This window comes from Halomonas ventosae, assembly GCF_004363555.1.
GTDB lineage: Bacteria > Pseudomonadota > Gammaproteobacteria > Pseudomonadales > Halomonadaceae > Halomonas > Halomonas ventosae.
Genome location: NZ_SNZJ01000006.1, coordinates 1 through 56,868, shown reverse-complemented (window position 1 = coordinate 56,868; position 56,868 = coordinate 1). Strand labels below are relative to the sequence as shown.

At 66.3% G+C, this 56,868-nt stretch carries 51 protein-coding genes and 1 pseudogene (1 of these 52 only partly in view); 37 read left to right on the top strand and 15 right to left on the bottom strand.

From position 1 onward, the window contains the following. The 8 genes from DFP85_RS06605 to DFP85_RS06570 form a co-directional block, all read left to right on the top strand. Positions 1–165, top strand: the final stretch of a protein-coding gene (locus DFP85_RS06605; protein ID WP_133635514.1) for a DUF6586 family protein. 300 nt of this gene lie to the left of the window's left edge; the window shows 165 of its 465 coding nt (coding positions 301–465); the start codon falls outside the window, past its left edge; its stop codon occupies positions 163–165. Continuing rightward, the gene (locus tag DFP85_RS06600) at positions 159–659 is read left to right on the top strand and encodes a LabA-like NYN domain-containing protein (RefSeq protein ID WP_133635513.1); all 501 of its coding nucleotides are present in this window, start codon (positions 159–161) and stop codon (positions 657–659) included. Before DFP85_RS06605 ends, DFP85_RS06600 begins: the two co-directional genes overlap by 7 nt. 73 nt (positions 660–732) lie before the next feature. Further along, positions 733–2,325, top strand: a complete 1,593-nt coding sequence (locus DFP85_RS06595) for an ABC-F family ATPase (RefSeq protein WP_133635512.1) — start codon at positions 733–735, stop codon at positions 2,323–2,325. 151 nt (positions 2,326–2,476) lie between these two features. Beyond that, positions 2,477–2,941: a 2-hydroxyacyl-CoA dehydratase gene (locus DFP85_RS06590; protein ID WP_133635511.1), complete on the top strand. Its 465-nt coding sequence runs from the start codon at positions 2,477–2,479 to the stop codon at positions 2,939–2,941. Positions 2,942–2,951: 10 nt separating this feature from the next. Beyond that, positions 2,952–3,374: a GIY-YIG nuclease family protein gene (locus DFP85_RS06585; RefSeq protein WP_133635510.1), complete on the top strand. Its 423-nt coding sequence runs from the start codon at positions 2,952–2,954 to the stop codon at positions 3,372–3,374. Continuing rightward, the gene (locus DFP85_RS06580; RefSeq protein WP_133635509.1) at positions 3,374–4,624 is read left to right on the top strand and encodes a GspE/PulE family protein; all 1,251 of its coding nucleotides are present in this window, start codon (positions 3,374–3,376) and stop codon (positions 4,622–4,624) included. The genes DFP85_RS06585 and DFP85_RS06580 overlap by 1 nt, the downstream gene beginning before the upstream one ends. A 121-nt stretch (positions 4,625–4,745) precedes the next feature. Then, positions 4,746–5,357, top strand: coding sequence for a L,D-transpeptidase family protein (locus tag DFP85_RS06575; protein ID WP_133635508.1), 612 nt, complete (start codon positions 4,746–4,748; stop codon positions 5,355–5,357). 177 nt (positions 5,358–5,534) lie between these two features. Then, positions 5,535–5,798: an Lpp/OprI family alanine-zipper lipoprotein gene (locus DFP85_RS06570; RefSeq protein ID WP_106230326.1), complete on the top strand. Its 264-nt coding sequence runs from the start codon at positions 5,535–5,537 to the stop codon at positions 5,796–5,798. A 118-nt stretch (positions 5,799–5,916) separates the two neighbouring features. Here the strand turns inward: DFP85_RS06570 and DFP85_RS06565 are convergent, their stop codons facing one another. Beyond that, on the bottom strand, positions 5,917–6,966 hold the full coding sequence (locus tag DFP85_RS06565; protein ID WP_243737225.1) for a L,D-transpeptidase family protein: 1,050 nt from the start codon (positions 6,964–6,966) through the stop codon (positions 5,917–5,919). A 131-nt stretch (positions 6,967–7,097) separates the two neighbouring features. Continuing rightward, positions 7,098–10,547, bottom strand: coding sequence for a transcription-repair coupling factor (gene mfd / locus DFP85_RS06560; RefSeq protein WP_133635507.1), 3,450 nt, complete (start codon positions 10,545–10,547; stop codon positions 7,098–7,100). A gap of 204 nt (positions 10,548–10,751) precedes the next feature. Between mfd and DFP85_RS06555 the strand changes: the two genes are divergently transcribed. The 9 genes from DFP85_RS06555 to sthA all read left to right on the top strand — a co-directional run bounded on the left by DFP85_RS06555 (position 10,752) and on the right by sthA (position 20,575). Then, positions 10,752–12,212, top strand: coding sequence for a glyceraldehyde-3-phosphate dehydrogenase (locus DFP85_RS06555; RefSeq protein WP_133635506.1), 1,461 nt, complete (start codon positions 10,752–10,754; stop codon positions 12,210–12,212). Positions 12,213–12,636: 424 nt separating this feature from the next. Next, on the top strand, positions 12,637–13,986 hold the full coding sequence (locus tag DFP85_RS06550) for a Na(+)-translocating NADH-quinone reductase subunit A (RefSeq protein ID WP_133635505.1): 1,350 nt from the start codon (positions 12,637–12,639) through the stop codon (positions 13,984–13,986). After that, positions 13,986–15,212 (top strand): NADH:ubiquinone reductase (Na(+)-transporting) subunit B, encoded by a 1,227-nt coding sequence (locus DFP85_RS06545; RefSeq protein ID WP_133635504.1) that lies wholly within the window; start codon positions 13,986–13,988, stop codon positions 15,210–15,212. Before DFP85_RS06550 ends, DFP85_RS06545 begins: the two co-directional genes overlap by 1 nt. Further along, positions 15,212–16,030 (top strand): Na(+)-translocating NADH-quinone reductase subunit C, encoded by an 819-nt coding sequence (locus DFP85_RS06540; RefSeq protein ID WP_133635503.1) that lies wholly within the window; start codon positions 15,212–15,214, stop codon positions 16,028–16,030. Before DFP85_RS06545 ends, DFP85_RS06540 begins: the two co-directional genes overlap by 1 nt. Positions 16,031–16,032: 2 nt before the next feature. Beyond that, a complete protein-coding gene (locus DFP85_RS06535) occupies positions 16,033–16,701 on the top strand; it encodes an NADH:ubiquinone reductase (Na(+)-transporting) subunit D (RefSeq protein ID WP_133635502.1) in 669 nt (222 codons plus the stop codon). A gap of 1 nt (position 16,702) precedes the next feature. After that, positions 16,703–17,320 (top strand): NADH:ubiquinone reductase (Na(+)-transporting) subunit E, encoded by a 618-nt coding sequence (nqrE, locus tag DFP85_RS06530; protein ID WP_133635501.1) that lies wholly within the window; start codon positions 16,703–16,705, stop codon positions 17,318–17,320. A 72-nt stretch (positions 17,321–17,392) separates the two neighbouring features. Further along, positions 17,393–18,625: an NADH:ubiquinone reductase (Na(+)-transporting) subunit F gene (nqrF, locus tag DFP85_RS06525; protein WP_133635500.1), complete on the top strand. Its 1,233-nt coding sequence runs from the start codon at positions 17,393–17,395 to the stop codon at positions 18,623–18,625. A gap of 201 nt (positions 18,626–18,826) precedes the next feature. Then, positions 18,827–19,084: a (Na+)-NQR maturation NqrM gene (gene nqrM, locus DFP85_RS06520; RefSeq protein WP_133635499.1), complete on the top strand. Its 258-nt coding sequence runs from the start codon at positions 18,827–18,829 to the stop codon at positions 19,082–19,084. A 99-nt stretch (positions 19,085–19,183) separates the two neighbouring features. Further along, on the top strand, positions 19,184–20,575 hold the full coding sequence (gene sthA / locus DFP85_RS06515; protein ID WP_133635498.1) for a Si-specific NAD(P)(+) transhydrogenase: 1,392 nt from the start codon (positions 19,184–19,186) through the stop codon (positions 20,573–20,575). Here the strand turns inward: sthA and DFP85_RS06510 are convergent. From DFP85_RS06510 to leuS, 6 genes are all read right to left on the bottom strand, one after another. Beyond that, on the bottom strand, positions 20,572–21,012 hold the full coding sequence (locus DFP85_RS06510) for a DUF488 domain-containing protein (protein ID WP_133635497.1): 441 nt from the start codon (positions 21,010–21,012) through the stop codon (positions 20,572–20,574). The two genes, sthA and DFP85_RS06510, sit on opposite strands and share 4 nt — an antisense overlap. A 2-nt stretch (positions 21,013–21,014) precedes the next feature. Further along, positions 21,015–21,986 carry a PA2778 family cysteine peptidase gene (locus DFP85_RS06505; protein WP_243737224.1) on the bottom strand — a complete coding sequence of 324 codons (972 nt, stop codon included), beginning with the start codon at positions 21,984–21,986 and terminating at the stop codon, positions 21,015–21,017. Positions 21,987–21,996: 10 nt separating this feature from the next. Continuing rightward, the gene (locus DFP85_RS06500) at positions 21,997–22,392 is read right to left on the bottom strand and encodes a PA2779 family protein (protein ID WP_133635651.1); all 396 of its coding nucleotides are present in this window, start codon (positions 22,390–22,392) and stop codon (positions 21,997–21,999) included. 154 nt (positions 22,393–22,546) lie between these two features. Then, a complete protein-coding gene (holA, locus tag DFP85_RS06495) occupies positions 22,547–23,605 on the bottom strand; it encodes a DNA polymerase III subunit delta (protein WP_133635496.1) in 1,059 nt (352 codons plus the stop codon). Then, complete coding sequence (locus DFP85_RS06490; protein ID WP_133635495.1) at positions 23,602–24,093, bottom strand: LPS-assembly lipoprotein LptE; 492 nt, start codon at positions 24,091–24,093, stop codon at positions 23,602–23,604. Before DFP85_RS06490 ends, holA begins: the two co-directional genes overlap by 4 nt. A gap of 27 nt (positions 24,094–24,120) precedes the next feature. After that, the gene (gene leuS / locus DFP85_RS06485; RefSeq protein WP_133635494.1) at positions 24,121–26,715 is read right to left on the bottom strand and encodes a leucine--tRNA ligase; all 2,595 of its coding nucleotides are present in this window, start codon (positions 26,713–26,715) and stop codon (positions 24,121–24,123) included. 237 nt (positions 26,716–26,952) lie between these two features. Between leuS and DFP85_RS06480 the strand changes: the two genes are divergently transcribed. Next, positions 26,953–27,468: a zinc ribbon-containing protein gene (locus DFP85_RS06480; RefSeq protein WP_133635493.1), complete on the top strand. Its 516-nt coding sequence runs from the start codon at positions 26,953–26,955 to the stop codon at positions 27,466–27,468. 40 nt (positions 27,469–27,508) lie between these two features. Here DFP85_RS06480 and DFP85_RS06475 read toward each other — a convergent pair whose 3' ends face one another. Both DFP85_RS06475 and DFP85_RS06470 read right to left on the bottom strand, forming a co-directional pair. Beyond that, on the bottom strand, positions 27,509–28,753 hold the full coding sequence (locus DFP85_RS06475) for a hypothetical protein (protein WP_243737231.1): 1,245 nt from the start codon (positions 28,751–28,753) through the stop codon (positions 27,509–27,511). A 245-nt stretch (positions 28,754–28,998) separates the two neighbouring features. Further along, the gene (locus DFP85_RS06470) at positions 28,999–29,892 is read right to left on the bottom strand and encodes a LysR family transcriptional regulator (protein WP_133635492.1); all 894 of its coding nucleotides are present in this window, start codon (positions 29,890–29,892) and stop codon (positions 28,999–29,001) included. Between the two features lie 139 nt (positions 29,893–30,031). Here DFP85_RS06470 and leuC point away from each other — a divergent pair, with 139 nt between their 5' ends. The 7 genes from leuC (at position 30,032) to DFP85_RS06440 (ending at position 36,569) form a co-directional block, all read left to right on the top strand. After that, entirely contained in the window at positions 30,032–31,483 is a 1,452-nt protein-coding gene (gene leuC / locus DFP85_RS06465; protein ID WP_133635491.1) for a 3-isopropylmalate dehydratase large subunit, read from the top strand. 3 nt (positions 31,484–31,486) lie between these two features. Then, positions 31,487–32,140, top strand: a complete 654-nt coding sequence (gene leuD / locus DFP85_RS06460) for a 3-isopropylmalate dehydratase small subunit (protein WP_133635490.1) — start codon at positions 31,487–31,489, stop codon at positions 32,138–32,140. A 174-nt stretch (positions 32,141–32,314) separates the two neighbouring features. Continuing rightward, entirely contained in the window at positions 32,315–33,394 is a 1,080-nt protein-coding gene (leuB, locus tag DFP85_RS06455) for a 3-isopropylmalate dehydrogenase (protein WP_133635489.1), read from the top strand. Positions 33,395–33,456: 62 nt separating this feature from the next. Next, on the top strand, positions 33,457–33,939 hold the full coding sequence (locus DFP85_RS06450) for a lasso peptide biosynthesis B2 protein (protein WP_133635488.1): 483 nt from the start codon (positions 33,457–33,459) through the stop codon (positions 33,937–33,939). Then, the gene (locus tag DFP85_RS06445; RefSeq protein WP_133635487.1) at positions 33,936–35,831 is read left to right on the top strand and encodes an asparagine synthetase B family protein; all 1,896 of its coding nucleotides are present in this window, start codon (positions 33,936–33,938) and stop codon (positions 35,829–35,831) included. Before DFP85_RS06450 ends, DFP85_RS06445 begins: the two co-directional genes overlap by 4 nt. 195 nt (positions 35,832–36,026) lie before the next feature. Next, entirely contained in the window at positions 36,027–36,191 is a 165-nt protein-coding gene (locus tag DFP85_RS18890) for a hypothetical protein (protein WP_166644614.1), read from the top strand. Between the two features lie 42 nt (positions 36,192–36,233). Then, on the top strand, positions 36,234–36,569 hold the full coding sequence (locus tag DFP85_RS06440; RefSeq protein WP_133635486.1) for a PqqD family peptide modification chaperone: 336 nt from the start codon (positions 36,234–36,236) through the stop codon (positions 36,567–36,569). Between the two features lie 132 nt (positions 36,570–36,701). Here DFP85_RS06440 and DFP85_RS06435 read toward each other — a convergent pair whose 3' ends face one another. From DFP85_RS06435 to DFP85_RS06420, 4 genes are all read right to left on the bottom strand, one after another. Beyond that, positions 36,702–38,528: an ABC transporter ATP-binding protein gene (locus DFP85_RS06435; protein WP_166644613.1), complete on the bottom strand. Its 1,827-nt coding sequence runs from the start codon at positions 38,526–38,528 to the stop codon at positions 36,702–36,704. Beyond that, complete coding sequence (locus DFP85_RS06430) at positions 38,525–39,718, bottom strand: nucleotidyltransferase family protein (protein WP_166644612.1); 1,194 nt, start codon at positions 39,716–39,718, stop codon at positions 38,525–38,527. The genes DFP85_RS06435 and DFP85_RS06430 overlap by 4 nt, the downstream gene beginning before the upstream one ends. Beyond that, entirely contained in the window at positions 39,708–40,736 is a 1,029-nt protein-coding gene (locus DFP85_RS06425; protein ID WP_133635483.1) for a P-loop NTPase family protein, read from the bottom strand. Before DFP85_RS06425 ends, DFP85_RS06430 begins: the two co-directional genes overlap by 11 nt. A 201-nt stretch (positions 40,737–40,937) precedes the next feature. Then, positions 40,938–41,945 (bottom strand): hypothetical protein, encoded by a 1,008-nt coding sequence (locus tag DFP85_RS06420; RefSeq protein ID WP_133635482.1) that lies wholly within the window; start codon positions 41,943–41,945, stop codon positions 40,938–40,940. Positions 41,946–42,233: 288 nt separating this feature from the next. Here DFP85_RS06420 and asd point away from each other — a divergent pair, with 288 nt between their 5' ends. The 12 genes from asd to DFP85_RS06360 all read left to right on the top strand — a co-directional run bounded on the left by asd (position 42,234) and on the right by DFP85_RS06360 (position 56,625). Beyond that, a complete protein-coding gene (gene asd, locus DFP85_RS06415; RefSeq protein WP_133635481.1) occupies positions 42,234–43,346 on the top strand; it encodes an aspartate-semialdehyde dehydrogenase in 1,113 nt (370 codons plus the stop codon). 270 nt (positions 43,347–43,616) lie between these two features. Continuing rightward, on the top strand, positions 43,617–46,466 hold the full coding sequence (locus DFP85_RS06410) for a FimV/HubP family polar landmark protein (RefSeq protein ID WP_133635480.1): 2,850 nt from the start codon (positions 43,617–43,619) through the stop codon (positions 46,464–46,466). Positions 46,467–46,472: 6 nt separating this feature from the next. Beyond that, on the top strand, positions 46,473–47,393 hold the full coding sequence (gene truA / locus DFP85_RS06405; protein ID WP_133635479.1) for a tRNA pseudouridine(38-40) synthase TruA: 921 nt from the start codon (positions 46,473–46,475) through the stop codon (positions 47,391–47,393). After that, positions 47,390–48,028, top strand: coding sequence for a phosphoribosylanthranilate isomerase (locus DFP85_RS06400; protein ID WP_133635478.1), 639 nt, complete (start codon positions 47,390–47,392; stop codon positions 48,026–48,028). The genes truA and DFP85_RS06400 overlap by 4 nt, the downstream gene beginning before the upstream one ends. A 60-nt stretch (positions 48,029–48,088) precedes the next feature. Next, the gene (trpB, locus tag DFP85_RS06395; RefSeq protein ID WP_133635477.1) at positions 48,089–49,303 is read left to right on the top strand and encodes a tryptophan synthase subunit beta; all 1,215 of its coding nucleotides are present in this window, start codon (positions 48,089–48,091) and stop codon (positions 49,301–49,303) included. Between the two features lie 14 nt (positions 49,304–49,317). Further along, entirely contained in the window at positions 49,318–50,121 is an 804-nt protein-coding gene (gene trpA, locus DFP85_RS06390) for a tryptophan synthase subunit alpha (protein WP_133635649.1), read from the top strand. A 78-nt stretch (positions 50,122–50,199) separates the two neighbouring features. Continuing rightward, a complete protein-coding gene (gene accD / locus DFP85_RS06385) occupies positions 50,200–51,222 on the top strand; it encodes an acetyl-CoA carboxylase, carboxyltransferase subunit beta (protein ID WP_243737223.1) in 1,023 nt (340 codons plus the stop codon). A 9-nt stretch (positions 51,223–51,231) separates the two neighbouring features. Continuing rightward, the gene (gene folC, locus DFP85_RS06380) at positions 51,232–52,536 is read left to right on the top strand and encodes a bifunctional tetrahydrofolate synthase/dihydrofolate synthase (protein WP_133635476.1); all 1,305 of its coding nucleotides are present in this window, start codon (positions 51,232–51,234) and stop codon (positions 52,534–52,536) included. 8 nt (positions 52,537–52,544) lie between these two features. Beyond that, positions 52,545–53,222 (top strand): SPOR domain-containing protein, encoded by a 678-nt coding sequence (locus tag DFP85_RS06375; RefSeq protein WP_243737222.1) that lies wholly within the window; start codon positions 52,545–52,547, stop codon positions 53,220–53,222. Between the two features lie 2 nt (positions 53,223–53,224). Further along, the gene (locus DFP85_RS06370; RefSeq protein ID WP_133635474.1) at positions 53,225–53,815 is read left to right on the top strand and encodes a CvpA family protein; all 591 of its coding nucleotides are present in this window, start codon (positions 53,225–53,227) and stop codon (positions 53,813–53,815) included. A gap of 79 nt (positions 53,816–53,894) precedes the next feature. After that, complete coding sequence (gene purF, locus DFP85_RS06365; protein ID WP_106230298.1) at positions 53,895–55,418, top strand: amidophosphoribosyltransferase; 1,524 nt, start codon at positions 53,895–53,897, stop codon at positions 55,416–55,418. Next, the gene (locus DFP85_RS06360; protein ID WP_166644611.1) at positions 55,402–56,625 is read left to right on the top strand and encodes an O-succinylhomoserine sulfhydrylase; all 1,224 of its coding nucleotides are present in this window, start codon (positions 55,402–55,404) and stop codon (positions 56,623–56,625) included. The genes purF and DFP85_RS06360 overlap by 17 nt, the downstream gene beginning before the upstream one ends. A 109-nt stretch (positions 56,626–56,734) precedes the next feature. On the opposite strand, the pseudogene DFP85_RS19085 reads toward DFP85_RS06360, so the two are convergent. Continuing rightward, a pseudogene (locus tag DFP85_RS19085) lies at positions 56,735–56,868 on the bottom strand (IS110 family RNA-guided transposase); the annotation flags it as partial.

Below are 56,868 nucleotides of genomic sequence, written 5' to 3'. Positions count from 1 at the left end.
GAGGCCCTGCACGGCAGCGACGGCGTGGCCCGTCGCGCCACCGGCGCTGCCCGAGGGTTGATCGCCGTGGGCAGCGGTGCGGCGCTGGGGGAGGAGCTACGCGACTGCCTCGCCGAGGCCAAGGCCGAGATCGCCGCCCTGCGCGAGACCAGCGAGGAGTGGTAGCGACGACGCGCCAGGCGGACCGGGAGCGCGTCGCCATCCTGGTCGACGTCCAGAACGTCTACTACACCACCCGCGAGGCCTTCGGCCGGCACTTCGACTACACCGCCTTCTGGGCGCGCTTCGCGGCCGGTTGCGAGGTGGTGGTGGCCAATGCCTATGCGGTGGACCGCGGCGATCCCCGGCAGCGCCAGTTCCAGGCCATCCTGCGCGGCATCGGCTTTACCGTTAAGCTCAAGCCCTACATCCAGCGCCGTGACGGCTCGGCCAAGGGCGACTGGGACGTGGGCATCGCCCTGGATGCCATCGAGGCCGCGCCCCGGGTCGACCGGGTGGTGCTGGTCTCGGGCGATGGCGACTTCGACCTGCTGGTCGAGCGGATGCGCGAGCGCCATGGGGTGATGGTGGAGGTGGTCGGCGTGGAACGGCTCACCGCCGATTCGTTGGTCCGCGCGGCCAGCCACTTCGTGCCCATCGAGGGGGAGCTGCTGCTCTAGGCTGCGCCAGGTGTGAGCGGCGCCGATAACCGGTACAATCGCGCCCCTTTCACGCACTGACCTGGACCCCTCATTGATCTCCACCGCCAATATCACCATGCAGTTCGGCGCCAAGCCGCTGTTCGAGAATGTCTCCATCAAGTTCGGCAACGGTCACCGCTACGGCCTGATCGGGGCCAATGGCTGCGGCAAGTCTACCTTCATGAAGATCCTCGGCGGTGACCTGGAGCCCTCCTCGGGACAGGTGATGGTCGAGTCCGGGGCCCGGCTCGGCAAGCTGCGCCAGGACCAGTTCGCCTTCGAGGACGAGCGGGTCATCGACACCGTGATCATGGGCAATGCCGAACTGTGGCAGGTTGCCGCCGAGCGTGAGCGCATCTACTCGCTGCCCGAGATGAGCGAGGCGGACGGCATGGCCGTGGCCGACCTCGAGGTGCGCTTCGCCGAGCTCGATGGCTATACCGCCGAGGCCCGGGCCGGGGAGCTGCTGCTGGGGCTCGGCATCCCGCTGCACCAGCACACGGGCCCCATGAGCGAGATCGCACCGGGCTGGAAGCTGCGCGTGCTGCTCGCCCAGGCGCTGTTCGCCGACCCCGACGTGCTGCTGCTCGACGAGCCCACCAACCACCTGGACATCAACACCATCCGCTGGCTGGAGGGAATGCTCACGGCGCGCAACAGCACCATGATCATCATTTCCCACGACCGCCACTTCCTCAACAGCGTCTGCACCCACATGGCGGACCTGGACTATGGCGAGATCACGCTGTTCCCCGGCAACTACGACGACTACATGACCGCCGCCACCGCCGTGCGTGAACGCCAGCACGCCGACAACGCCAAGAAGAAGGCACAGATCGCCGAGCTGCAGGCCTTCGTCAGCCGCTTCTCGGCCAATGCCTCCAAGGCCAAGCAGGCGACCTCCCGAGCGCGGCAGATCGACAAGATCAAGCTCGAGGAGATCAAGCCCTCCAGCCGGGTCAGCCCCTTCATCCGCTTCGAACAGGCCAGGAAGATCCATCGCAACGCGGTCAACGTCGAGGCGATCACCAAGGGGTTCGCCGAGGAAGCACCGCTCTTCGAGCGCTTCTCGATGACCGTGGAAGCCGGCGAGCGCATCGCCATCATCGGCCCCAACGGCATCGGGAAGACGACCCTGCTGCGCACCCTGGGCGGCGAGCTGCATCCCGATGCCGGTGCCGTGCGCTGGACCGACAGTGCCGAACTCGGGGTCTTCGCCCAGGACCACGCCGACGACTTTGCCTTTGATGCCACGCTCTTCGAGTGGATGGCCCAGTGGACGAAGGGCGGCGAGCAGGAGGTGCGCGGCGCGCTGGGCCGGATGCTCTTTTCCAGCGACGACATCGGCAAGTCGGTCAAGGTGATCTCCGGTGGCGAGCAGGGCCGCATGCTGTTCGGCAAGCTGGCCCTGACCCGGCCCAACGTGCTGCTGATGGACGAACCCACCAACCACCTGGACATGGAGTCCATCGAGGCGCTCAACCTGGCGCTGGAGCACTACCCCGGCACCCTGATCTTCGTCAGTCACGACCGCGAGTTCGTCTCCTCCCTGGCGACCCGTATCCTGGACATGAGTGAGCAGGGGATCACCGACTTCAGCGGCAGCTACGACGACTACCTGCGCAGCCAGGGGCTGTTCGGCTGATGCGCGATGCCCTCCATTGCGTCTTCAGGGCTCCCCTCGGCACCTCAGTATCTCCTTGAGTTGATATGCATCAAGCGTGATGGACACGGCTTGGCTAGGATGAAGTCATGGACTATCCGCCCGTGTCAGGGCATCAGTGGGAGGAGCCGCAATGCGCTTTCATCAGGTCAAGGAACTGGTCGCCTGGGCGGCCGACTACCACCGGGGGCTGGCGGAACAGTACGACCAGCTGGCTGCCGGTGACGTGAGCGATCGGGTTCGCATGGCCCTGGAGTACCTGGCCGAGCACGAGCGCAAGATGCAGACCGAGCTGGCCAATTACCTCGAGGAAGGTAGCGACCATCGCAAGGTGCTCGAGACCTGGTTCGACGACCCTGCCGACTTTCCCCATGCACCCACCCTCGACCGCCTCACCGAGTGTGTATCGTGCGACAGCGTACAGGATGTGCTCTCTACCGCGCTGACCATGCACAGGACGCTGCAGGACCTGTATGCTCATCGTGTCGAGCGGGCAACCGCGGAGGCCGAGCGCGAGTTCTTCGCTTCGCTCTCCAGCGGACACGAGGCCGAGGTGCGTCGCCTGGCCCGCGACATGCAACGACTCGAGGACTACTGAGGAGAAGGCGATGTCGGATCAGATCCTGTCACTCAAGCTGCTGGGCTACTGGACGGACGAGCAGCTTGGCGAGATTCCTGACATATCGGGGATCTTCTGTGTCTATGCCGGCACGGCCGCAGACGATGGCGAGCCCGGCATCGAGCGGCTGCTCTATATCGGCGAGTCCGGCGATGTGCGCCAACGCATTCGTCACCACGAGCTTCGCGAGGAGTGGGCCAGCCGGCTCGAAGCCGGGGAGGTGCTCTGCTATAGCGTAGCGGCCGCGACCTATGTCTACCGCGAGCGGCTCGAGGCGGCGCTGGTGCATGTCCACAAGCCGCCCGTAAACCGTGACTACATCGATCGCTTTCCCTTCGACACCACCGAGATGCACCTGCGCGGCCGTACCGACAAGCTGATGTCCCAGTTCATCGTCGAGCGTCACGACTGATGGCCGAGGAACGCCAGCCGGCAGGGCGTCGACTCCTTCCGCGGCTCGAGGCCCTGCTGGCCGACCCGCCCGGGCCTGACGATGACACCCTGATGGCCCATGAGCTGCTCGAGGATGCCATTCACGCGCGGGCCAGCGACATCCACCTCGATCCTTCCCGAGAACGATGGCGCGTCCGTCTTCGCATCGACGGTCGGGTCATTGATGTGCTGGACCTCGATGTCGGCGATGGCCTCCAGCTGGCCAACCAGTTCAAGGTGCTCGCCAGGCTCGATCCCATGCCCTCACGGGTCGCCAGCGAAGGAAGCTTCAGCTGGCCGCCCGCCGAGGAGGGGGGTGAGGAGACCTTCCTGCGTGTCACTGCCGTGAACTGTGTGGCCGGGGAGAAGCTGGCCATCCGCTTTCTCGCGCCCCCCCGGACCTTCCATGACACCCTCTCGCTGGGGATCGGCGAGCAGGGGGCTCGAGGCATTCGTCGCTGGATGGACGCCACCGGCGGCATGCTGCTGGTGGCGGGGCCCACCGGTGCCGGCAAGACCACCACCCTCTATACCCTGCTGAACCAGCTGCGCCTCACCGAGAGTCACGTGGTGACGCTGGAGGACCCGGTGGAGTATGCCATTCCCGGCATCAACCAGATCCAGGTGGACGCCGAGAACGGGCTGGACTTCGCCACCGGTACCCGCTCCATGCTGCGCCTGGACCCGGACTACGTGCTGATCGGCGAGATCCGGGATCCCGGCTCCGCCGCGGCGGCGGTCAGCGTGGCCGGCAGCGGGCGGTCGCTGATGGGCACATTGCACAGTCGCGATGCCGTCGGGGCTGTCTCCACGTTGCGACAGCTGGGGCTGGGGGATGCCGAGATCAGCGCCAGCCTCGGCCTGGTGATCGCCCAGCGCCTGGTGCGCCGGCTCTGCGAGCACTGCCGTGAGCAGCGGCCGACACCGCCCCAGGACGCCCAGTGGCTCGAGGCGGTGGGGCTCGAGGTGCCCGAGCAGGCGTGGATCCCGGTGGGGTGTGAACACTGCGATGGCCTGGGCTACCGCGAGCGTACCGGGGTATTCGAGATCTGGCAGCCCACCCCGGAGGATCACGGCCTGTTGCTGCGCCATGCCGATGACGCTGTTCTGCGACGCGCCCTGCTGGAGCGGGGCGAGACCCTGATGTTTGCCGATGGCCTGGCCAAGGCCGAGGCCGGCATCACCAGTCTGCGCGAGGTCTTCCGGATGGGCGCCATCCTGCCCGCCTGATGAACCAGAGACGCCCCTGCACCGCGTTCTTGCCGTTCCTCCTGACAGTCGGTCGTCAATCCGGTATAACGGCGGTCAGTCCGATGCCTTTCATTTCCCGCATGCCCCAGAGACGTCACCGATGAAGCACCTCTCCCGTCGCCGCTTCGGCCTGCTGGCGCTGAGCTCCCCCCTGCTGCTGCTGGCGCCGAATGCGTCTGCCAACCTGATGGACAGCCTGCTGTCCCGGGCCATCGTTCCCCGCCACGACAGCGAGCTGTGGGTACTGGTCGAGGACCAGGAGGTGGCGCTGAGCGTCTACCGGGGCAACCGGCTTGTCGAGCGCTTCGAGCCGATCTCGCTGGGCCGTGGGGGGGCCAGGCCGCAGCGCAAGCGGGGCGACCGGGCCACGCCGCTCGGCGAGTTCCGGGTCAATCGCTTCAACCGCCGCAGCAAGTTCCACATCTTCATCGGGCTCGATTACCCCACGCCGACCCATGCCCGCATGGCGCTGGAGGCCGGGGTCTACAGCCAGCAGGACTATGACGACTATTTTTCCTATTACCGTCGACACGGCTACCCGCCGCAGGATACGGTGCTCGGTGGCTTCATCGGCATCCATGGCGTCGGTGAGGGGGATCCCGACATCCACCAGCGGTTCCACTGGACGGATGGCTGTGTGGCGGTGACCGACCCCCAGGTCGAGCGCCTGTCGTCGTTGATCGACATTGGCACACGCGTCGTCATCCGCTAGGCTTTACATGCGCTAGGGACGTTCTAAGCTATGGACAAGCGCCGTTTGTTATTATAAAACAGCGTTTGACTCCTGTGCTTCGCAGCAGAAGTCGCTGCACGTAGGCCTGCTTCCGCAGGAAGCCTGATATTCAGGCAACACCAACGCAGTACCCAAGGAAGACTCAAGGAGAACACCATGACTCTGAAGACTACCCTGAAGCTGACCGCCGCTGCCGCCTCTCTGGCCGTTCTGGCCGGTTGTGCATCCAACAGCGCCCTGGAAGAAGTCCGCATGACCGCCGAGTCTGCCCAGGCCGACGCTGCCGAAGCACGCAGCATCGCCACCCAGGCGCAGAACACTGCCAACCAGGCACAGCGTGACGCTCAGGCGGCTCTGCAGATGTCCGAGCAGAACCGCGAAGAGATGAACCGCATGTTCGAGCGTTCCATGCGCAAGTGATCGTTCTTCACCGCCCGCCAGGGCGGTAACAGGACGTTCAAGACAAGGGCCTCGCCGTTACCGGCGAGGCCCTTGTCGTTAGGGTGGATGCTTGCTGCACGACCCGGCCAGCCGAGGCTCAGCCTTCCTCGGGTTGGCTCTCGCGGGATTCGGTATCGGCGGCGATCAGCTCCAGGCGGTCCCAGAGCGTTTCAGGCGCGGGCTCCGGGGCCGTCACCTCCAGGGCCACAGGCATGCCTTGTGGCACCTCCACGACTTCGCGAAGGCGGGCGTAGTCCACCGCGTAGTCGAGCCCGTCGGTCGCCGTATCCACCTGGTCGAGGGCCTCGGTGATGCGCTGGATGGTGGTGCCATCCTCCTCGTCCAGGTAAGGGTAGGCCTGGACATGCAGGGTGCCGTCCGCCCAGCCGAGCTTGAGCGTCTCGTTGATCAGCTTGACCTGGGTGCCGATGGGCAGGCGCGGGAAGAGGGCCTCGATGTCCTCGGGCAGCATGCGGATGCAGCCGTGGGTCACGCGCATCCCCACGCCCTCGGGGCGATTGGTGCCATGGATCAGGTAGCCGGGGATGCCCAGGCGCATCTTGCGCGAGCCCATCGGGTTGTCGGGGCCGGGTGGCACTACGCTCGGGAGCGGGTCGCCGGCCTCGGCATGCTCGCGGCGGATCGATGCCGGTGGGTACCAGGCCGGGTCCTTGACCTTCTCGGTGATGCGGGTGGTCCCCAGGGGGGTCTTCCAGTCCATGCGCCCGACGGCGATGGGGTAGGTCTCGACGCGGGGAGTCTCGCCCTCGTCGGCCGGCGGATAGAAGTAGAGGCGCATCTCCGCCACGTTGACCACCACTCCCTCACGGGGGCCCTCGGGGAGGATGAAGCGGCCGGGAATCACGATCTCGGTGCCCTCGAAGGGCGCCCAGATACTGACCTCCGGATTGGCGCGCACCATTTCCTCGTAGCCGATGCCGTGCTCGTGGCCGATATCGATCAGGGTGTCGCCGCTCTCGGCGACGACGGTATAGACCTCACCGACCAGGTCGCCCTCCTCGGGTAGCGGGTAGTAGCCACGTGGCCACTCCTCGGTGCTGGCCTGGAGCGGTGCGGCCATCGTGACGCAGATACCCAGCGCCGTGGCGAATCGGGCGGCATGCCCGAGCGGGAAAGAGTGCTTCATCGACGTCATGTTCTCGTGGTTGCCGTGGGTCGGGGGCTGCGATGGGCCCATCCTGGGCGTCCTGATCCACTAGTATCGCCCGGACGGGAGGCTTTGTGCCAGTTGCTCAGGCCCTGCAATCTCTCCGGCCATTAGGCCGCCTCGGCCTTGCGGTTGAGCGTGTCGAGGAGTTGCTCCACCGTCCGGAAGCGCTCCTCCGCCTGCTCCATCGCCCCCTCGAAGCGCAGCGTGTCGGCGCCATCCAGGCGATAGCGGTCCGGCGCCCGCTGGATCAGCTCCACGAGCACCAGCGGGTCCACGGGGGTCTGGGCGGCGAAGATCACTCGGCCCTTCTCGGGGCCGGCCTCCAGGCGGGTGATACCCAGGCGTTCGGCGCGCTGGCGCAACCGGGTCTGGCGCAACAGGGTCTTGACCGGCTCCGGCAGCAGGCCGAAGCGGTCGATCATCTCGACCCTGAGCTCGTCGAGTTCGGCCTCATCGGCGGCGCTGGCGATGCGCTTGTACATCACCAGGCGCTGCTGGACGTCGTGGAGATAGTCGTCGGGAATCAGGGCCGGCAGGTTGAGGCTGACCTCGACCCCCTGGTCCAGCGGCGCCTCGATGTTGGGCGTGCGCCCCTCGCGGATCGCCGTCACCGCGCGGTCGAGCATCTGCATGTAGAGGCCGTAGCCGACGGCTTCCATCTGCCCGCTCTGCTCCTCGCCGAGCAGCTCGCCCGCCCCGCGGATCTCCATGTCGTGGCTGGCCAGGGTGAAGCCTGCGCCCAGGTCCTCGGCGCCGGCGATGGCCTCCAGTCGCTTGACGGCATCCTTGCTCATCACCCGGGGCGGCGGGGCGAGCAGGTAGGCGTAGGCCTGGTGGTGGCTACGGCCGACGCGGCCGCGCAGCTGGTGGAGCTGGGCCAGGCCGAACTTGTCGGCCCGCTCGATGACGATGGTGTTGGCGCTGGGCACATCGATGCCGGTCTCGATGATGGTCGAGCAGACCAGCACGTTGAAGCGCTTGTGGTAGAAGTCGGACATCACCCGCTCCAGGGAGCGCTCCGGCAGCTGCCCGTGGGCGACCCCGACCCGGGCATCGGGCACCAGTTCGCGGACCTTCTCGGCGGCGGTCTCGATGGTCTTGACCTCGTTGTGCAGGAAATAGACCTGGCCGCCGCGCAGGATCTCGCGCAGGATCGCCTCCTTGATCACCGCCTCGTCACGCTGCTGGACGAAGGTCTTCACCGACAGGCGCCGGGCCGGCGGGGTGGCGATGATCGACAGGTCGCGGATGCCGCTCATCGCCATGTTCAGCGTGCGCGGGATGGGGGTGGCGGTCATGGTCAGGATGTCCACCTCGGCGCGCAGGCTCTTGAGGCGCTCCTTCTGGCCCACCCCGAAACGGTGCTCCTCGTCGATGATCAGAAGCCCCATGTGAGGCAGCCTGGTGCTCTTCGACAGCAGCTTGTGGGTACCGATGACGATATCCGCCTGGCCCTCCTCGATGCGCTTGAGGGAGGCGGCCTGTCCCTTGCCCGCGGTGAAGCGCGAGATCAGCTCGATGTTCACTGCGGTGTCGGCGAAGCGGTCGCGGAAGTTCTCGTAATGCTGGCGGGCGAGCAGGGTGGTGGGCACCAGCACCACCACCTGGCGGCCGGAGCGCACGGCCAGGAAGGCCGCGCGCATGGCCACTTCCGTCTTGCCGAAGCCCACGTCGCCGCAGACGACCCGGTCCATGGGGCGCGGGGCGGTCATGTCGCCGATCACGGCCTGGATGGCGGCGCGCTGGTCGGGGGTCTCCTCGAACGGGAAGCTGCCGGCGAAGCGGGCGTATTCCGCATCCGGCGGGGCGCAGGCAAAACCCTCCCGGGCCTCGCGGCGGGCGTAGATATCGAGCAGCTCGGCGGCGGTATCGCGGATCTTCTCGGCGGCGCGCCGCCGGGCCTTCTCCCACTGGTCCGAGCCCAGCCGATGCAGCGGCGCCAGCTCGTCGTCGGCGCCGGCATAGCGCGAGATCAGGTGCAGGCTGTCCACCGGCACATAGAGCCGCGCCCCATCGGCGTACTCCAGGGTCACGAACTCGGCGGCCTGGCCACCGGCCTCGATCGTCTCGAGTCCCCTGTAGCGGCCCACGCCATGGGCCTGGTGGACCACCGGCGCGCCGGGGCGCAGCTCCGAGAGGTGGCGGATCGCCATCTCGTTGTCGTCGGTGGCCCGCTCGCGGCGGCGGCTCTGGCGGACCACCTCGCCGAAGAGCTCGGTCTCGCTGATCACCGCCAGGTCCGGGTCGGTCAGCCACAGGCCGGCATCGATCTCGCCCTCGGTGATCGCCAGTCGCGCGTCGCTGGCCAGGAAGGCGGGAAAGTCCTCCACGTGGCGAAGCTCGAGCCTCAGCGGCCCCAGGGTCTCCTCCAGGGCCTCGCGGCGGCCCCGCGACTCGGCGACGAACAGCACCCGCGTGGTCGGGTGGTCGGCGAGGAAGCCCTCCAGGGCGGCCAGTGGCTGCTTCGCGCGGGCATTCACCGTCACCGTCGGTAGCGTCCGGGTGGCCGGCGCCACGGCATGCCGGTGCTCGGTATCGCCGGTCAGGGCCACCCGGGGGTGGCGCTTGATGGCACCGAACGCCTCGGCGACGGGCACGAAGGCGCGGTGGGGAGGCAGCAGCGGCCGGGTGGGGTCGACCCCGAGGTTCTCGAAGCGGCTCTCGATGGCCGCCCAGTGGTGCTCCGCGGCCTCGAACACCCCGGGCAGCATGGCCACCCGCGTGCCCTCGGCCAGGTGCTCAAAGAGCGTGGCGGTCTGTTCGAAGAACAGCGGCAGGTACTGTTCCAGGCCGGGGGAGGGAATACCCTTCAGGGCATCCACGTAGAGGGGGCACTGGCGCGGGTCGACGTCGAACAGGGTCTCGAAACCCTCGCGGAAGCAGGCAATGGCGCTGCGGGACAGCGAGTACTCGTGGGCAGGCAGCAGCTCCACCCGTGCGACCCGGTCGCGGCTGCGCTGGGTATCCGGGTCGAAGTGGCGCAGGGTATCGATCTCGTCGTCGAACAGGTCGATGCGCAGCGGTGCCTCGGCGCCCATGGGAAAGAGGTCGATCAGGGCCCCGCGCAGGGCGTACTCGCCGGGTTCATAGACCGTCTCCACGGACCGGTAGCCGGCCCGCGACAGGGCGTCGCGGAACCCCTCACGGTCAAGGGTCTGGCCGGTTTCCAGCGTCATCACGCGCCCGGCGATGTACTCGACCGGCGGCAGGCGCTGCATGAGGGTATTCATGGCCGCCAGCACGATGCCGTGCTCGCCGTCCTGCAGCCGGCGCAGGGTGCGCAGCCGCTCGGAGACGATGTCCTGGTGCGGCGAGAAGCTGTCGTAGGGCAGCGTCTCCCAGTCGGGGAAGGGCAGCACCGGCAGGTGGCCATAGAAGCCCAGGTCACTCTCCAGGCGCTGTGCCGAGGCGGTGTCGGGGGTGATCACCAGCAGCGGGGCGTCCTCGGCCAGGTGGGCCAGGGCCAGGGCGGTGGCGCTGCCCGGCGGCGTCTGCCAGTAGAGAATGTCGCGCAGCCCCTGGGGGCGAGGCGGGTCGAGCGGCGAGAAGTTCGGCATGCTATCGGTTACCCAACCGTGGTCGTGAGCGGCGTGCAGAGGAAGGGGCATGATACCAGCCTCGCGGCCGGCCTGTAGTCAGCGGGGGATTCCTGTAAAACGCCTACAGCGGCTGCGACCATCCTGCGATTGCCCCGGCAGGTGTCGCCCCGGATAATAGCCTCGTATCCCTATCCCACTGTTATTACCAAGGAGAGGTGACCCGTGAGTCAGCAACCCCTCGATACCGTCTTCCAGGAATGGCACGACAACCAGGCGATCGCCGAGCAGATGATCCCGATGATCGGCAGCCTCTACCGCCGCAACAACGTGGTGGTGACCATGTTCGGGCGGTCGCTGTTCAACCGCAGCGTGATCCGCATCCTCAAGGATCACCGCTACGTGCGCAAGATCGAGGGGACCGAGCTCTCCGTGCAGGACACCTACCCGCTGGTCAAGGCGATGACCGAGCTCAACCTGGGTCCGGCCCATGTCGACGTGGGCAAGCTCGGCGTGGCCTACAAGGCCCGCGGCGGCGACCCGGTGGCCTTCCTGCGTGACGAACTGGCCGAGATCGTCGACGCCCACGACCCTGCCGGCAACAATGGGCAGCCCAAGGACGTGGTGCTCTACGGCTTCGGTCGCATCGGGCGGATCCTGGCGCGCGTGCTGGTCGAGAAGGCCGGCGGCGGCAACCTGCTGCGCCTGCGCGCCATCGTGGTGCGCGGCCGGGGCGACATCGCCAAGGACCTCGAGAAGCGGGCCAGCCTGCTGCGTCGCGATTCGGTGCACGGTCCCTTCAACGGCACCATCAGCGTGGATGCCGAGGCGCGCACCATCACCGCCAACGGCAATGTCATCCGGGTGATCTACGCCGACTCGCCCGCCGAGATCGACTATACCGACTACGGCATCGACAACGCCGTGGTGGTCGACAACACCGGCATCTGGCGCGACGAGGCGGGCCTGGGCCAGCACATCCAGTGCAAGGGGGTAGCGAAGGCTATCCTCACCGCCCCGGGCAAGGGCGACATCGCCAACATCGTCTACGGCATCAACCACCAGGACATCGGCGAGGAGGATCGCATCCTCTCCGCGGCCTCGTGCACCACCAATGCCATCGTGCCGGTGCTCAAGGTGCTCAACGACGAGTTCGGCGTCGAGCATGGCCACGTCGAGACGGTGCACTCCTACACCAACGACCAGAACCTGATCGACAACTACCACAAGGGCGACCGCCGCGGTCGCAGCGCCCCGCTCAACATGGTGCTGACCGAGACCGGTGCCGCCAAGGCGGTGGCCAAGGCCCTGCCGGAATTCGCCGGCAAGCTGACCGGCAACGCCATCCGCGTGCCGACGCCCAACGTCTCCATGGCGATCCTCAACCTGCGCCTGGAGAAGGAGACCGATGCCGAGGCGCTCAACGACTTCCTGCGCCGCATGTCGCTGGATTCGCCCTACCAGAAGCAGATCGACTTCGTCGACTCGCCCGAGGTGGTCTCCACCGACTTCGTGGGAAACCGCCACGCCGGCATCGTCGACGCCAAGGCGACCATCGCCAACGGCAAGAACGCCGTGGTCTACGTCTGGTACGACAACGAGTTCGGCTACAGCTGCCAGGTGATCCGCATCCTGCAGCACGTCTCCAACGTGCACTTCCTCAAGCTGCCGCGCGCCAGGGGCTGACGCCTTCGGGCAGCGCCAAGCGCCCTTCGGGTAGCACCGAGCAGCCAAGCGCCGAGCCGCCAGGCTGACCCGTGACAGGCGGGTGTCGCTGATAGAGATAGATCAGGAACCCTCACGGAGCGACTCCGATGGGGGTTCTTGCTTTTGCTGATGTAGCCGGCACAACCTCGCTTGGCAGCTTGGCAGCTTGGCAGCTTGGCAGCTTGGCAGCCCACCGGTGCGACAATTTTACCCTTGCCTCAGGTCACCCCTTGCGACCATAGGGCAGGTGGTCATCCCTTACGCTTCTCTTTATAATACGGTGGATTTTTCGGGGTGGTTCGAGCGAGCCTCGGGCCTGACTGGTAACGTACTGAAAACAGAAGAATTCGAATCCATTCGAACCCCTTTCTTCATCTATCCGATCCATCAACTGGGCGAGACTATGATCGAAGTCAAGAAAGGCCTGGATCTCCCCATCGCGGGGACGCCGGAGGCGCGAATCGAGGAAGCGCGACCGGTGCGCCATGTGGCTGTCCTGGGCACCGACTATGTCGGCATGAAGCCGACCATGGAGGTCAGTGAGGGGGACAGGGTCAAGCTGGGCCAGCTGCTCTTCACCGACAAGAAGATCGACGGGGTGTGCTTCACGGCCCCGGCCGCCGGCGAGATCGTCGCCATCCACCGCGGCGAGAAGCGCAAGCTGCTCTCGGTGGTGATCAAGGTCGACGAGACCGAGGAGGCGGTCGAGTTCACCGCCCACGGGCGCGACAAGCTCGAGGGCCTCGAGCGCCAGGCCGTCGTCGACCAGCTGGTCGAGTCAGGGCTGTGGACCGCGCTGCGCACCCGGCCCTATTCGCGCACCCCGGCCGTCGACAGCTCGCCGACCGATATCTTCGTTACCGCCATCGATACCCACCCGCTGGCCGCGAACCCCGCCGACATCGTCAACGAGCAGGCCGAGGCCTTCGAGGACGGCCTCAAGGTGCTGGCCCACCTCACCGAGGGCAAGGTCTACCTCTGCACGGCGCCGGATGCCCGCATCCCGGGTGCCGACGTCGAGGGCGTGCAGCAGGAGACCTTCGCTGGCCCGCATCCCGCCGGCCTGGTGGGGACCCATATCCACCATCTCTCGCCCGTGGCCCTGCACAAGCGTGTCTGGCACATCGGCTACCAGGACGTCATCGCCTTCGGCAAGCTCTTCGCCGAAGGCAAGCTGGACGTCCAGCGCGTGATTGCCGTGGGCGGCCCGCGTGCCGAGAACCCGCGCCTGCTGCGGACCCGCATCGGCGCCAGCACCGACGAACTGCTGGCCGGCGAAGTTGTCGACCCGGAAGGCACGCGCGTCATCTCCGGTTCGGTGTTCGCCGGTGCCATCTGCGAGGGCAGCCTGCGTTACCTGGGACGTTTCCATAACCAGGTGAGCCTGCTCGAGGAAGGCAACAAGCGCGTGTTCATGGGATGGATGTCGCCCGGCAAGAACCGCCACTCCGTGATGGGCATCTATCTGTCGAAGATCACCGGCCTGCACAACTATGCGCCGACCACCTCGACCAACGGCTCCGAGCGGGCCATGGTGCCGGTTGGCGCCTACGAGCAGGTGATGCCGCTGGATATCCTGCCCACCCAGCTGCTGCGCTCGCTGATCGTCGGCGACATCGAGACGGCGATGCAGCTCGGCTGCCTGGAGCTGGATGAAGAGGACCTGGCGCTGTGCACCTACGTGTGCCCCGGCAAGTACGAGTACGGTCCCATCCTGCGTGACAACCTCACCTTGATCGAGAAAGAGGCCTGATGATGGGTATCCGACAGACACTCGACAATCTCGAACCCCACTTCCACAAGGGGGGCAAGTACGAGAAGTTCTATCCCCTCTACGAGGCGGTGGACACCATCTTCTACGCCCCGCCGGATGTGGCCAAGACCACGGCCCACGTGCGTGACGGCGTCGACCTCAAGCGCATCATGATCACCGTCTGGTTGTGTACCTTCCCGGCGATGTTCTTCGGCATGTGGAACGCCGGCTGGCAGGCCAACATGGCCATCGCCGAGGGCTTCAACTCCATGGGCAGCTGGCGCGAGGCGATCATGATGACGCTGGCCGGCGGCCATGATCCCGGCAGCCTGTGGGCCAACTTCGTGCTCGGCGCTACCTACTTCCTGCCGATCTACCTGGTGACCTTCGTGGTCGGCGGTTTCTGGGAAGTGCTGTTCGCGATCAAGCGCGGCCACGAGGTCAACGAGGGCTTCTTCGTCACCTCCGTGCTCTATGCCCTGATCCTGCCCGCTACCATCCCGCTCTGGCAGGTTGCACTGGGTATCACCTTCGGCGTGGTGATCGGCAAGGAGATCTTCGGCGGCACCGGCAAGAACTTCCTCAACCCGGCACTGACCGGTCGTGCCTTCCTCTACTTCGCCTATCCGGCACAGATCTCCGGTGACGCGATCTGGGTGGCGGCCGACGGCTACACCGGGGCGACTGCGCTCTCCATCGCCTTCCAGGATGGCATGGCGGCCCTCTCCAGCCAGTTCAGCTGGTGGGACGCCTTCCTCGGCTTCGTTCCCGGCTCCGTGGGCGAGACCTCGACCCTGGCGATCCTGATCGGCGCGGTCGTACTGCTGTGGACCAAGATCGCCTCCTGGCGGATCGTGCTCGGCGTCTTCCTGGGCATGGTCGCGACCAGTGCGCTCTTCAACCTGATCGGCTCCGACAGCAACCCGATGTTCGCCATGCCCTGGTACTGGCACCTGGTGGTGGGCGGCTTCGCCTTCGGCATGGTGTTCATGGCGACCGACCCGGTCTCTGCCTCCATGACCAACCAGGGCCGCCTGATCTTCGGCGCGCTGATCGGTGTCATGACGGTGCTGATCCGCGTGGTCAACCCGGCGTTCCCGGAAGGCATCATGCTGGCGATCCTGTTCGCTAACCTGTTCGCCCCGCTGATCGACAACTTCTTTGTACAGGCCAACATCAAGCGCCGCTTGCAGCGCACCGGTGTGCCGGCCGAGGAGACTGCCTGATGGCACAGAGCAACAACTCCATCAAGAAGATCCTGACGGTGGCGTTCGCACTTTGTATCGTGTGTTCGATCATCGTCTCCACCGCGGCAGTGGCGTTGCGCTCCAAGCAGGAGTTCAACCAGGAGCTCGACCGCAAGACCAACATCCTCAACGTGGCCCAGCTCTACGAGTCCGGCATGGACGTGAACGAGACCTTCGAGTCGAAGATCACGCCACGGGTGGTTGACCTGCGCACCGGCGAGTACTCCGAGGAGCATGACCCCTCGACCTACGAGGGCTTCCAGGCACGTCGCGATCCGGCTGCCTCCCGCACCCTCTCGGGTGAGAAGGACATCGCCGGACTCTCGCGTCAGGAGAACTACAGCACCGTCTACCTGGTAGGCGACCCGGACGACCCCGAGCAGATCATCCTGCCGATCCGTGGCCAGGGCCTGTGGGGGCTGATGCGTGGCTTCCTCTCCGTGGAAGGCGACGGCAACACCATCGTCGGCATCACCTACTACGAGCACAGCGAAACCCCCGGGCTGGGTGCCGAGGTCAACAACCCGCGCTGGCAGGCCCAGTGGGAAGGCAAGGAGATCTTCGACGAGCAAGGTGAGCTCGCCCCGGCCATCAGCCTGGTCAAGGGCGGTGCCAGTGGCGAGAACGAGGTCGATGCCCTCTCCGGTGCCACCCTGACCAGCAAGGGCGTGACCAACATGCTGCAGTTCTGGCTCAGCCCCGAAGGCTTCGGTAACTACCTTGCCAAGTTCCGCAGCTCGGTGGATCCGGCCGAGGCCCAGGCGGCCGACGTCGAACTCGAAAGTGAAGGAGCCTGATCATGTCTGCTGCCAACGCAAAGAGCGTCCTGACGACGCCGATCTTCAAGAACAACCCCATCGCCCTGCAGATACTGGGTATCTGTTCGGCGCTGGCGGTGACCACCAGCATGAGCGTCTCGCTGGTCATGACGATGGCGGTGATCTTCGTGACGGCCTTCTCGAACCTGTTCGTGTCGCTGATCCGTAACCATATCCCGTCGTCCATCCGTATCATCGTGCAGATGACCATCATCGCCTCCCTGGTGATCGTGGTTGACCAGATCCTCAAGGCCTACGCCTACGAGATGTCCAAGCAGCTCTCGGTGTTCGTCGGGCTGATCATCACCAACTGCATCGTGATGGGGCGTGCCGAAGGCTTCGCCATGACCAATACCCCGGGAATGTCCTTCCTGGACGGCATCGGCAACGGCCTGGGCTACGGCTTCATCCTGATGACCGTGGGCTTCTTCCGCGAGCTGCTCGGTGCCGGCAGCGTGTTCGGCTTCACCGTGCTGCAGCCGGTGCAGGATGGTGGCTGGTACGTGCCCAACGGCCTGCTGCTGCTGCCGCCGTCGGCGTTCTTCATCATCGGCCTGATCATCTGGGTCCTGCGCTCTGTCAACCCGGAGCAGGTCGAGGAGAACGAATTCAAGATGAAGGAAAACACCCAGCCGAAGGAGGCCGTGTAACATGGAACACTATCTGAGCCTGTTCGTCGCCTCGGTCTTCGTCGAGAACATGGCCCTGGCCTTCTTCCTGGGCATGTGCACCTTCCTGGCGGTCTCCAAGAAGGTCTCCTCGGCCTTCGGCCTGGGTATCGCCGTGATCGTGGTGCTGACCGTCACCGTGCCGGTCAACAACCTGGTCTACACCTTCCTGCTGCAGGAAGGGGCCCTGACCTGGACCGGCATCAGCGGGGCCGAGAACATCGACCTCTCCTTCCTGGGTCTGCTCTCCTACATCGGCGTCATCGCCGCCCTGGTGCAGATCATGGAGATGTTCCTCGACAAGTACGTGCCCGCGCTCTACAACGCGCTGGGCGTGTTCCTGCCGCTGATCACCGTGAACTGCGCCATCCTCGGTGGCGTGCTGTTCATGGTCGAGCGCAACTACAACTTCGGCGAGTCCGTGGTCTATGGCTTCGGCGCCGGCACCGGCTGGGCGCTGGCCATCACCGCGCTGGCCGGCATTCGCGAGAAGCTCAAGTACAGCGACGTCCCCGACTCCCTCCAGGGGCTGGGCATCACCTTCATCACGGTGGGGCTGATGTCGCTGGGCTTCATGTCCTTCTCCGGCATCCAGCTCTGAGGCAGGTCGTGCTCTCCCGGCGGCCGCACGTGTCGCCGGGGTCCAGGCAACGTCAAGCAATAGGAACCCGACATGGTTGATACAACAGTCATCTTGCTCGGTGTGGTCATGTTCACCCTGGTCGTCATCGGCCTGGTTCTGGTGATCCTGGCTGCCCGCAGCAGGCTCGTCAGCACCGGGGACGTGACCATCGAGGTCAACGGCGACCCCGAGCACACCCTCACCACCCAGGCCGGCGGCAAGCTGCTCAATACCCTGGCCGCCAACGGCATCTTCCTCTCCTCCGCGTGCGGCGGTGGCGGCTCCTGTGCCCAGTGCAAGTGCCGCGTGGAGGAGGGTGGCGGCGCCATCCTGCCCACGGAGGAGTCCCACTTCACCCTGCGCGAGAAGAAGGAGGGCTGGCGCCTCTCCTGCCAGGTGCCGGTGAAGCAGGACATGAAGATCGAGGTCCCGGAGGAGGTCTTCGGCGTCAAGCAGTGGGAATGCGAGGTCATCGAGAACCCCAACGTCGCCACCTTCATCAAGGAGCTCAACCTCAAGCTACCTGAGGGCGAGGAAGTGGCCTTCCGCGCCGGCGGCTACGTGCAGCTGGTGGCACCGCCTTACGACATCGCCTTCAAGGACTTCGACATCGAGGAGGAGTACCGGGGCGACTGGGAGAAGTTCGGGCTGTTCGACATCTCCCACAAGAACAACGAGGAAATCATCCGCGCCTACTCCATGGCGAACTATCCGGATGAGAAGGGCATCCTCAAGTTCAACATCCGCATCGCCACGCCGCCGCCCAACACCAACCATCCGCCGGGACTGATGTCCACCTACGTCTTCGCATTGAAGCCGGGTGACAAGGTCACCGTGATGGGGCCCTTCGGCGAGTTCTTCGCCAAGGACACCGATGCCGAGATGATCTTCGTCGGCGGCGGTGCCGGCATGGCGCCGATGCGCAGCCACATCTTCGACCAGCTCAAGCGGATCAAGACCGACCGCAAGATCTCGTTCTGGTATGGCGCGCGCTCCTGGCGCGAGACCTTCTACAACGATGAGTATGACCAGCTGGCCGAGGAGTTCCCCAACTTCGAGTGGCATCTGGCACTCTCCGACCCGCAGCCCGAGGACAACTGGGAGGGGCCGACCGGCTTCATCCATAACGTCCTGTACGAGAACTACCTCAAGGACCACCCGGCCCCCGAGGATTGCGAGTACTACATGTGCGGGCCGCCCATGATGAATGCCTCCGTGATCAAGCTGTTGATCGACCTGGGCGTGGAACCCGAGAACATCCTGCTGGACGACTTCGGCGGCTGATCTCGATCGCCGCGAGGCGAATCCCGGACCGGCCGAGAGGCCGGTCCCTTCGATTCTGCTGCCCGACATGTCGATCGTGACGCGTAATAGCTCCTGTCGGCATCTCAGGCACCAGATCCTCCCGCGCTGTGGACCTCGAGCGCTAGCGTGTTGTCTCACAGACTGGATGGCCAACCCTTTCCGATACCGAGGAGTGCTGCAATGACCCTTTACCTGATGGCATTCGCCTTCATGCTGCTGATCGTGGCCGCCATGGCCGTCGGCGTGATCATGGGACGCAAGCCCATCGCCGGAACCTGTGGTGGCCTCAACCGCCTGGGCCTCAAGGAAGGCTGCGACGTCTGCGGCGGCAAGGACGAGGTCTGCGAGGAAGAGAACCGCAAGCAGCAGGCCAGCGCGCGTCGCCGCAGCGACGAGAGCCGCGGCGCCGACCTGGGGTACGACGCCACCCGCCGCTGAAGGCCGAGACACGAACGACGAGGATCAAGGGCCGACGGCTCTTGATCCTTTTTTACGTATAGACGTCAGGAACACGAGCAGAAGGAGCAGCGAGAGACGATGGCAGTGCACAACTATGACGTGGTGGTGATCGGCACCGGGCCGGCGGGGGAGAGCGCGGCCATCAATGCCGCCAAGCATGGCAAGCGGGTCGCGGTGGTCGAGAAGCAGGCACAGGTCGGGGGCAACTGCACCCACTGGGGCACCATCCCGTCGAAGGCGCTGCGTCACCAGGTCAAGCAGATCCTCTCGTTCAACACCAACCCGATGTTCCGCGACATCGGAGAGCCGCGCTGGTTCTCCTTCTCCCGGGTGATGGCGCGTTCCCGCGTCACCATCGACCAGCAGGTGGCGATGCGCACCAACTTCTATGCCCGAAACCGCATCGACCTCTTCCGCGGCGTGGCGCGCTTCAAGGACGTGCATACGCTGCTGGTGCGTGACGACCACGAGGGCATGGAGGAACTGGTGGCCGACAAGGTCATCATCGCCACCGGCTCGCGCCCCTATCGCCCGGCGGATATCGACTTCCGCCATCCGCGCATCTACTGCTCCGATACCATCCTCAGCCTCAACCACACGCCGCGGACCCTGGTCATCTTCGGCGCAGGCGTCATCGGCTGCGAGTATGCCTCGATCTTCTCGGGGCTCGGCGTCAAGGTCGACCTGATCAACAACCGCGGCAGCCTGCTCTCCTTCCTCGACGACGAGATCAGTGATGCGCTCTCCTACCACCTGCGCAAGCACGGCGTGCTGATCCGCCACAACGAGGAGTATGCGCGTGTCGAGGGGGACGACACCGGGGTGACCGTGCATCTCAAGTCTGGCAAGCGGCTGCGGGCCGATGCCTTCCTGTGGGCCAACGGTCGCACCGGCAATACCGACCAGCTGGGGCTGGAGAACATCGGCCTGGAGGCCAACGGCCGCGGCCAGCTGAAGGTCGACGGCCACTACCGGACCGAGGTGCCGAGCGTCTACGCGGTGGGCGACGTCATCGGCTGGCCGAGCCTCGCCAGCGCCGCCTACGACCAGGGCAAGAACGCCAGCGACGACCTGCTCGAGGAGGACTTCCGCTTCGTCGACGACGTGCCCACCGGGATCTACACCATTCCCGAGATCAGCTCGGTGGGCAAGACCGAGCGCGAGCTGACCGAGGCAAAGGTGCCCTACGAGGTCGCCCAGGCCTTCTTCAAGGATACCGCCCGGGCGCAGATTACCGGCGACACCGTCGGCATGCTCAAGATCCTCTTCCACCAGGACAGCCTCGAGATCCTCGGCATCCACTGCTTCGGCGACCAGGCCTCCGAGATCGTCCACATCGGCCAGGCGGTCATGCAGCAGCAGGGCGAGGCCAACACCCTCAAGTACTTCATCAATACCACCTTCAACTACCCGACCATGGCCGAGGCGTACCGAGTGGCGGCCCAGAACGGGATGAATCGGGTGTTCTAGGTTTCAGATGCTTCCTCGCCAGGGCGCTGATGCGCGAAGCAGGGTGGGGAGGCCGGCTCACGATCCGCTGCATCTTCCTGATACAGCGCTTGCAGTATGGCCTCGCTGAGAACGGGAAGATGCGACCCCTCCAGGTCGCGAGCCGCCGAGAGCAGCGTCAGCCGACCTTGTCGGACGTGTCGCATCAGCGGAATCAGATTCTCCGGCGCCTCGCGGAGTTCTCCTCGGTAGCGGGTGAAAAACACTTCCGCGCTGATCTCACCCAGATGATACTGGCGGCGCAGGGCGGGCGAGGGGGACGCATCGCGGTACCAGTCGGTCAGTGCCAGGCTCTCGCGCCGCTTGCCGCGTGGCCAGAGGCGATCGACCAGTACTCGGGCACCATCCTCGGCGTCAATCGGCTGGTAGATGCGCTTGAACACGATGTCATAAGCCATTGCTACTCGCCTCCCGTCTTCAGGTCATCGAGGGCTTGACGGGCTTGCTCCTGCCAAGAGCCCGCTATTGCGGCTGCTCGCTGCAGGGCCTCATGCGCCTTATCGCCTTCCCCCAGCTCGCGATGCAACAGGCCCAGGTTGAGCCAGGCCACGGCAAGCTCGGGATCCGCTCTCACGGCATTCTCGAAGGCCTCGATGGCGCCCTGGCTATCACCGCTGGCGTGACGGGCATTACCCAGCGCGAAATGGCCCATGGCATGTGTCGGGTGCCGTGCCACGAAGGCGTCCCAGGCGGGCAGGGCGGCCTTCGCCCCCTGGACTCGCTCGAAGTCGGCGATGGCGTCCAGGGCGGCCTTGCTATCACCCGTGGCGGGCATCTCGCCCGGGGGCAAGGCGACGAATGCCCAGCGGTCGCTGCGTGCCCAGGTGGCATCGAAGCGCTTGAAGGACTCGACGCGTTCCGGCTCCATGCCGCTGTGCAGGATCAACGTCTCCTCGTCCAGGTCGAAGCCGATGGCCACTGCGTAGTGCCAGACCGGCCAGGCCGGCAGGGAGAGGTTCTGCATCACCACCACCGGATGGCCTGCGTCGATCTCGGTGAGCAGGGCATCGAGGCTGCCTCGTATGCGGAAGGGGATGCGGCCGTGGCGGCGCACGGTGCCCAGCATCTCGGGCTGGACGCTGCCCTCTCGCCCGGGCAGGAAGACCTGGGGAATCAAGGTGTCGACCTTGGCGGGCACGCCGGAGGCGTTGAGTACCATGGCAAGCGAGGCGGGGCCGCACTGGTAGTCGCGTTGCCCATGGAAGGGAATGTCCTCGAGCAGCGCCCGGCGGGGCAGTTCATGCTCGGTGCTCTCGGCGAGTTGCGGGGTGCTGGCACAACCGGCCAGCACGAGCGTCAGCAGCACCAACGCAAGAACGCCCGCGGGGCGGGCGTTCCTGGCAAGCGGCTGCCGGTCACGGCAGTGCATCATGGGATCGTGCTCAGCGGGTGAAGGGGAAGACGTTGGTCAGGCCGAGGATATCGGTGACCAGCAGGATCACGAAGACGGCGAACAGGGCACCGACAACGCTGGCCCCGGCCGGCAGCTGTTCGAGCTGATCGGCCATCTGGGCTGCTTCCGCATCAGAGAGGGCGGCCACGCGGGCTTCCACTTCGGCGGGATCGACACCCTGGGCGACCAGCTGCTCCTGGACGTCGTCACGGGCGAGGATCTCGTGGATCCGCTCCCGGTCCCCCTGGGTGCGTTCGACGTTCAAGGCATCCTGGGTGGTGACCAGGCCGCTGCCCGGGCTGGCCGGCGCGGCGGCCACCGGCAGGCTGCCCAGTACCAGGGCGGCAATCAGCAGCGGGCTGAGGTAACGGCAGATCTTCTTCATCATGTCGGTGTTCCTTCTTCTTGGGTTGGGCTTCCGGCTCCAGGCTTCGTCGTGGCTGCTTCCTTGCAGCCCGACGAAACTACGATGCCCACCCAGTATAGGACGGAATGATGTGAAATTTCATGCCCTTGTGTGAGGGAAGTCGGATGCCAGGTCAGCCGATGCGGTAGGAGGAGGGCAACTCGGCCAGCAGGCCGCGACCACCGGCCAGTGTCAGGGCCAGGTCATGGAGGCCATCCCACAGGGGTACGCTGCTGCCCCCCTTGATCGCCAGGTCCAGGCGCTGGGCGAAGAGCAGCAGCTTATGCAGCCGCTTGAGCGGCAGGCGGGCGAGGGCCTGCTGGTAGGCGGGGCGGCGCTTCTCGAAGATCGGCGGCTTCTGGGCCTTGCAGGCGTGTTCCAGGCTCTGGCCCTGGTCGAGGTGCTGCTGGAGGGAGAGCAGGATGCGAAGCTCCCGGGACAGGGCCCAGAGCACGATGGGCGCCTCCACCCCCTCGCCGCGCAGGCCGGCCATGATCCGTGTGACCCGGGCCCGCTCGCCCTTGAGACAGGCGTCCATCAGGGTGAAGACGTCATAGCGGGCGCTGTCCTCCACGCCGCCGGCGACTTCCCGGGGGCCGACCCGCGCGCCGGCCGGCAGCGTCAGGGCCAGCTTCTGCAGTTCCTGGTCGGCGGCGAGCAGGTTGCCTTCGGTGCGCTCGCCGAGCAGCCGGGCGGCATCGAGGTCAAGGGAGAGGCCGTGGCGGGAGGCCCGGTCACGCAGCCAGAAGCCCAGTCGTGAGGGATCCACCGGCCAGACCGGGACGAAGAGCCCGAGCTTGTCCAGGGCCTTGAACCAGGCGCTCTTCTGTTCGCGATAGTCCAGCTTGCCGGTGGAGAGCAGCAGGACATCATCGCTGCCCTTGAGGGACTCGGCGTAGTCGCGAAGGGCCTTGGCGCCCTCCTGGCCGGGCTTGCCACTGCTCAGGCGCACCTCGATGAGACGTCGCGTGGCGAACAGCGAGAGGCTGGCCGCGGCCTCGGTCAGGCGCCCCCAGGCGAAGTTGGCCTCCACATGCAGGACCTCACGCTCATCGACCCCCGCCTGGCGAGCAGAGGCACGAACGGCGTCGCAGGCCTCCATATGCTGCAGCGGTTCCTCGCCGGCAACGATCACTACCGGCGGGAGCTTACGGGTCAGTGCATCCTCGAGCTTGTCGGGGAAGACTTTCACGGCGTGTCCAGCGCCCGCAGGCGGTCCATCAGCTGGCGCACGGCCGCTTCTCGCAGCCGCTCGCGCGTGGCCTCGCGCAGGTCATCCTGGGCCAGCAGCTCGTCATCGTTGACCGTCAGTCGCTCGCTGACTTCCAGGCGCTGCTGGTCGAGCAGGTAGGCACCGTCGGCGCGTCGCTGCACCGAAAAGGGCACCTCGAGCGTCATCTCCAGATCGCGGGGCCCGCTGTCGAGCACGCTCAGGCGTCGTTCACGGAAGCTTTCCTGGCCGAGGTTGAGCATAAGGTCTGCCTGCTCATCGATGCGGGTGCCGGCACTCTCCAGGCGGCGGGCGACCTGCCGGGCCAGCTCGCTGTCCGCACGCTCCAGGGCCAGGGCATCGATGGCCACTACCGGCTGGTCGAGGCCGCGCAGGCGAAAGCCGCAGCCGGCCAGCGCCAGGGAGGCGCCGGCGGCGAGGCCGAGTTGCAGTAGGGTTCGGCGCTGCATGGGGCTCTCCGTGTCAGGGTGTGGCGTTCAGCCCACCACGATATTGACCAGCTTGCCGGGCACCACGATCACCTTGCGGATCGTCTTGCCATCGGTGTGGCGCTGCACGTTCTCCGCTGCCAGCGCCTGGGCCTCGATGTCGGCTTTTTCCGCGGCGGTCTCGACCTCGATGCGCGCGCGCAGCTTGCCGTTGACCTGCACCACCAGCTCGATGGTGTCCCGCGCCAGGGCAGATTCATCGACCTGTGGCCAGCGGGCATCGATCGCGGGCTCGTCATGGCCCAGCGCCAGCCACAGCGTGTGGCAGGCGTGGGGGGTGATCGGTGCGAGCAGCAGCACGCAGGCTTCCACTGCCTCACGGGTCACGGCCAGGCCCTGGGGCGAGGTATCCTCGAACTTCGAGAGGGCGTTGGTCAGCTCCATCACTGCCGCGATGGCGGTGTTGAAGGTGGTGCGCCGGCCGATGTCGTCACCGGCCTTCTTGATGGTCTCGTGGGTCTTGCGACGCAGCTCTCGCTGCGCGTCGTCGAGTGCGCCGAGATCGAGCGTGGCGGGCTCGCCGGCCGCGAGGTGCTCGCTGACCAGGCGCCACAGGCGCTTGAGGAAGCGATGGGCCCCCTCGACGCCGGCGTCGGACCACTCCAGGGACTGCTCGGGCGGGGCGGCGAACATCATGAAGAGGCGCACGGTGTCGGCACCGAAGCGGTCGATCATGGACTGCGGGTCGACGCCGTTGTTCTTGGACTTGGACATCTTCTCGATGCCGCCCATCTCCACCGGCTGGCCGTCGCTTGCCAGCACGGCGCTGACCGGACGTCCCTTCTCGTCGCGCTTGACCTCGACGTCGGCGGGGTTGAACCACGCCTTGCCGCCGTTCTCGGTGGGGCGGCAGTAGGTCTCGGCGATCACCATCCCCTGGGTGAGCAGGCGCTGGAAAGGCTCGTCGCTCTTCACCAGCCCCAGGTCACGCATCAGCTTGGTGAAGAAGCGGGCGTAGAGCAGGTGCAGGATGGCGTGCTCGATGCCGCCGATGTACAGATCCACCGGCAGCCAGTAGTCGACCCGCTCATCGAGCATCGCGTCCATGTTGTCAGCGCAGCAGAAGCGTGCGAAGTACCAGGAGGACTCCATGAAGGTGTCGAAGGTATCGGTCTCGCGTGTCCAGCCATCGCCGAGGTCATAGAACTCCGGCATGCGCTTGAGCGGTGAGCCGGTGGCGTCGACGGTGACCTCCATGGGCAGGGCCACCGGCAACTCCTCGTCGGTGAGCGGCACGGTCTGCCCCTCGGGGCCGTACTTCACCGGGATCGGCGCACCCCAGTAGCGCTGGCGAGCCACGCCCCAGTCGCGCAGGCGGAAGTTGGTCTTCACCTCGCCGCGGCCGAGTTCCTCGAGGCGCTTGGCGATGACATCAAACGCCGCCTCGAAGGTCAGGCCGTCGAACTCGCCGGAATTGATCAGCACGCCGTAGTCGTCATGGGCACCCTGGGAGAGGTCCGGCGCCTGGCCGTTCTCGTCGGCGATGACCGCCTCGATGGGCAGGCCGTACTTGGTGGCAAACTCCCAGTCGCGCTGGTCGTGGCCGGGCACGGCCATGACGGCCCCGGTGCCGAACTCCATGAGCACGAAATTGGCCACATAGACCGGGACCTCGCGACCGGTGAGGGGATGCACGGCCAGGTGGCCGGTGGGCATGCCCTTCTTCTCGCGGGTGGCCAGCTCGGCTTCCGAGGTGCCGCCGCGGGCGCACTCGGCGCAGAAGTCGGCCAGCGCCTCGTTGCGCTCGGTGGCCTGCTTCGCCAGCGGATGGTCGGCGGCCACGGCCATGTAGGTGACGCCCATCAGGGTGTCAGGGCGCGTGGTATAGACCGCGAGCGGCCCCTCGACGGCCTCGAGGCCGGCGCCCTCGGCGGGCTTGATGTCAAAGGTGAGTTCGACGCCGCGCGACTTGCCGATCCAGTTGCGCTGCATGGTCTTGACCTGCTCGGGCCAGTCGATGCGGTCCAGGTCGGCCAGCAGTTCCTCGGCGTAGTCGGTGATCTTGAGGAACCACAGCGGGATCTCCTTTCGCTCCACCAGGGCGCCGGAGCGCCAGCCGCGCCCCTCGATCACCTGCTCGTTGGCCAGCACTGTCTGGTCCACCGGGTCCCAGTTGACGGTGGACATCTTCTTGTAGACCAGCTCCTTCTCCACCAGCCTGGTGAAGAACCACTGCTCCCAGCGGTAGTAGTCGACATCGCAGGTGGCGAACTCGCGGCTCCAGTCGTAGGCGAAACCCAGAGCCTTGAGCTGGCGACGCATGTAATCGATGTTGTCGTAGGTCCACTTGGCCGGCGGTACCCGGTTCTGGATCGCGGCGTTTTCCGCCGGCATGCCGAAGGCGTCCCAGCCCATGGGCTGCATGACGTTCTTGCCCTGCATGCGCTGGTAGCGGGAGACCACGTCGCCGATGGTGTAGTTGCGCACATGCCCCATGTGCAGCTTGCCGCTGGGGTAGGGGAACATCGACAGGCAGTAGAACTTCTCGCGACTGGCGTCTTCCACCGCCTTGAAGCACTGGTTCTCGTCCCAGTACTGCTGGGCGTCGCGTTCGGTCTCGTGGGGCTTGTACTGTGCGTCCATCGCTCTCTTCGGGTACCTTGAAAGTCGAGCGCAGCGGCGTGGCGCTGCGCATGTCAGCGGCCCTTGTCCGGCGTCAAGATCCGGCGCCGTGGCGGCGCGAAACCATTGAATTTCCGGCGGGATGTCGTCTAAATGGCATTACTGGCTGGCCGCTAGGATACCCCAGCACAGCGCCCGGCGGCTACGGGGCAGGGCTGCCGGGCCCGCACGCCCCAATCGCGATTCGAGGAGAGCAGCATGAGCGAACACAAGGACCCGCACCACGAACACCGCCTTCGCGAGGGCTACGAGCGCATGCTCGACCGGCTGCGCGAGGGGGCCGACGAGCTCACCTGGGAGAACCTGCAGCAGGAGCTCGACGAGGCGGTGGAGTTCGAGGCCGAGCTGGAGGAGTTCACCAAGGACGAGCTGTCGCTGCTGCGCGCCTGGGTGGAGCGCGACCTCAAGGAGATGCGTCGCTATCTCAATGCTGGAGGCGAGAGCGTGGCCACCTGGCTGGGGATCGACCTCTCCATGCTGTCACGCAAGGTGGTGGAGTCGCTGCTCTCCATCGCCGACCGCAGCGTGATCGAGCGGGAACAGCTCGAGGATGACCTGGAGGCGTCCCGCGCCGACTATGTCGCCGGCGAGATGGCCGCCCCGGGGCGCATGGCCTGCGTACACTGCGATGCCATCGTCGAGCTGGAGGGGGTGGCCCGTATCGAGCCCTGTCACCAGTGTGGCCATCGCTACTTCGTGCGTGCGCCGAAGTAGGTCGAGTCGTCCGCTCCCAGAGGGCGGCCTCTCCAATGCCTTAAAGGCTTGCCTCCATCACCAGAATGGCCCCCACCACCAGCAGCGTCATGGTCGCGGCATAGCCGAGGTTCTGGCGCATCATCTGTGTCCCGCTGACGCCGTAGCGCCCCTGCAGCGAGAGGTTGATGCCGGAGAGGGGGCCGACGCTGGTGCCCACCGCCCAGGAGGCCAGGGCCACGAAGGCGAACAGGGTCTGCCGGCCGGCGTCCAGGTCGAGCATCGAGGCGAGCACGGAGACACCGATGATGGGATGCAGGCCGGCCACGGCACTGATGACGATGGCCAGGAAGCTGGCGACGGCCTCCAGCGGGCCGAAGTGGGCAAAGAGCGTCCAGGTGCTGCCCGTGGCGGCGGTGATGAAGCTCGAAAGCCCCTGGGTCAGCAGTCCCGCACAGAGGAACAGCGAGACCTCGCCGCGCATGGCTGGCAGCCGGGTAAGGGTGTGCTGGTGGACCCGTTGAAGTGTCCATCGCGGCCCGCAGGGGAGGTTGGCGAGTAGCGCCACGCCCGGCAGCAGGAAGGTGATGATGCTGACGATGGAGAGCCTGGGCGTGATGATGTAGTGAAAGAGCATCACCAGGGCCGCCATGCTCACCGGCATCAGCAGGCTGCGCGGCGACAGCGAGAAGCCGGCGGTGTCGGCCAGCTCGAAGCGCCGCGAGAGCTCGCCGACCGTCAGCATGCCCGACACCATGGCCAGCGGCAGGCCGAAGGCGAGGATCGTGGCGTAGTGCATCGCCGGGGCCAGGGTCATCACCACCCCCATGGAGGCGAAGAAGGGTGACCAGAGGGCGGCGCTGGAGAGGCCGCGATTAAGTCCGAGCAGCTGGGGGGTGGAGAGCGGGGCGCGACGCTCCAGGCGGTCGCCGACCATGAACACCGTGGAGAGGTTGAGGATCGAGCCGAGCAGGTGCACGCCAAGCCAGGTACCCAGCATGCCGCGGGCACCGGTCAAGGCTTTGCTCGCTGGGCGTGACCGTCCGCGCCGGTTGCCGATCAGGCCGATGAAGCTGACCCCGACCAGCATGGCGACCACGTAGGTATTGCCGTCGAGGATGCCCGGCCAGTCGATCATGGCGCCGTGCCAGGTGCGGGCCAGTACCAGCAGCCCCAGGCCAAGGCAGGCGAGTATCCCCGCCTGGCGCCGGGTGCGTCGGGGGATGTCGATCCACAGCAGGGCCGTGGCAAGCCACAGGCAGTAGCTCACCGCATGCGCCAGCGGGAAAAGGTTCGTGAACTGCATCACCTGCAGTAACAGGCCGGCAAGGATCAGCCCGCCAGCCAGGGCGTGGCGGGGGATTATCGGCGATGCTGCGTTGTCGGGCACTGAATTGGGTTCCTGGCGTAAATGATGAGCAGTCTAAACAATGCCTGATGCGTCTGTCCTGGAGAGGGTGGCTTGCAATAGGCCCCAGCCGTCGCGTCGCGACGGATCGCAGCGCAAGCGCCGCTCCTACAAAACCCGTTGAGATCCAGCCCAATCTAACGTCACTGCCACGCCCTGGCCGCCGGCTCGCGGGCGGCGTCGAGCTGGGCCAGCATGGCCCGGGCAGGATTGGAGAGGGTACGGCTGCGATGCACCAGATAGCCCAGCGGACGATGGATGGGCGGGTGATCGACGTCCAGCTCGTGCAGGTCACCGGCCACCAGGCGCTCCGGCAACAGGCTCCAGCCCAGGCCGATGGCGGTCATCATCTTCAGCGTCTCCAGGTAGTTGGTGGAGAGCGCCACCGGCAGCTCCAGCCCGGCCGAGGCGAAGCGTGACTCGACCAGACCACGGGTGAAGGTCAACGGACCGGGCAGTACCGCGTCGAAGGCGCACAGCTCCCGGAGGGCGAGGCGACCATGGCCGGCGAGGGGGTGGTCGTGGCCAGAGACGAAGCACAGCCGGTCGATCCATACCGGTACCACCCGAAGCTGCGGGTCGGGCTGGGGGGCGAGCGTTACCACGGCTATCTCCAGCTCGCCCTCCAGCACCCCCTGGTAGGCCTGCTCGGAATCCAGGAAGTGCAGGTCGAGGCGCACCTCGGGGTGCTCGCGGGTATAGGCCTGGAGCAGCGGGGGCAGGCGGTGCAGGCCGATATGATGGCTGGTGGCCAGCGTCAGGCTGCCGGCGACACTGCCCTCGAGGTTACCCAGCGCCCGGCGGCTGTCGTCGACCATCACCAGGATCTGTCGCGCCCGGGGCAGCAGTACCCGACCGGCTTCGGTGAGGCTCACGCGCCGGCCGATACGGTCGAATAGGCGGGCATCGATCTGGCCCTCCAGCACGGCGATGCGCTTGCTGACCGCCGGTTGGGTCAGGTGCAGCTGTTCGGCGGCGCGGGAGAAGCTGCCGCTGTCGGCCACGGCGAGAAAGGCCTGCAGGCTCTGCGTATCCATGGGCACCCCAGTGGCGTGAATTTCGAATTCCTGAAAGGAATCCAATCCATAAATAACATGAATTGATTTTATGGGCGAGTCGCAGGACACTGGGTTCGAGACCGGACATCAAGGGCCCAAGAGCCCGGGGAGAAACGATATGGCAGGCCAGACACTCTACGACAAGCTGTGGTCGCAGCACCTCGTCAAGGAGCGTGGTGACGGCACCGCGCTGATCTACATCGATCGTCAACTGCTCCACGAGGTGACCTCGCCCCAGGCGTTCGAAGGGCTGCGCCTGGCGGGGCGCAGGCCGTGGCGCATCGACGCCAACCTGGCCACCCCGGACCACAACGTGCCCACCACGCTCAAGGAGCGCGCCGAGGGTAACGCCGGCATCAAGGACCCTGTGTCATTGATCCAGGTGCAGACCCTCGACGACAACTGCGTCGAGTTCGGCATCGAGGAGTACAAGATCAACGACCCGCGCCAGGGCATCGTCCACGTGGTGGGCCCGGAGCAGGGCGCGACCCTGCCGGGGATGACCGTGGTCTGCGGCGACTCCCATACCGCCACCCACGGCGCCTTCGCGGCCCTGGCGCACGGCATCGGCACCTCCGAGGTGGAGCATGTGCTCGCCACCCAATGCCTGCTGGCCCAGAAGATGAAGAACATGCAGGTGCGCGTCGAGGGCGAACTCGGTACCGGCGTCACCGCCAAGGATATCGTGCTGGCGATCATCGGCCGGATCGGCACCGCCGGGGGTACCGGCTATGCCATCGAGTTCGCCGGCAGCGCCATCCGCGAGCTTTCCATGGAAGGCCGAATGACCGTCTGCAACATGGCCATCGAGGCGGGGGCCAGGGTCGGGCTGATCGCCGTGGACGACACCACCATCGACTACCTGCGCGACCGCCACTACGCCCCGACGGGCGAGCAGTGGGACGCCGCGGTGGTCGACTGGCGCAACCTGGTCTCCGATGCCGACGCCGCCTTCGACAAGGTGGTGACCCTGGATGCCGCCGAGATCGAGCCGCAGGTCTCCTGGGGCACCAGTCCCGAGATGGTCACCGGTATCTCAGGAGAAGTCCCGGATCCGGCCGAGGCCGGCGACGAGACCATGCAGCGTGGCTACACCCGTGCCCTCGAGTACATGGGGCTGGCAGCGAAGCAGAAGATCACCGATATCCGCCTCGATAAGGTGTTCATCGGCTCCTGCACCAACTCGCGCATCGAGGACCTGCGTGAGGCGGCCAAGGTGGCGCGCGGCAAGAAGGTGGCCGACTCCATCAAGCTGGCCATGGTGGTGCCGGGCTCCGGCCTGGTGAAGCGACAGGCCGAGGCGGAGGGCCTCGACAAGGTGTTCATCGAGGCGGGCTTCGAATGGCGCGAGCCGGGCTGTTCCATGTGCCTGGCCATGAATGCCGACAAGTTGGGTGCCGGCGAGCACTGCGCTTCTACTTCCAACCGCAACTTCGAGGGTCGCCAGGGTTTCGGTGGGCGCACCCACCTGGTCAGCCCGGCGATGGCGGCGGCCGCGGCCATCGCTGGCCACTTCGTGGATGTGAGGCAGCTTGCCGCCAATGACGATGCCCAGGCAGAGGAGGCCTGAATCATGAAGAAGTTCGAACGCACCGAAGGCCTCGTCGCACCGCTCGATCGGGCCAACGTCGACACCGACCTGATCATTCCCAAGCAGTTCTTGAAGTCGATCAAGCGCACCGGCTTCGGTGTCAACCTCTTCGATGAGCTGCGCTACCTCGACGAGGGACAGCCCGGCCAGGATGTTTCGCAGCGCCCGAAGAATCCCGATTTCGTGCTGAATCAGCCGCGCTACCAGGGGGCGAGCGTGCTGTTGGCGCGTCGCAACTTCGGTTGCGGCAGCTCGCGCGAGCACGCGCCCTGGGCCCTGGAGGACTTCGGCTTCCGGGTGGTGATCGCCCCGAGCTTCGCCGACATCTTCTACAACAACGCCTTCAAGAACGGCCTGCTGCTGGTGACCCTGCCCGAGGAGACCGTCGACCGCCTGTTCGCCGAGGTCGAGGCGAACGAGGGCTACCGGCTCGACGTGGACCTGGAGAACCAGCGGGTGATCACGCCCTCCGGCGAGATCCTCGAATTCGAGGTTGACGAGTTTCGCAAGCATTGCCTGCTGGAAGGCCTGGATGACATCGGGCTTACGCTGAAGGACGAGGACGCCATCCGTGCCTTCGAGGCGAAGCATCGCGCGGCGCGGCCCTGGCTGTTCCGCGACGCCGCTCAGGCTTGACACCCTCACACACCCTTGCCGCCGGGAATGCGGGCTGATCCGGCGGCAGGCCTTCGAGGAGGCGCTGTGAATACTTCCCTGTACGCTACCGATGCCATCCCTGGCATAGGACCTCCTCTTCGGCCTGCCCCCGGCGCCCTTGTTACCCGGCTGTAGTCGCACAAGGACCAAGTAATGACGCAGAAGATTCTGGTACTGCCGGGTGACGGCATCGGCCCCGAGATCACCGCCCAGGCCAGCCGCATCCTGGCGGCATGCCAGGCCCGCGGCCTGGATGTCGATGTCGAGGAGGGGCTCCTGGGTGGCGCCGCCTACGACGTGCACGGTGAGCCGCTGCCCGCCGAGACCCTCGAGAAGGCCAAGGCGGCCCGGGCCATCCTGCTGGGTGCCGTGGGCGGCCCCAAGTGGGACAAGATCGAAGATCTCAGCAAGCGCCCGGAAAAGGGGCTGCTGGGGGTGCGCAAGCAACTGGGCCTGTTCGGCAACCTGCGCCCGGCCATTACCTATCCCCAGCTGGCCGACGCCTCCAGCCTCAAGCCCGAGCTGGTGGCCGGGCTGGATATCATGATCGTGCGTGAGCTCACCGGCGGCATCTATTTCGGCCAGCCGCGCGGCATCGAGGAGCGTGACGGCGAGCGGGTGGGCTTCAATACCTACGTCTATTCCGAGAGCGAGATCGAGCGCATCGGTCGCGTGGCCTTCGAGATGGCGCAGAAGCGTGGCAAGAAGCTCTGCAGCGTCGACAAGGCCAACGTGCTCGAGGTCACCATCCTGTGGCGCGAGGTGATGGAACGCCTGGCGCCGGAGTATCCGGACGTCGAGCTTTCCCACATGTACGTCGACAACGCCGCCATGCAGCTGGTGCGTGCCCCCAAGCAGTTCGACGTCGTGGTCACCGGCAACATGTTCGGCGATATCCTCTCGGATGCCGCCGCCATGCTGACTGGCTCCATCGGCATGCTGCCTTCCGCCTCCCTCAACGAAAGCGGCCAGGGCATGTACGAGCCCTGCCACGGCAGCGCGCCGGACATCGCCGGCCAGGGCATCGCCAACCCGCTCGCCACCATCCTCTCGGTGGCCATGATGCTGCGCTATTCCCTGGATGAGCCGGCGCTGGCGCAACGCATCGAGGACGCGGTGGGCCAGGTGCTGGACGATGGCCTGAGAACCGCCGATATCGCCTCCGAGGGTATGCGCACCGTCTCCACTGCCGAGATGGGAGACGCCGTGCTGGCCGCCTTCGAGGCACGGTAGCCAGCTGCGCCGGCTTGGGTCATGCTGATGGCTGAGGATTGCTCGGAGACGGCAGGCGCACCATGAAGACCCTTCGGCGTTTCATCGCGTTACCCTGGGCCAGGAAGCGGCTGTATCTGGAAGCCGCTGTCTGGCTCCTGCTTTCCTGGGGCCTGGTCCGGGGCTTGCCCTTCCGCTTCTGGTCCCCCTGGCTGGGTGAGCAGCGGCCGGCCGACGCCGTGCCCGTGGTGGAGGAGGGCGAGGATCCCCGGGTTGCGCCCATCTGTCGCTGCATCGAGTCGTTAAACGCCCGGCTGGGGGGGCGCCTGACCTGCCTCATGCTCGCCATAGCGGCCCACTGGATGCTGCGCCGGCGGTGTATCGCCAGCAGCCTGGTACTGGGCACCCTGGCCGAACGGGCACCCGACCAGCGCCTGAAGCTCAAGGCTCATGCCTGGATTTGTCACGGATCCGGCGTCGTGCTAGGTGGCGAGACCGGGGAGGCGTATTCACCGATCTCCTGTTTCGTCCATGCGAATCCCGTGGCGCGAGGTGAGGCACGGTGAGTGCGATTCTTGGCTGTGTGCATCTCGACGGGGCGCCGGTCGACCCCCAGGCGTTCCAGGCGGCGCTCTCGGCGCTGGATCACTATGGCAATCACGGGCGATCCTCGACGCTACTCGATGGCTGTGCCTTTGGCCATCAACGGCTGGATATCACAGCTGCCGCCGCCTTCGAGAGCCAGCCGCTTGAGGAAGACGGGCTCGTGCTCGTGGCCGATGCGATCCTCGACAACCGCGAGGCGCTGTGTGACCAGTTGGGCATCGAGCGCCGCTGTCGCGGCACCCTTCCGGACAGCCGGCTGATCCTGCTGGCCTATCGCCGCTGGGGGGCCGACTGTGTCCGGCGGCTGGTCGGTGACTTTGCCTTTGCGCTGTGGGATGCCCGCGACCGCTCGCTGCTCTGCGCTCGGGACCATATCGGCGCGCGCCCCCTCTATTGCCTCCGGCAGGGCGACCGCTTCTGCTTCGCCACCGATCAACGCGCCTTCCGGGCCTGGCCCGGCCTCTCCCCGGCGATCGACGAGTCAAGCGTGGCCGCCTTCCTGCTCTCTCCGGGGGATTGCCATGAGATCAGCTTCTTTCGTGACGTCTACCCGCTGCCCCCCGGCCGTGTGCTGCGCGTCGATCAGCAGGGGCCGAACCTGGATACGCACTGGTCCCCGGAGGAGGCTGCCAACGTGCGTTACGCTCGTCGCGAGGACTACGTCGAGCACTTTCATGAGCTGCTGATGCAGGCGGTGGGCGATCGCCTGGACGTTACAGAAGGGGTGGGCTCACACCTCAGCGGTGGGCTCGACTCGAGTGGCGTGACGGTCCTGGCCAGCCAACTGATGCAGGACCGGGGTCGTCGCCTCGATAGCTGTTATACCTGGTCCCCGCCCGTGTCGTCCCCATATCCCCTGCCGGGAGCCGGGCGACGCGACGAGCGTGAGGTCATCGCGCGGATCTGTCGACAGGAGACGCTGGAGTGCCACTATGGCACCACCACCGGGGCTGACTTCCTGGCGTATCTGGAGCGGGACATGGCGGTGGATGGCACCGTCGATGTCTTCGAGGAGCTTGGCGTGATGCGTGTGGCGGCGAAGCGGGATGTGCGCGTCATGCTCTCGGGATGGGGAGGGGACGAGTCGGCCACCTTCGGTATCCGAGGCTACCCGGGTTATCTGCTCAGGCGCGGTCGGTGGGGGAAGCTGCTGAGCCTGACCCGGGAGGCGGCGGGGGGCCTTAGGCGCCCTCGCAAGATGGCGCGCTTCTTTTGGCAGCAGGGCGTCGTGCCTTGCCTTCCCGATGCGCTCTTCGAACGCTACTCACCCTATGACGATGCTGGAGGGTCGACGCCGCTGTATCGCCAAGCGTTGATCGAGCGCTTTCCTCAGGCCGCGATCCGACGCAGGGCGGCCTGGCGAATCTATCCCGACCCCGGACGCATGCAGTGCCTGCTGATGCACCATGGGCACCTGGGCAGCCGCATGTCGACCTGGGCACACTGGTCGGCTGAGTATGGCTTGCTCTATCGCTACCCCCTCACCGACCGGCGCCTGCTGGACTATACCCTGGGGCTTCCTCCGGAGCTTCTCTGGGAACAGGGGCAGCCTCGGCGGCTTTATCGCGATGCCATCGGCCAGCGCCTCCCTCCCGGCCTGGGCAAGAATGATAACGCCAACGAGAGGAAGCGCATGGCCATTCGTGAGGAGTGTTGGCGACTCCTGGCATCAGCCGCTGATCGGCAGGCGTTTCAGCTGCCCTGTGAGTGGCTGGACATGGCGGCGTTTCGGGAACGCCTGGCTCAGGCGCCCGGTGGCGGCATGAATGATGCTCAACTTTCTGATTTCATTTCGCTGTGTTCGGCGGCACAGGCCTGGCATCTGTGGCGGCGATACATGCCATCTGCTTGATGACCAGGTTTCACATGCTTTCTCACTATGACTTAAGCGTTAGGCGAAAGGCGTTGACCGGCTGCCCCGGAGTTACGATAGTTAACACAGCTTTACGCATCCTTGTGAAAATAGCGTTCGGCTGTTCGGGGAGTCGTATGGCCGGGGGAATGGTCAGGCGAGTGCAGGCTAAGGGCAACGATGGAGTGACATGAGATGAAGCAGACACCGGAAGTGACTCAAGAGACCGCCGGGAAAAGCGAGTGGGTGAAACCGGAGCTATCACGCATGAGCCTCGATCAGACTTTCTCCGGAGGTCGCAATGTACCGGCAGAAATGATGTCGGGACGAGCCAATGTTCCGGGAGGCGGCGGCTCCTGATAGTCGGGATCTAGATTCATTGACAGGGATGTCATCTTTGCCATGGGTCGTGACTTCATGATCGGGTGCCGTGATATGCATACTCAGTTGAATATGAAAAGCCAGTTGGATATCGAAAGCTGCGTGCAGCGATCCCCGTCGCCCCTTGCCTCCCGGGTGGGGGATGACCTTGTTCTCTTCAGCGTCAGCAGGGGGATGTACTATGGGGTGCCCGTCGTCGGCAGACGAATCTGGGACCTGATGGAAGACCAGATCACTGTTTCTGCGATCTGCGATCAGCTGATGCGAGAGTTTTCGGTTGAGCGCGATGCCTGCGAAAATGAAGTGCTCGATTTTATCGCCCAGTTGGAGGCTGAGGAACTGGTGGTGAGGCTGTAGAGGGGGGGGTGGTGTAACTGCAGGGTGTAACTGCAGAGAGTTGGCCTTGGCTTGGAGCCGGGAGTTGGGAATTGAGCCCGGCTCCCGGCTTTTTTGTTGTCCAGGCTGTCTCTCGTCCCTCGCACCTCGTCCCTATACCTCGGCATCACGATAATGAAATGCCTGCTTCTTGAACAGCTTGCAGTAGGTGCCGCGCTTGCGGATCAGCTCCTCGTGCGTGCCACTTTCACAGACTCTGCCTTGATCCATCACATAGATATAGTCGGCCATCCTGACGGTGGACAGCCGATGGCTGATCATCAGGGCGCCGCGATGATTGATTCGCTCCCGGAAGTTCTCGAACATCTCGAACTCGGCCTCGGGGTCCAGCGAGCTGGTCGGCTCGTCGAGTATGATGAACGTCGATTTTCTCAGAAAGGCGCGTGCCACGGCGAGCTTCTGCCACTGCCCGATGCTGATCTCCTGCCCCTCGTCAAACATTCGGGTAAGGGGGGTATCATAGCCGCGCGGTAGCCTGCTGATAAAATCGTCGGCGCCGGCGTTGATGGCTGCCGTCATGATCGAGGGTTGCTCGCCGGAAGACTGGATGTCACCGAAGTGAATATTCTCCTTCACGCTCGCCGCATATTGGGAGTAGTCCTGGAAGATGACGCTGAACAGATTGCGGTACTGCTCCGGGCTGTAGTTCCGGATATCGACGCCATCGAGGGTGATGCGGCCCCGGGCGGAGTCGTAGAGCCGGCACAGCAGTTTGATCAGGGTGGTCTTTCCCGACCCGTTGACTCCCACCAGCGCGACGACCTGGCCAGGGCGGATGCTGAGGTCGATATCGCTCAGGGTTGGCTCAGCCGATCCGGGGTACTGGAAGCCGACCTTTTCGAAGCGGATGCCTTCGCGAAGGGTCTCTGGTACCGCCGCCGGGTGGTTCGGCTCAGCGATCTCGGGGCGAATATCCAGGAACTCGAACAGCAGCCCCATGTAAAGGTGGTCCTCATAGAGCTTGGACAGTTGCTGTACCAGCTCCTGTCCCATGGTCTGGGCGCGCTGGAAGATCAGCATGAACAGCACTAGGTCGCCGACACTGCTGTGTCCTTCCGCGGTCTGCCAGGCCAGGTAGGCCAGGCTGGCGAAAAAGGCGATGGCTGCGGCGCTGCCGACGACCACTTCGAGGCGGGTGCGTCGCTGGGTGATCTGCAGGCGCTCCCGGCGAATTTGGCCTCGCAGCTTGGCGTATTGAGCCCGCAGGTGGTCGCCCAGCTGGTAGATGCGCAGTTCCTTGGCGTGCAGGTTGGAGGTCATCAGCCAATCGAGGTAGCTGGCTTTCCGCTCCATCTGCGTCCGACGGCGCTGCCAGTCATAGAGGTGTCGCGTGAAGTGAAGTCGCACCAGCAGCCCCGGTAGGATGGCCACCAACAGGACAGGCAGCAGCAGCCAGTCGATCGAAACGAGCAGGACAACGATCGCCGCCAGCATGAGGCCATTTCGCGACAGCATCATCAGGTTGCCGATGACCTGGGCGGGGCGCTGGTTGCCTGACTCCCGAGCCCGCTCTAGCGTGTCGAAATAGCGCGGGCTCTCATAGAAGGCCAGGTCGGCACTGACGGCACGCTCATGGACCTTGCCGTCGATGTAGTCAGCCACCAGCATGGCCTGCGCTTCCTTGGCCAGGTTCGATAGGGCGCGTGTCACCATGAAAGCCAGGGTCGCTCCCCCGGTGAAGGCAACATAGCCCAGGACTTGCTCCATGCCCTGGGCCGCGGTGGCCTCATCGCCCAGCAGGGTCGTGACCAGATCGACCAGTTGCTTGAGCAGATAGAGCGCCGCCAGGCCGAAACCGACCTCGAGCACCATGAGGAAAGTGGTGAGCAGGGCGCACTTGCTACTGCTGGCCCAGAGCAGTGGTAGAACCCGGCGAAGGGTGCCGAGGGGCTCCAGGATGGTTCGCGGGGAAGGAATCATTGTGCGGGCCACCGGGCTCGACGGCGTTTGGCCAGAGCGCGGTAGGGCCGTATGACGTAGTAGAGCCACTGCCAACGGGATGGCAAAGGGAGGAACTGGTAATCGATATAACCCGGCTGCAGCGGGCTGGCCCATTTCCTGAGGCGGCTTGTCCACCGATTGGCCAGGTGCGTCTGCCAGGTGAAGCCGAACTGCAGGGTGGGTCGCTGGCGAAGCAGTGCCCGTTCGGCCTCGAGCCCGCCCTGCAGCGTCGTGAAGCAGGCCTCGAGCATCTCGCGGCTGCGCGGGCTGAGGTGTGATGAGTGTTCGGGCTCGGGGGCGGCGAGCGCCCGGTAGAATTCCAGGCAGGCGTTGAACGTGGACGCCAGGCCCCGGCGCTCTGCGCAAGCGTAGGCCGCTGCCGCATCGAAGTCAGGATGGCGCTGGATGGCATCCAGGTCGACCAGCCAGTGAAGGTGTGACCAGTAGTGACGCGTGTGATGCAGGCAGATGTAGACAAACAGCTCGCTGGTCGGCATCGAGTACAGCAGGGTACCGCCGGCCCGGTGGGCGACCCGGCTGTCGAGGAGCGCGTCGCTTTGGTAGATCCCGGCGCCTCGGTCGATCTCATGGTGGACTTCTATACAGACGCCTGAGGGAGAGACAAGGGACACCACGGTTTTCGCGCTGAGGGCAAACTCGAGACTCTGCCTGTCGGGTGTCAAGGCTTCCGGGGCGAGTGGCCGATAGCCATGCCGCAGGGCGAATTCCAGCAGCTCGACACAGCGGTGGCGTGGCACCAGCAGGTCGATATCCCGGCAGGATCGCATGGCCTGTTCATCATAGTAGCGGGCCGCCAGAGCCGGCCCCTTGAAGAAGAGATAGGGAATATCCAGGGGATCCAGTATTTCGACAACCAGGCGCTGCTGTTCACCGGCAACGAGAAGGTTGACCTGAACGAGGCTCAGGGCCCGCTGATGCAGGTGAGCCGCATCGGCCGGTGACAGCGTCGGCGGCGACAGCTCGTGCAGGTGGCGATACACCAGTGGCAGCATCAGCTTCCGTTCCGCCTGGCTCGCCACCTCATGCCATGCCTCGATGCGGTTGCACAGGGTCAGGGCTGCCTCTCGCTGAGCCTCGGACAGCTCCAGCCTGGCCAGCAATATCAGCAGGCGAAGCGTGGCGTCGGGTCGATCGGGTTCAGCTGGCATGTCCCGCTCCATCATGGATGTGTTGCATCAGCGGAACCAGGCTCTCCTCGACCTTCTCCAGCGACCAGGGCCGCCGGTAGCGATAGACCCGGATCTGCCGCGCCAGGTCGGCGCCATATTGCATCAGCCGGGCAGGACCATTGAAGCGCTGCCCCCACTCCGGCAGGTAGAGGGCCGACATCACAATCCTGAAGGCCTCGACGCCTTCGACTGGCTCGATGGAGGCCTTTTCATCGGCAGGCACTCGCTCCAGCATCACGAGCGTTTTCAGTTGTTCGCTGTCGTGAGTGAAGCCCAGATGCCGGTTCAGATGAAATTTCTCCGTGCGTGTCAGGTCCCGGACCAGGCCCTGGCGATCGATTCCCAGGCGCTCCAGGGCGTCCTTCCAAAGCTTGAGGCGAGGGGGACCCGGATAGAGGGTGGGGTGCGTCTCCTCAGGCTTGATCACCCCGACATCGTCGCTGACCAGCTTCCAGCCGTATCGATAGTGCAGCCAGGCCGCGAGGGTAGACTTGCCTGCCCCGGAGTCTCCCGCGAAGCCCCAGACGCCAGACGGGGTCTGTACCGCACTGATATGGAGGGGCAGCCAGTGTCGCTGGTGGAGCAGTGCGCCTAGGGCGCTTCCCAGCAGGTAGACGCGCAGGTCACCCTCGTCGGTCGTCGACCCGCACGCGGGCCCCAGCCGGCGATCGACGCGGATACTCATGCCCTGCTCGACGCGATAGCGCGCGATGCGATCGAGGAGAAACTGGCAGCAGTTGCCGCTGCACTGGAGCCATGGCGTGCTGAGCTCGGCATCTTCAAGCTGGCCTGCCACTTCGCCGATGCGAATGTGGATGTCGGGGCCCGCTTCAGGCGGTAGCGCTTCGAGCTCGGGAAGCTCAAGCTGTGAAGCGATCGTCAGCCCGTAGGTGGTGTAGAAACGGGAAGCAAGAGGAGGAGGGGAGTTTCGGCGCCTGTTCGGCAGTGGCGATACCGGAGGGAAGTTCAGTGCAGGTAGATCTCTGGTGCCTGGCATGATTGCTCTCCACCTTAGCTACGCCCCAATTGTTACTATAATGTAATCGCAATGCCCGGGTGGCCAAGGATGAAAACTTTAAGTCTTGAACAGGGGGGGCGACCTGGGGGGACGCCGTGCTGGCCGCCTTCGAGAGGCGTTGATCTCCTCATGCTCCGGGGCCGAGCAGGTGTGACTCAAGCTGCGTCATGACTCGCGCGCTCATGAATCCTCTGCACCAGAGGCGCCAGGCCAAGCTCCATGTCGACCAGCGACCAGCGACCAGGGACGGCGATAGCGATAGACTTGGATGCGCTTAGCCAACTCGGAGACGTAGGTCATCAGCCGCGCCGGGCCGTTGAATGCCTGCCCCCACTCCGGTAGGTAGAGGGATGCCATGACGACCTCGAGGGCCTCCAGGCCTTCGAGTGGCTCAAGGCTGGCAGCGGCGCCCTTTTCGGCACGCTCCAGCAGGACGAGGGCCTTCAGCGGCTGGGCATAGGTGTGGAATCCTCGGTGCAGGATGAGGTGATACTTGCCGGCTCGTGTCAGATTCCTGCTGAGGCTGTGATGATCGAACTCCAGGCTCGCCAGGGCATCCTTCCGGAGATTGAGCCTGGGTGGCCCCGGGTGCAGGTAGGGCAGTGCCTCCCCCGGCTTGATGACGCCGACCTCGTCTGTCAATAGTGGCCAGTCGTGGTGATAATGCAGCCAGGCGGCCAGCGTCGATATGCCTGCGCCGGGGACGCCGGTGAACCCCCAGACGCCGTCTGGCGTCTCCAGGGCGCTCAGGTGGAGGGGAAGCCAGTGCTTCTGGTGCAGCAGGGTACCCATTGCGCTGCCCAGCAGATGACCTCGCAGATCCCTTTCGGGCGTGCCGGTTCCGCGGCTCTTCAACACGCGCCGGTCGATCAGGATACGCTTTCCCTGTTCGATTCGATAACGGGCAACCCCTTCGAAGACGAACTGGGAGCAGTCGGCGGAACCCTGAAGGTCGACTTTGCTAACGCCGGTATTCGTCGGGTCTTCAGGGAATGAGTCGGCCAGTATTTCGATATCGGGGCTGGGCGTGGGCTTGGTCCCGCGAAGTTCGGGGAGCTCGAACTGCGAGCTGAGCAAGAGGCCATAGGTGCTGTAGTGGTAACACGGGACGGCGGCTCTCGAGTATCCGCGTTTCTCCTCAGTGCCCGGTGCGTTCCATGTGGCAGGGACGGCGATATCGTGGCGCATGTCTAAAGCCCTTTCGCCATGGCCGTGTCCTTATGGGTCCAGTGGATGTGCTGAATACCGAGTCGGACCCGCGGACCGTCTTGCCGTGGATATTCGATGCATGTTACATAATTTTACTTAATGCCGCTATTTTGTCAAGGATTGTTACATTTTACGTGCCCTGACAGGTGTCGCCAGCGCGAGTGTTGGCGACACCTGACCTGCACTCGCCAGAGCCGATCGACGTCTGCCAGAGGGGGAGGGGGTCGTGTATAATGTGTTCCACATTCGATTTCTGGAGGGCTTCACATGTTGAAAGTCGGTTTCGTCGGTTGGCGTGGCATGGTCGGTTCCGTGCTGATGCAACGGATGCTCGAGGATGGCGACTTCAAGGGCATCGAGCCGATCTTCTTCACGACCTCCCAGGTCGGCCAGGACGGCCCAGACGTCGGCGTCGACGTTCCCCCGCTGAAGGACGCCTTCGACCTGGAAGCCCTCAAGGCGCTGGACGTCGTCGTGACCTGCCAGGGCGGCGAGTACACCGAGAAGGTCTATGCCGACCTGCGCCAGGGTGGCTGGAAGGGCTACTGGATCGACGCCGCCAGCACCCTGCGCATGGCGGATGACGCCACCATCGTCCTCGACCCGGTCAATCGGCACGTCATCGATGCCCAGCTGGCGAAGGGCGCCAGGACCTTCGTGGGTGGCAACTGCACCGTCAGCCTGATGCTCATGGGCCTTGGTGGCCTCTTCGAGGCGGACCTGATCGAGTGGATGACCTCCATGACCTATCAGGCCGCGTCCGGTTCCGGCGCCAAGCATATGCGCGAGCTGCTCAACCAGATGGGCAGCCTGCGCGACAGCGTGGCCGACGAGCTGGCCGACCCGGCCAGCGCCATCCTCGATATCGATCGCAAGGTTACCGCAGCCATGCGTGGCGGTAATTTCCCCACCGACAACTTCGGTGCACCGCTGGCCGGCAGCCTGCTGCCCTGGATCGACAAGCCCATGGACAATGGTCAGAGCAAGGAGGAGTGGAAGGGCTCCGTGGAGACCAACAAGATCCTCGGCCTCCAGGACAACCCTATCCCCATCGACGGGCTCTGCGTGCGTATCGGCGCCATGCGCTCCCACAGCCAGGCCTTCACCATCAAGCTCAAGAAGGACGTGCCGATCGATGAGATCGAGGATCGTCTGGCCCGCCACAACGACTGGGTCAAGGTGATTGCCAACGACAAGGAGGCCACCATCGACGGCCTGACGCCGGCTGCCGCCACCGGCACCCTGACCGTGCCGGTCGGTCGCTTGCGCAAGCTGGCCATGGGCGGCGAATACCTCTCTGCCTTCAGCGTCGGTGACCAGCTGCTGTGGGGCGCCGCCGAGCCGCTCAAGCGGATGCTGAAGATCCTGCGCGAGCAGTGAGCACCGTATGGCGGTCCATGACCGCGTGAACGAAAGCGGGACGCCCTGGTGGCGTCCCGCTTTCGTTGGGTGTTGCGCGCAGGCCGTTGGCGAGGGGGGATTCGCGTGTCATGCGTTCAATGACTTATGTTGAAAGTATGGTCGCCGTTAGTGTTCCGGGAAGGCGCCGGCGCAGGGAATGTGATACATAGTCCTCATAATCACTAAGAATATACTATCAGGTCACCGCCGGGGTCGGCGGGGCGCAGTGGAACGACGCAAGGGAACCCGATGAAACGCAAGCTGACACTCGCCATGCTGCTTTCGCTCTCCGCCGCCAGCCCGCTGGCGCTGGCCCTCGGCCTGGGGGAGGCCGAGGTGAACTCGACGCTCAATGCGCCGTTGCGGGCGAGCATCCCCTTGACCGACAGCGCCGGCCTGCAGGCCGACCTGCTCAATGTCTCGGTGGCCGATGAGCGCGCCTTCTCGGCGGCCGGCCTGCCCCGCACCCCGCTGGCCGCCAGCGTGAAGATGGATGTGAGCCGACGGCAGGGGCGCCTGGTGGTCGACCTGACCACCGAGCGGGCCGTGCGCGAGCCCTGGGTCGACCTGCTGCTGCGTTTCGACTGGCCGGGTGGCCAGCAGCTGCGGGAAGTGACCCTGCTGCTCGACCCGCCGGACTATGACCAGCTCCCGGCCCTTGTCGCGGCGTCCTCGAGCGCACCGCGGGAAGCGATTTCCGCGCCGCGCTCGTCTGCCCCGACGGCTGAACCCTCGTCACGCCCGCTGGCCAGCACCTCCGACGCGGGCGCGGGCAACCCCGCCTGGGTGCGCAGCGGCGACACCCTCTGGGCAGTGGCCGGCCGGCTGAGGCCGGACAGCGGCATCAGCATGAACCAGATGATGGTTGCCCTGGTGGAGGCCAACCCTGAGGTCTTTCCTTCCGGCAACATCAACGCCATGCGGGCCGGCTTTACGCTGGTGGTGCCGTCCCGCGAGGCCATCGCGGCACGTTCCTCCGCCGAGGCTGACGGTGTCGTCCAGGCCATGAACCAGGCCTGGGCCAATCGCGGCAGCGGAGCCCCGGCTCGGGTGGCACTGGGCGGCTCCTCTGATGCTCCGGCGTCGGCTGTTGCCAGCGCCCCGGCGCAGGAGGGCGCATCGACGGAGCCTGCCGACGAGGCACCCCCCGAGGCGGTCGAGACGGCGTCCAGCGATGCCTCTGGCAATGATGAAGACGCGACCAGCGAGGAGTGGCAGCGGCTGACGCTGCTCAGCGATGCCGAAGTGGCCGCCGAGGGCGCGGTGCCGGTCGACGGGGTCTCGGACCAGCAGGAGGGCGAATCGTCCACTGGTGCACGGCAGGAGGAGGAAGAAGAGGAGGAAGCGGCTGCCGACTCCCTGGCCATGCCCGCGGGCAGCGAAGGGGAAGGGCCGTTTATCGACCCCGAGGTGCTGGCGCTGATCCAGGGCGGTGGCGAGCTTACCGAGGACCAGCGGCTGCTGCGCCTCGAGGCTCGTTGGCTCGAGAACCGCCAGGCCCTGGAGGCGGTTCGCAGCGAGCGCGACGAGCTGCAGTCCCAGCTCGGAGACCTTCGCGAGGAGCTGGACGCCATGCGCGACCAGCTGGCCGCGATAAGTGCCGGGGGGCAGGGCGCCGATGCCCCGGGCAGCGGTGGGGTGGTGGCCCCCGGCAGCGAGCCGGAATCTTCCCGGCAGTCGCCCTGGTGGGGCGCGCTCTACCAGGGGGGTACCGACCGCAACCTGATGTTGGGCGGCGCCGGGCTGGCACTGCTGCTGGCGCTCTGGGCCCTGGTGCGCCGTCGTCGTCGCCAGGAGAGCGAGCCGGCGCCGGTGTTCAACGAGGCGCGCCCGGTGGACCCGGCCGCCAGTGGCGTGGTGGTGCCGGGCAGTCCCCAGGCCCGGGCACAGCAGGCCGAGTTCCGCGGCGAAGAAGAACGGGAGACGCCGGTGCGTGCCTCCATGCCCGAGGCCGAGGCGATCAACGAGGCCGACATCTTCATCGCCTACGGGCGCTACGACCAGGCGCGTGAGCTGCTGCAGTCCAGCCTGGCACGGGAGCCCGGGCGAGATGACCTGAGGCTCAAGCTGCTGCGGGTGCAGCTCGAGCAGGGCGACCATGCGGCGGCGGCGCGCCAGGCGGAGCAGCTGCGCGCCGGCGGGGACCCGGATGTCCAGGCCGAGGTCGCCCGGCTCATGGAGCGCCATGTCCGCAGTGCACCGCCCGCCAAGGCAGCAGCGCCCGTGGCGGCAACGCCGGCGGATCGAGCCGTCTTCCCCGAGGCCGACGAGCTTCCCCCGCGCCGCTTCGATGATCCCGATACGCATGGCGAGCCTCAGGCCCATGACGAGCCCGCGACGGACGACGCGCCGTCTCGCGAGGCGCCTTCTCGTGACACCCCCTCGGGTGAGGCACCGAGGGAGGCTCGCGACACCCCCTCCGGCGAGGCGCCTGAGGAGGCGTCGGCCGGCCGGGCGATGCCCGACCCAGCAGCCTCGGCCAGCGAGCAGGCCGACCCGCTGGCGCGCTATCGTCCGCCGGAACTGGAGCCGGGCCCGCAAGCGGAGCCGCAGGAGGATGACGCCCCGCGGCCAGAGACCGAGGCTTCGTCCGATCTGGACGGCGAGGCGGCCGGAGAGGTAGAGCAGCCCCACAAGGCATCGGACGAGCAGGTGCCCCAACCGGCTGACGAGCTTCCGAGCGTCCCGCTGGCCACCCGCGAGGCGGACGACGGGCGCGAGATCATCGACTATCGTCCCCCGACGCTGGAGGAGCGCGCGGCACCCCGGGAGGAGACGCCCATGCAGCCCAGCGTGGAGTTCACCTCTTCCACTGGCGGAGACGGCGAGTCGGCCGATGCCATGCCCGGTATCCGGGCCGAACGCGACATGCCCGAGGAGTGGGACGTCGAGGAGGTGGCCTTCCCGCCGCTGTCGCGGGATAATGCCCACTTTTCCGCGGCGGCTTCCTCCACGTCGACCCTGGCCGAGGCGCGGCGCCTGCTGGACGCCGGCGAGGCCGGCCAGGCCCGTGCGCTGCTCGAGAGCCTGATCGACGAGTCCGATGATCCGGATGCCCGGCAGGAGGCCCGCGAATTGCTGGATCAATCCGTGCAATGAGGCCGAATGACCCTTTTCCGATCCCTCGATGACCGCCACCCCCTGACCGGCCGCCTGGCCATGGGGGTGGAGTACGACGGCACCGCCTACTGTGGCTGGCAGCGACTCAAGCACGCCCCCTCGGTGCAGGGGGCGCTGGAGGCGGCGCTCGCGAAGGTGGCGAACCAGTCGATCACCGTGCATGCCAGCGGCCGCACCGACTCCGGTGTCCATGCCACCCGCCAGATCATCCATTTCGATGCCCCGGTGCCTCGCTCTCAGAAGGCCTGGGTGTTCGGCGTCAATGCCAACCTGCCCCGGGATGTCGCCGTGCGCTGGGTGAAGCCGGTCCCCGACAGTTTCCATTCCCGCTTCAAGGCCCTGGCGCGGCGCTACCGCTACGTGATCCTCAACCAGCCGAGCCGCCCGGTGCTGGAGCGCGCCAATGCCACCTGGTGTCGCGACCCCCTGGACGCCGATGCCATGCACCGGGCCGCCCAGGCGCTGGTAGGCGAGCATGACTTCTCGAGCTTCCGTGCCGCCGGCTGCCAGTCGAAGACCCCCTGGCGCCACCTGCACTTCATCGAGGTACACCGCCATGGCCCGCTGGTCGTCATCGACGTCCAGGGCAATGCCTTCCTGCACCACATGATCCGCAATATCGTCGGTGCCCTGGTCACGGTGGGGCGCGGCGAGCGCGGCGATGCCTACCTGACCGAGCTGATGGCCCTGAAGGACCGGCGGCTCGCCGACGTCACTGCCCCGGCCTGCGGCCTGCACTTCGTCGACTCGCTCTACGACGAGCAGTGGGGGCTGCCCCGCGAACCGCTGGGTCCTAACCTGCTGGCCTTCCTGGGCGAATGGACCGGCGAGAGGCCGTTGCCCGACTGCCCGATGGTTGAGTTCCGGCGGGGCAGGCCAGTGGCCGCTGAGCAGGAGTCGACATGATCAAGCGTACCCGCATCAAGTTCTGCGGCTTGACCCGTCCCGAGGATGTCGATGCCGCCGTGGCCGCGGGCGCCGATGCCCTGGGCTTCGTGCTCTGGCCGGGCAGCAAGCGCGCCATCGACGAGCAGCGCCTCGCCGAATTGAGTGAGCGCGTGCCGGCCTTCGTCACCCGGGTCGGGCTCTTCGTCGACCCGGACCTCGCACTGGTGGCACGCGCTGCCGAACACCTGGACCTGCTGCAGTTCCATGGCGACGAGCCCCCCGGGACCTGCATGGCAGTCGGCCGCCCCTGGATCAAGGCATTGCGCATGCGCGATGGCCTCGACCTCCACGCCGCCGCCGAGGCCTACGGCGGGGCGCGGGCGCTGCTGCTGGACGCCTACCGGCCGGGCGTGCCGGGAGGCACCGGCGAGACCTTCGACTGGTCGCGAATCCCCGCAAGCCTGGCAAAACCTGTTATCCTCGCCGGAGGCCTGACGCCGGACAATGTGGCTGAGGCGATTGCGGTCGTGGCCCCGTTCGCCGTGGATGTCTCCGGCGGCATCGAGGCGGCCCCCGGCGTCAAGGATGCCACGCGCATGGCGGCCTTCCTGCAGGCCGTGCGCCAGGCCGACGACGCGCGTTGCGGCGCCTGAGCCGTTCGCTTCACCCTGTTTCCCCTACACCCCTTCTGGCGACCCTGTGAGGTGTCTTTCGTGAGCAAGTTCAGTGACCTGACCCGACTGCCGGATGCCCGCGGCCATTTCGGTGCCTACGGCGGCCGGTTCGTCTCGGAGACCCTGAGCTTCGCCCTGGATGAGCTGGAGAAGACCTATCTGAGTCTTCGTGACGACCCGGCCTTCCTGGCGGAATTCGACTATGACCTGGCCCATTTCGTGGGCCGTCCGTCACCGCTCTATCATGCCGAGCGATGGTCGAAGCAGCTCGGTGGTGCACAGATCTGGCTCAAGCGCGAGGACCTCAACCATACCGGTGCCCACAAGGTGAACAACACCATCGGCCAGGCGCTGCTAGCCAAGAAGACCGGCAAGCCGCGGGTGATCGCCGAGACCGGGGCGGGGCAGCATGGCGTCGCGTCCGCCACGGTGGCCGCGCGGCTGGGGCTGGAGTGCGATGTCTACATGGGGGCCGCCGACGTGGAGCGCCAGAAGCTCAACGTCTATCGCATGCGCCTGCTGGGGGCCAACGTCATCCCGGTGGAATCCGGCACCCGCACGCTCAAGGACGCCATGAACGAGGCGTTGCGTGACTGGGTGACCAATGTCGACACCACCTATTACATCATTGGCACCGTGGCCGGCCCGCACCCCTATCCGATGCTGGTCCGCGACTTCAACGCGGTCGTCGGGCGCGAGGCGCGCCGCCAGTCCTTCGAGGAGTTCGGCAAGCTGCCCGATGCGCTGATTGCCTGTGTGGGCGGCGGTTCCAACGCCATGGGACTCTTCTATCCCTTCGTGGAGGACGACGAGGTCGCGATGTACGGGGTCGAGGCGGGCGGCGACGGCGTCGAGACCGGCCGCCATGCCGCGCCCCTGGCGTCCGGCGCGCCCCGCGGCGTATTGCATGGCAATCGCACCTACCTGATGTCCGACGAGGGCGGCCAGGTCTCCGATACCCACTCGATCTCGGCGGGCCTGGACTACCCGGGCGTGGGCCCCGAGCACGCGCTGTGGAAGGACGTGGGGCGGGTCAACTATGTGGCCGCCAACGACGATGACGTGCTGGCGGCCTTCCGCGAGCTGACCCGGGTCGAGGGCATCATGCCGGCGCTGGAAACGGCGCATGCCCTGGCCTATGCCAAGGTGCTGGCGCCCACCATGCGCCCCGACCAGAACATCGTGATCAACCTCTCCGGTCGCGGGGACAAGGACATCATGACGGTGGCAAAGATCGACGGGATTGAATTCTGATGACGGCCCAGACCATGAATCGTATCGACCAACGCTTCGCCGCACTCAAGGCCGAGGGCCGCCGCGCGCTGATTCCCTATATCACCGCCGGCGACCCGGCGCCCCAGTATACCGTCGGCTTCATGCATGCCCTGGTGGAAGCGGGGGCGGATGTCATCGAGTTGGGGGTGCCGTTCTCGGACCCCATGGCCGACGGGCCGGTGATCCAGAAGGCCTGCGAGCGTGCCCTCAAGCACGGCGTGCGGCTCTCTCACCTGTTCGAGATGGTCCGTGAGTTTCGCCAGACCGACAGCGAGACCCCGGTGGTGCTGATGGGCTACCTCAATCCGGTGGAGCGCATCGGCCTCGAGGCCTTCGCCGACCAGGCCGCCGGGGCCGGCGTCGACGGCGTGTTGATCGTCGACATGCCGCCGGAGGAGGCCGACGAGGTCGGTCCGCTGCTCAAGTCCCGCGGGCTGGCCTCGATCTTCCTGGTCGCCCCTACCACTTCGCATGCCCGGGCCGCTACAATATGCGCCCACGGCGAGGGCTATATCTACTATGTTTCGCTGAAGGGCGTGACCGGCTCGGCAAGTCTCAATGCCGAGGATGTGGCCGCGCATCTGGCACCGCTTCGCGAGATGACCGACCTGCCGCTGTGCGTGGGCTTCGGTATTCGCGACGGGGCGTCGGCGGCCGAGGTGGGCAAGGTGGCCGATGGTGTCATCGTCGGTTCCGCGCTCATCAATCGCGTTGCCGAGAATGCCGAACGTCCCGAGGCGATCCCGGCCGCGCTGAAGGCGGTCTTGGGGGAGATGCGCCAGGCCCTGGACGCCTGATCCGGGCCCATCGCCAACCGAATCGACCCTGCCCCCGGTGCCGCCGGGGGCATCAGCCTATACGGAAGTGTTTCTGACATGAGCTGGCTAGACAAGATCGTGCCCTCGGTGGGCCGCATCCAGCGCAAGGATCGTCGGGCGAGCGTGCCTGACGGCCTGTGGCGCAAGTGTCCCAAGTGCGAGGCGGTGCTCTATCTCCCCGAACTGGAGAAGCACCACAACGTCTGCCCCAAGTGCGACCACCATCTGCGGCTGACCGCCCGCAAGCGCCTGGACTGGTTCCTGGACAAGGAGGGCCGTGAGGAGATCGCTGCCAACCTCGAGCCGGTGGACCGCCTCAAGTTCCGCGACTCCAAGAAGTACAAGGACCGCCTGGCAGCGGCCCAGAAGGAGACCGGCGAGAAGGATGCGTTGATCGCCATGCGCGGCTCCCTGGAAGGGCTGCCGGTGGTGGTGGTGGCCTTCGAGTTCACCTTCATGGGCGGCTCCATGGGCGCCGTGGTGGGCGAGAAGTTCGTGCGTGCCGCGACCGTTGCCCTGGAAGAGGGCATCCCGCTGATCTGCTTCTCCGCCTCCGGCGGCGCACGGATGCAGGAGGCGCTCTTCTCGCTGATGCAGATGGCCAAGACCTCGGCGGCCCTGGAGAAGCTCAAGCAGGCCGGCGTGCCCTATATCTCGGTGCTGACCGATCCGGTGTTCGGTGGCGTCTCGGCGTCACTGGCAATGCTCGGCGACCTCAATGTGGCCGAGCCCAATGCGCTGATCGGCTTCGCCGGACCCCGGGTCATCGAGCAGACGGTCCGCGAGCAGCTGCCGGAAGGTTTCCAGCGCAGCGAGTTCCTGCTCGAGCATGGCACCGTCGACATGATCGTGCCGCGCGGCGAGATGCGCGAGCGGCTGGGCGGCGTGCTGCGCAAGCTCACCCACTGGCCGGTGGCCGGGCAGGGCGACGATCTCGGCGACGAGCCCGATCTCGTCCAGGCGGCCGAGCAGGCCGAGCAGGAGGAGGAACTGGCGACCAGCAGCCCGACGCCGGCCGCCGAGCCGGAGGCCGACAGCGATGCCGAGCCGCCCGGCGAGCGCCCCGATCCGGCGCGCTGACCGATCGGCATGAGCGACCACACCCTTCCCGATACGCTTCCGGCCTGGCTGGCGCGGCTGGAGGCGGCCCATCCGGTGGGTATCGACCTCGGCCTCGAGCGAGTGGCCGAGGTCGCTCGTCGCATGGGTCTCCTGGATGCCCCGCTGTGCGACCGGGTCATCACCGTCGCCGGCACCAACGGCAAGGGGTCGACCGTGGCCATGCTCGAGGCACTGGCCCGGGCCCATGGCCTCTCCACGGCGGCCTACACCTCGCCCCACCTGCTGCGCTACAACGAACGCCTGCGCCTCGATGGCCAGGAGGCCGACGACGCGACGCTGATCGCCGGTTTCGAGGCGGTGGAGGCGGCACGCCTGGAGGGCGAACCGGTCAGCCTGACCTACTTCGAGGTGGGTACCCTGGGGGCGCTATGGGCCATTGCCAGAGGGCAGATGGACCTGGCGATCCTCGAGGTCGGGCTCGGCGGACGGCTCGATGCCGTCAATGTCATCGACCCGGACGTGGCGGTGATCACCACCGTGGCCCAGGACCACGCCGCCTTCCTCGGCACCGACCTGCAGGGCATCGGCCGCGAGAAGGCCGGCATCCTGCGCGCCGGTCGGCCCGCCGTGCTGGGCAGCACGACGCTGCCGGACAGCGTGCGCCAGGTCGCCAGCGAACTCGGCGCCGCCGTCCATGCCCTGGACGAGGCCTTTCGACGCGAGGGGGAGGGCGCGGGCTGGGCCTTCCGAGGCCCGCAAAGTATCACCGATCTGCCCGACCCTGGCCTCCCCCTGGACAATGCCGCCACGGCCCTGCAGGCCCTGATCCTGGCCGGTCTCGACCTGGAAGAGGCGGCCTGTCGCCGGGCGCTTGCCGGCGTGGAGCTGCCGGGGCGCATGCAGTGGCTGGGGCAATGGTGCCTGGATGTCGGCCACAACCCCCATGCCGCCGGCTATCTGGCCCAGCGCCTGGAAGCGCGGCCCTGCCAGGGACGCACCGTCGGCCTGCTGGGGATGCTTGCCGACAAGGATGCCGATGGCGTGATCGCCGCGCTGTCGCCGGTGGTGGATGCCTGGGTGCCGGTGAGCCTCGCGGGCGAGCGTGCCCGTACGGCGGACGACCTGGCCGAGCGCCTGGCCCGCCACGGTGGCGCGGTATGGCACCGCGGCAGCACGCCGGTCGAGGCGGCCGACTGGCTGGCGGCCCGGCTCGCGCCCGAGGATCGGGTGCTGGTCTGCGGCTCCTTCTTCACCGTGGCCGAGGTGCTGGAATGGCGGCTGGCAGCGGAGCAGACTGCAGGGGAAGATACGGCCATCGAGGGAGCGAGATGAAATACGGAATGCGAGAACGTCTCAGCGGAGCAGTGATCCTGATCGCCCTGGCGGTGATCTTCGTCCCCATGCTGTTCGACGATCCTGCACCGCGTAGCGAGCGCCCCCAGCCGGTGATGACCATCGAGCAGCCGGTGGAGGTCGAGCGTCGTGACGTGCCCGACCCGGAGCCGCCGGCAAGCCTCGGGCAGATCCAGTCGCCTGTCGGGACGTCGTCGCCTTCGGATGCCGAGGAAGCGCGGATCGAACCGGAGGCCGAACAGGCGGTGGAGGCCGTGGCCGACGCCGAACCGGCCACCCCCGAGACGACGGACACCGAGAGCGTCGCCGGTGAAACCGCCGAGGGGCGTGACGAGGCCCGCGAGGATCCCATCGCCGAGTTGGCCCGCGCCGCCGACCAGCGCCTGTCGGGCCAGGCCGAGCAGGCGGAGAGCGCGCCGGCCGAGCCGGCCCCCGAGGGTGAGTGGGCCGTCCAGGTCGGCAGCTTCGGGGAGCCGGCCAATGCCGAGCGTCTCGAGTCGAACCTGGCCGCGCAGGGGCTGCCCGTCTACAGCAGGGCCCGGGACAACGGCCTGACCACCGTCTATGTCGGGCCCTACGCGACTTCTCGCGAGGGTGAGGACGTGATGGCCAGGCTCAAGGCCGAATCCAATCTCCAGGGCCTGCTGGTGCGGGCGGGCAACTGAGCATGGCGCTGACCTGGATCGACTGGCTCTTCGTGGCGGTGCTGGTGGTGACCGGGCTGACCGGCTTCTTGCGCGGACTGATCCGCGAGGCACTGGGGCTGGCCGCCTGGATCATCGCCCTGCTGGCGGCCCGCCTGCTGGCCGAACCGGTGGCGGACCTGCTCTCCGGGGTGATCGACAACCCCGACGGACGGCTGGTGCTGGCCTTCGTCCTGGTGATCTTCGCGGTGATCCTGCTCTGCGGCATCGTCATCCGGATGGTCCATGCTGCCGTGGAGTGGGTCGGCATGGGGTTCCTGAACCGGGTGACCGGTGCTGCCTTCGGTATGGCCAAGGGGGCGGCGATCCTGGTGCTGGCGACCATCCTGCTCAGCCTGACGCCACTGGTGCAGCTGCAGGCCTGGCAGGAGGCCGAGCTGCGGCCGACCTTCGAGCAACTGCGCGACTGGGCGGTGAGTCATCTCGAGGGCTGGGAAGGGCGCCTGCCCGAGACGCCGGCGTCGCTGCGCGAGCTCTCCCTGCCGCGGGGGGAGCAGACGTCGGCAACCGAGTCCGAGACAGAACCGGACGACGCCGAGGCGACGACGCCCTGACATGTGAATCCCCGGGCGGGCCGGATACGGTCCGTCCTGACTCTTCAACGCAAGTACCAGGCAAGCGAGGTAAGGTGGAATGTGCGGTATCGTGGGCCTGATGGCCAAGCAGGCGGTGAACCAGGGCATCTATGACGCCCTGACGGTGCTCCAGCATCGCGGACAGGATGCCGCCGGCATGATGACCTGGCACGACGGCCGGTTCCTGTTGCGCAAGAGCAACGGCCTGGTGCGGGACGTCTTCCATACCCGTCACATGGCACGCCTGAAGGGCAACCTGGGTATCGGCCACGTGCGCTACCCCACCGCGGGCTCCTCCAGCGAGGCAGAATCGCAGCCGTTCTACGTCAACTCGCCCTACGGCATCACCCTGGCCCACAACGGTAACCTGACCAATTCCGACCAGCTCAAGCAGGAGCTGTTCTCCTCGGACCTGCGCCATATCAACACCAGCTCCGACTCGGAGGTGCTGCTCAACGTCTTTGCCCACGAGCTGGGCAAGCAGGGCCTGCACCTGGAGCCCGGCGACATCTTCGACGCGGTGCGCCGCGTGCATCGTCGCTGCCGGGGCGGCTACGCCGCCGTGGCGATTATCAACGGCGTGGGCCTGGTCGCCTTCCGCGACCCCCACGGGATCCGTCCGGTGGTGTTTGGCACCCGCGATGAGGGTGAGGGGCAGGAGGTGATGATCGCCTCCGAGTCGGTGGCGCTGGATGTGGGCGGCTTCGAGCTGCACCGTGACCTGGCCCCGGGGGAAGCGATCTTCGTCGACATGACCGGCGCCATCCATACCCAGCAGTGTGCCGACCACCCGCGGCTCGCCTCCTGCATCTTCGAGCACGTCTACCTGGCACGCCCCGACTCGATCCTCGACGGCGCCTATGTCTACGGCACCCGGATGCAGATGGGCCGCAAGCTCGGCGACCGCATCCAGAACGAGTGGCCGGAGCATGACATCGACGTGGTGATCCCGATTCCCGACACCTCGCGTACTTCTGCCCTGGAGCTGGCCCAGCACCTCGGCGTGACCTATCGCGAGGGCTTCATGAAGAACCGCTACATCGGGCGGACCTTCATCATGCCGGGCCAGACCCAACGCAAGAAGTCGGTGCGCCAGAAGCTGAACGCCATCGGCGTCGAGTTCAAGGACAAGAACGTGCTGCTGGTGGATGACTCCATCGTGCGTGGCACCACCTGCAAGCAGATCATCCAGATGGCGCGGGAAGCCGGGGCGCGCAAGGTCTACTTCGCCTCCGCGGCGCCGCCGGTGCGCTATCCCAATGTCTATGGCATCGACATGCCGGCGGCCAGCGAACTGATCGCCCACGGCCGCAGCGAGGCCGAGGTGGGAGAGCTGATCGGCGCCGACCGGATCTTCTACCAGGACCTCGACGACCTGAAGGCCGCCTGCCGCGAGGTCAACCCCGAACTCGAGGCCTTCGACTGCTCGGTGTTCGATGGCAAGTACGTCACCGGCGATATCGACGAGCGCTACCTGTCGGACCTCGAGGCCTCGCGCAGCGACGACGCCAAGCAGCAGCGCAGCGCCGGCGACCATGCCCTGGTGGGGATGCACAACCAGGAAGATGACATCGACGACTGAGGGGCACGTCATGCAGCAGGACCCGACATCGGAGCAGGAGTGGGAACTGGAGACCCTGGCGATCCGCGCCGGTCACCAGCGTACCCATGAGCAGGAGCATGGCGAGCCGATCTTCCCGACCTCGAGCTTCGTCTACGGCAGCGCCGCCGAGGCGGCGGCCAAGTTCAGCGGCGAGGCACCGGGCAACGTCTACTCGCGTTTCACCAACCCCACGGTGCGTACCTTCGAGCAGCGCCTGGCGGCCATGGAGGGGGGCGAGCGCTGCGTGGCCACCAGCTCCGGCATGGCGGCGATCCTGGCCACAGCGCTGGCCCTGCTGGAGTCAGGCGACGAGATCGTGGCCTCGCGGTCGCTGTTCGGCTCCACGGTCAGCCTGTTCGACAAGTACCTGGGCAAGTTCGGCATCACCACGCGCTACGTTGAACTGTCCAACCTCGAGGCCTGGGAGGCGGCGGTGACGCCTGCGACGAAGCTGCTGTTTGCCGAGACGCCCTCCAACCCGCTCTCCGAGGTGGTGGACATCGCCGCACTGGCGAGAATTGCCCGGCGCCATGACGCCTGGCTGGCCATCGACAACTGCTTCCTGACCCCGGCGTTGCAGAAGCCCATCGCCCTGGGGGCCGACCTGGTGATCCATTCCGCCACCAAGTACCTGGACGGGCAGGGCAGGGCGATCGGCGGGGCCGTGGTGGGGCGCGACAAGGAACTCGAGGAGGTGTTCGGGGTGGTGCGCACCTGCGGTCCCTGCCTGAGCCCCTTCAATGCCTGGATCTTCACCAAGGGCCTCGAGACGCTCAACCTGCGCATGCGGGCGCACTGCGAGAATGCCCGGATCCTGGCCGAGTGGCTGGAGGGGCATCCCGCGGTGGCACGGGTCCACTACAGCGGCCTGGCCACGCATCCGCAGCACGAGCTCGCCAGCCAGCAGCAGCAGGGCTATGGGGCGGTGCTGGGCTTCGAGGTGAAGGGGGGACGCGAGGCGGCCTGGTCGGTGATCGATGCGACCCGCATGCTCTCCATCACCGGCAACCTGGGGGACGTCAAGACCACCATCACCCATCCCGGCACGACTACCCATGGACGCCTCTCGGAGGAGCAGAAGGACGCCGCGGGGATCACCGAGGGGCTGATCCGCGTGGCGGTCGGCCTTGAGGCCATCGAAGATATCCGCGCCGACCTGGCCCGGGGGCTCGACGCCCTGGTGTGATGTTCAATCCGATCGCCTGCCAATTTAGCGTTGTCGTAGCTGATCGTAGCGAGGGGCGCCGGGGGCAGGCTGAAGAGGAGATACCGTCTCTCCTAACCGACCGCAACCCTCACTGAGTTGGTTGTGGCCGATATTCGGTTTGTGACTGCAAGACGCCGAAAGCGATATGCACCAGCTTGCGCATGGCAGCCCCCAAGGCTGTCATCGTCGGCTTACCCGCTCTGCGTAGCCTCGCGTACTGCG

What these genes read in the sequence shown, in the direction of transcription:
- DFP85_RS06565 (WP_243737225.1), bottom strand. Translation starts at nt 6,966, where the DNA reads ATGAAGCACTCTTTCCCGCTCGGGCATGCCGCCCGATTCGCCACGGCG.
- DFP85_RS06400 (WP_133635478.1), top strand. Translation starts at nt 47,390, where the DNA reads ATGATCAAGCGTACCCGCATCAAGTTCTGCGGCTTGACCCGTCCCGAG.
- DFP85_RS06420 (WP_133635482.1), bottom strand. Translation starts at nt 41,945, where the DNA reads ATGCGCCACGATATCGCCGTCCCTGCCACATGGAACGCACCGGGCACT.
- sthA (WP_133635498.1), top strand. Translation starts at nt 19,184, where the DNA reads ATGGCAGTGCACAACTATGACGTGGTGGTGATCGGCACCGGGCCGGCG.
- DFP85_RS06480 (WP_133635493.1), top strand. Translation starts at nt 26,953, where the DNA reads ATGAGCGAACACAAGGACCCGCACCACGAACACCGCCTTCGCGAGGGC.
- mfd (WP_133635507.1), bottom strand. Translation starts at nt 10,547, where the DNA reads ATGCCGAACTTCTCGCCGCTCGACCCGCCTCGCCCCCAGGGGCTGCGC.
- DFP85_RS06490 (WP_133635495.1), bottom strand. Translation starts at nt 24,093, where the DNA reads ATGCAGCGCCGAACCCTACTGCAACTCGGCCTCGCCGCCGGCGCCTCC.
- nqrE (WP_133635501.1), top strand. Translation starts at nt 16,703, where the DNA reads ATGGAACACTATCTGAGCCTGTTCGTCGCCTCGGTCTTCGTCGAGAAC.
- DFP85_RS06585 (WP_133635510.1), top strand. Translation starts at nt 2,952, where the DNA reads ATGTCGGATCAGATCCTGTCACTCAAGCTGCTGGGCTACTGGACGGAC.
- DFP85_RS06570 (WP_106230326.1), top strand. Translation starts at nt 5,535, where the DNA reads ATGACTCTGAAGACTACCCTGAAGCTGACCGCCGCTGCCGCCTCTCTG.
- accD (WP_243737223.1), top strand. Translation starts at nt 50,200, where the DNA reads ATGAGCTGGCTAGACAAGATCGTGCCCTCGGTGGGCCGCATCCAGCGC.
- DFP85_RS06470 (WP_133635492.1), bottom strand. Translation starts at nt 29,892, where the DNA reads ATGGATACGCAGAGCCTGCAGGCCTTTCTCGCCGTGGCCGACAGCGGC.
- asd (WP_133635481.1), top strand. Translation starts at nt 42,234, where the DNA reads ATGTTGAAAGTCGGTTTCGTCGGTTGGCGTGGCATGGTCGGTTCCGTG.
- DFP85_RS06500 (WP_133635651.1), bottom strand. Translation starts at nt 22,392, where the DNA reads ATGAAGAAGATCTGCCGTTACCTCAGCCCGCTGCTGATTGCCGCCCTG.
- leuC (WP_133635491.1), top strand. Translation starts at nt 30,032, where the DNA reads ATGGCAGGCCAGACACTCTACGACAAGCTGTGGTCGCAGCACCTCGTC.
- folC (WP_133635476.1), top strand. Translation starts at nt 51,232, where the DNA reads ATGAGCGACCACACCCTTCCCGATACGCTTCCGGCCTGGCTGGCGCGG.
- DFP85_RS06575 (WP_133635508.1), top strand. Translation starts at nt 4,746, where the DNA reads ATGAAGCACCTCTCCCGTCGCCGCTTCGGCCTGCTGGCGCTGAGCTCC.
- DFP85_RS18890 (WP_166644614.1), top strand. Translation starts at nt 36,027, where the DNA reads ATGAAGCAGACACCGGAAGTGACTCAAGAGACCGCCGGGAAAAGCGAG.
- nqrM (WP_133635499.1), top strand. Translation starts at nt 18,827, where the DNA reads ATGACCCTTTACCTGATGGCATTCGCCTTCATGCTGCTGATCGTGGCC.
- DFP85_RS06430 (WP_166644612.1), bottom strand. Translation starts at nt 39,718, where the DNA reads ATGCCAGCTGAACCCGATCGACCCGACGCCACGCTTCGCCTGCTGATA.
- DFP85_RS06370 (WP_133635474.1), top strand. Translation starts at nt 53,225, where the DNA reads ATGGCGCTGACCTGGATCGACTGGCTCTTCGTGGCGGTGCTGGTGGTG.
- DFP85_RS06540 (WP_133635503.1), top strand. Translation starts at nt 15,212, where the DNA reads ATGGCACAGAGCAACAACTCCATCAAGAAGATCCTGACGGTGGCGTTC.
- truA (WP_133635479.1), top strand. Translation starts at nt 46,473, where the DNA reads ATGACCCTTTTCCGATCCCTCGATGACCGCCACCCCCTGACCGGCCGC.
- trpA (WP_133635649.1), top strand. Translation starts at nt 49,318, where the DNA reads ATGAATCGTATCGACCAACGCTTCGCCGCACTCAAGGCCGAGGGCCGC.
- DFP85_RS06410 (WP_133635480.1), top strand. Translation starts at nt 43,617, where the DNA reads ATGAAACGCAAGCTGACACTCGCCATGCTGCTTTCGCTCTCCGCCGCC.
- DFP85_RS06505 (WP_243737224.1), bottom strand. Translation starts at nt 21,986, where the DNA reads ATGATGCACTGCCGTGACCGGCAGCCGCTTGCCAGGAACGCCCGCCCC.
- DFP85_RS06360 (WP_166644611.1), top strand. Translation starts at nt 55,402, where the DNA reads ATGACATCGACGACTGAGGGGCACGTCATGCAGCAGGACCCGACATCG.
- DFP85_RS06550 (WP_133635505.1), top strand. Translation starts at nt 12,637, where the DNA reads ATGATCGAAGTCAAGAAAGGCCTGGATCTCCCCATCGCGGGGACGCCG.
- DFP85_RS06545 (WP_133635504.1), top strand. Translation starts at nt 13,986, where the DNA reads ATGATGGGTATCCGACAGACACTCGACAATCTCGAACCCCACTTCCAC.
- DFP85_RS06375 (WP_243737222.1), top strand. Translation starts at nt 52,545, where the DNA reads ATGCGAGAACGTCTCAGCGGAGCAGTGATCCTGATCGCCCTGGCGGTG.
- DFP85_RS06450 (WP_133635488.1), top strand. Translation starts at nt 33,457, where the DNA reads ATGAAGACCCTTCGGCGTTTCATCGCGTTACCCTGGGCCAGGAAGCGG.
- leuB (WP_133635489.1), top strand. Translation starts at nt 32,315, where the DNA reads ATGACGCAGAAGATTCTGGTACTGCCGGGTGACGGCATCGGCCCCGAG.
- leuD (WP_133635490.1), top strand. Translation starts at nt 31,487, where the DNA reads ATGAAGAAGTTCGAACGCACCGAAGGCCTCGTCGCACCGCTCGATCGG.
- nqrF (WP_133635500.1), top strand. Translation starts at nt 17,393, where the DNA reads ATGGTTGATACAACAGTCATCTTGCTCGGTGTGGTCATGTTCACCCTG.
- DFP85_RS06435 (WP_166644613.1), bottom strand. Translation starts at nt 38,528, where the DNA reads ATGATTCCTTCCCCGCGAACCATCCTGGAGCCCCTCGGCACCCTTCGC.
- DFP85_RS06590 (WP_133635511.1), top strand. Translation starts at nt 2,477, where the DNA reads ATGCGCTTTCATCAGGTCAAGGAACTGGTCGCCTGGGCGGCCGACTAC.
- DFP85_RS06510 (WP_133635497.1), bottom strand. Translation starts at nt 21,012, where the DNA reads ATGGCTTATGACATCGTGTTCAAGCGCATCTACCAGCCGATTGACGCC.
- DFP85_RS06425 (WP_133635483.1), bottom strand. Translation starts at nt 40,736, where the DNA reads ATGCCAGGCACCAGAGATCTACCTGCACTGAACTTCCCTCCGGTATCG.
- DFP85_RS06475 (WP_243737231.1), bottom strand. Translation starts at nt 28,753, where the DNA reads ATGCAGTTCACGAACCTTTTCCCGCTGGCGCATGCGGTGAGCTACTGC.
- purF (WP_106230298.1), top strand. Translation starts at nt 53,895, where the DNA reads ATGTGCGGTATCGTGGGCCTGATGGCCAAGCAGGCGGTGAACCAGGGC.
- DFP85_RS06535 (WP_133635502.1), top strand. Translation starts at nt 16,033, where the DNA reads ATGTCTGCTGCCAACGCAAAGAGCGTCCTGACGACGCCGATCTTCAAG.
- DFP85_RS06440 (WP_133635486.1), top strand. Translation starts at nt 36,234, where the DNA reads ATGGGTCGTGACTTCATGATCGGGTGCCGTGATATGCATACTCAGTTG.
- DFP85_RS06580 (WP_133635509.1), top strand. Translation starts at nt 3,374, where the DNA reads ATGGCCGAGGAACGCCAGCCGGCAGGGCGTCGACTCCTTCCGCGGCTC.
- leuS (WP_133635494.1), bottom strand. Translation starts at nt 26,715, where the DNA reads ATGGACGCACAGTACAAGCCCCACGAGACCGAACGCGACGCCCAGCAG.